This window comes from Paenibacillus sp. OAS669 (assembly GCF_014873645.1).
Taxonomy (GTDB): domain Bacteria; phylum Bacillota; class Bacilli; order Paenibacillales; family NBRC-103111; genus Paenibacillus_S; species Paenibacillus_S vulneris.
Window position 1 is genome coordinate 1 of record NZ_JADBDR010000028.1, and the last position, 50441, is coordinate 50441.

45 protein-coding genes, 12 tRNA genes, 1 rRNA gene and 1 pseudogene are annotated in these 50441 nt (G+C 47.9%); 49 read left to right on the forward strand and 10 right to left on the reverse strand.

What is annotated here, in order from left to right; genetic code table 11:
* The 22 genes and pseudogenes from rrf to glmS form a co-directional block, all read left to right on the forward strand.
* A 5S ribosomal RNA gene (rrf, locus tag GGC63_RS33205) occupies positions 1–93 on the forward strand; the annotation flags it as partial.
* Between the two features lie 6 nt (positions 94–99).
* Positions 100–175 (forward strand) — tRNA-Asn (locus GGC63_RS33210).
* A gap of 3 nt (positions 176–178) precedes the next feature.
* A tRNA-Thr gene (locus GGC63_RS33215) sits at positions 179–254 on the forward strand.
* A 6-nt stretch (positions 255–260) separates the two neighbouring features.
* Positions 261–335 (forward strand) — tRNA-Glu (locus GGC63_RS33220).
* Positions 336–352: 17 nt separating this feature from the next.
* Positions 353–428 (forward strand) — tRNA-Val (locus GGC63_RS33225).
* 9 nt (positions 429–437) lie between these two features.
* Positions 438–513, forward strand: a tRNA-Thr gene (locus tag GGC63_RS33230).
* Between the two features lie 7 nt (positions 514–520).
* Positions 521–592 (forward strand) — tRNA-Gln (locus GGC63_RS33235).
* Between the two features lie 72 nt (positions 593–664).
* Positions 665–740, forward strand: a tRNA-Lys gene (locus GGC63_RS33240).
* A 14-nt stretch (positions 741–754) separates the two neighbouring features.
* Positions 755–834: transfer RNA gene (locus tag GGC63_RS33245), tRNA-Leu, on the forward strand.
* An 8-nt stretch (positions 835–842) separates the two neighbouring features.
* Positions 843–917, forward strand: a tRNA-Gly gene (locus GGC63_RS33250).
* A gap of 10 nt (positions 918–927) precedes the next feature.
* A tRNA-Arg gene (locus GGC63_RS33255) sits at positions 928–1004 on the forward strand.
* 57 nt (positions 1005–1061) lie between these two features.
* Positions 1062–1135, forward strand: a tRNA-Pro gene (locus tag GGC63_RS33260).
* 13 nt (positions 1136–1148) lie between these two features.
* Positions 1149–1219, forward strand: a tRNA-Gly gene (locus GGC63_RS33265).
* Between the two features lie 171 nt (positions 1220–1390).
* A pseudogene (locus GGC63_RS34785) lies at positions 1391–1570 on the forward strand (ABC transporter ATP-binding protein); the annotation flags it as partial.
* Positions 1571–1692: 122 nt separating this feature from the next.
* On the forward strand, positions 1693–1929 hold the full coding sequence (locus GGC63_RS33270) for a hypothetical protein (protein ID WP_192705865.1): 237 nt from the start codon (positions 1693–1695) through the stop codon (positions 1927–1929).
* Positions 1930–2222: 293 nt separating this feature from the next.
* Positions 2223–5012, forward strand: a complete 2790-nt coding sequence (ppc, locus tag GGC63_RS33275) for a phosphoenolpyruvate carboxylase (RefSeq protein ID WP_079914827.1) — start codon at positions 2223–2225, stop codon at positions 5010–5012.
* A gap of 490 nt (positions 5013–5502) precedes the next feature.
* Positions 5503–6069, forward strand: coding sequence for an RNA polymerase sigma factor SigW (gene sigW, locus GGC63_RS33280; protein WP_079914831.1), 567 nt, complete (start codon positions 5503–5505; stop codon positions 6067–6069).
* Positions 6070–6147: 78 nt separating this feature from the next.
* Positions 6148–6759: a zf-HC2 domain-containing protein gene (locus GGC63_RS33285; protein ID WP_079914826.1), complete on the forward strand. Its 612-nt coding sequence runs from the start codon at positions 6148–6150 to the stop codon at positions 6757–6759.
* A gap of 136 nt (positions 6760–6895) precedes the next feature.
* Positions 6896–7702 carry a diadenylate cyclase CdaA gene (gene cdaA, locus GGC63_RS33290; protein ID WP_079914825.1) on the forward strand — a complete coding sequence of 269 codons (807 nt, stop codon included), beginning with the start codon at positions 6896–6898 and terminating at the stop codon, positions 7700–7702.
* Entirely contained in the window at positions 7702–8943 is a 1242-nt protein-coding gene (locus GGC63_RS33295) for a YbbR-like domain-containing protein (RefSeq protein WP_225948679.1), read from the forward strand. Before cdaA ends, GGC63_RS33295 begins: the two co-directional genes overlap by 1 nt.
* 64 nt (positions 8944–9007) lie before the next feature.
* Positions 9008–10348 (forward strand): phosphoglucosamine mutase, encoded by a 1341-nt coding sequence (gene glmM / locus GGC63_RS33300; protein ID WP_192705866.1) that lies wholly within the window; start codon positions 9008–9010, stop codon positions 10346–10348.
* Positions 10349–10788: 440 nt separating this feature from the next.
* The gene (glmS, locus tag GGC63_RS33305) at positions 10789–12618 is read left to right on the forward strand and encodes a glutamine--fructose-6-phosphate transaminase (isomerizing) (protein ID WP_192705867.1); all 1830 of its coding nucleotides are present in this window, start codon (positions 10789–10791) and stop codon (positions 12616–12618) included.
* A 250-nt stretch (positions 12619–12868) separates the two neighbouring features.
* Here the strand turns inward: glmS and GGC63_RS33310 are convergent, their stop codons facing one another.
* A complete protein-coding gene (locus GGC63_RS33310) occupies positions 12869–13492 on the reverse strand; it encodes a hypothetical protein (RefSeq protein WP_192705868.1) in 624 nt (207 codons plus the stop codon).
* A gap of 514 nt (positions 13493–14006) precedes the next feature.
* Here GGC63_RS33310 and GGC63_RS33315 point away from each other — a divergent pair.
* Positions 14007–14963: a sigma-70 family RNA polymerase sigma factor gene (locus GGC63_RS33315; protein WP_192705869.1), complete on the forward strand. Its 957-nt coding sequence runs from the start codon at positions 14007–14009 to the stop codon at positions 14961–14963.
* A gap of 76 nt (positions 14964–15039) precedes the next feature.
* Complete coding sequence (locus GGC63_RS33320) at positions 15040–15465, forward strand: SRPBCC family protein (RefSeq protein WP_192705870.1); 426 nt, start codon at positions 15040–15042, stop codon at positions 15463–15465.
* A gap of 79 nt (positions 15466–15544) precedes the next feature.
* On the opposite strand, the gene GGC63_RS33325 is transcribed toward GGC63_RS33320, so the two are convergent.
* The 3 genes from GGC63_RS33325 to GGC63_RS33335 all read right to left on the reverse strand — a co-directional run bounded on the left by GGC63_RS33325 (position 15545) and on the right by GGC63_RS33335 (position 17974).
* Positions 15545–15961 carry a VOC family protein gene (locus GGC63_RS33325; protein WP_192705871.1) on the reverse strand — a complete coding sequence of 139 codons (417 nt, stop codon included), beginning with the start codon at positions 15959–15961 and terminating at the stop codon, positions 15545–15547.
* 278 nt (positions 15962–16239) lie between these two features.
* The gene (locus GGC63_RS33330) at positions 16240–17304 is read right to left on the reverse strand and encodes a sensor histidine kinase (RefSeq protein ID WP_192705872.1); all 1065 of its coding nucleotides are present in this window, start codon (positions 17302–17304) and stop codon (positions 16240–16242) included.
* Complete coding sequence (locus tag GGC63_RS33335) at positions 17297–17974, reverse strand: response regulator transcription factor (protein ID WP_192705873.1); 678 nt, start codon at positions 17972–17974, stop codon at positions 17297–17299. Before GGC63_RS33335 ends, GGC63_RS33330 begins: the two co-directional genes overlap by 8 nt.
* Before the next feature lie 125 nt (positions 17975–18099).
* Between GGC63_RS33335 and GGC63_RS33340 the strand changes: the two genes are divergently transcribed.
* The 4 genes from GGC63_RS33340 (at position 18100) to GGC63_RS33350 (ending at position 22434) form a co-directional block, all read left to right on the forward strand.
* Positions 18100–20424: an ATP-binding cassette domain-containing protein gene (locus GGC63_RS33340; protein WP_192705874.1), complete on the forward strand. Its 2325-nt coding sequence runs from the start codon at positions 18100–18102 to the stop codon at positions 20422–20424.
* 54 nt (positions 20425–20478) lie between these two features.
* Complete coding sequence (locus GGC63_RS35015) at positions 20479–20613, forward strand: hypothetical protein (protein ID WP_264082131.1); 135 nt, start codon at positions 20479–20481, stop codon at positions 20611–20613.
* The gene (locus GGC63_RS33345) at positions 20610–21584 is read left to right on the forward strand and encodes an alpha/beta hydrolase (protein ID WP_192705875.1); all 975 of its coding nucleotides are present in this window, start codon (positions 20610–20612) and stop codon (positions 21582–21584) included. The genes GGC63_RS35015 and GGC63_RS33345 overlap by 4 nt, the downstream gene beginning before the upstream one ends.
* A 583-nt stretch (positions 21585–22167) precedes the next feature.
* On the forward strand, positions 22168–22434 hold the full coding sequence (locus GGC63_RS33350) for a hypothetical protein (protein WP_192705876.1): 267 nt from the start codon (positions 22168–22170) through the stop codon (positions 22432–22434).
* Between the two features lie 497 nt (positions 22435–22931).
* Here the strand turns inward: GGC63_RS33350 and GGC63_RS33355 are convergent, their stop codons facing one another.
* From GGC63_RS33355 to GGC63_RS33365, 3 genes are all read right to left on the reverse strand, one after another.
* Entirely contained in the window at positions 22932–23573 is a 642-nt protein-coding gene (locus tag GGC63_RS33355; protein ID WP_192705877.1) for a peroxiredoxin-like family protein, read from the reverse strand.
* Between the two features lie 66 nt (positions 23574–23639).
* The gene (locus GGC63_RS33360; protein ID WP_192705878.1) at positions 23640–24155 is read right to left on the reverse strand and encodes a hypothetical protein; all 516 of its coding nucleotides are present in this window, start codon (positions 24153–24155) and stop codon (positions 23640–23642) included.
* Positions 24156–24678: 523 nt separating this feature from the next.
* The gene (locus GGC63_RS33365; protein ID WP_192705879.1) at positions 24679–25269 is read right to left on the reverse strand and encodes a TetR/AcrR family transcriptional regulator; all 591 of its coding nucleotides are present in this window, start codon (positions 25267–25269) and stop codon (positions 24679–24681) included.
* 314 nt (positions 25270–25583) lie between these two features.
* On the opposite strand from GGC63_RS33365, the gene GGC63_RS33370 reads away from it, so the two are divergent.
* On the forward strand, positions 25584–25907 hold the full coding sequence (locus tag GGC63_RS33370) for an ArsR/SmtB family transcription factor (RefSeq protein ID WP_192705880.1): 324 nt from the start codon (positions 25584–25586) through the stop codon (positions 25905–25907).
* A gap of 589 nt (positions 25908–26496) precedes the next feature.
* Here GGC63_RS33370 and GGC63_RS33375 read toward each other — a convergent pair.
* Positions 26497–26712: a hypothetical protein gene (locus GGC63_RS33375; protein ID WP_079914771.1), complete on the reverse strand. Its 216-nt coding sequence runs from the start codon at positions 26710–26712 to the stop codon at positions 26497–26499.
* Positions 26713–27001: 289 nt separating this feature from the next.
* Here GGC63_RS33375 and GGC63_RS33380 point away from each other — a divergent pair, with 289 nt between their 5' ends.
* The 16 genes from GGC63_RS33380 (at position 27002) to GGC63_RS33455 (ending at position 43533) form a co-directional block, all read left to right on the forward strand.
* The gene (locus GGC63_RS33380; RefSeq protein WP_192705881.1) at positions 27002–28903 is read left to right on the forward strand and encodes a hypothetical protein; all 1902 of its coding nucleotides are present in this window, start codon (positions 27002–27004) and stop codon (positions 28901–28903) included.
* Between the two features lie 406 nt (positions 28904–29309).
* Complete coding sequence (cysC, locus tag GGC63_RS33385; RefSeq protein WP_225948680.1) at positions 29310–29867, forward strand: adenylyl-sulfate kinase; 558 nt, start codon at positions 29310–29312, stop codon at positions 29865–29867.
* 159 nt (positions 29868–30026) lie between these two features.
* Positions 30027–30485 (forward strand): NUDIX domain-containing protein, encoded by a 459-nt coding sequence (locus GGC63_RS33390; RefSeq protein WP_192705882.1) that lies wholly within the window; start codon positions 30027–30029, stop codon positions 30483–30485.
* A 233-nt stretch (positions 30486–30718) separates the two neighbouring features.
* The gene (locus GGC63_RS33395) at positions 30719–31480 is read left to right on the forward strand and encodes a hypothetical protein (RefSeq protein WP_192705883.1); all 762 of its coding nucleotides are present in this window, start codon (positions 30719–30721) and stop codon (positions 31478–31480) included.
* Between the two features lie 105 nt (positions 31481–31585).
* The gene (locus GGC63_RS33400) at positions 31586–32272 is read left to right on the forward strand and encodes a response regulator transcription factor (protein WP_192705884.1); all 687 of its coding nucleotides are present in this window, start codon (positions 31586–31588) and stop codon (positions 32270–32272) included.
* Entirely contained in the window at positions 32269–33771 is a 1503-nt protein-coding gene (locus tag GGC63_RS33405) for a sensor histidine kinase (protein WP_192705885.1), read from the forward strand. Before GGC63_RS33400 ends, GGC63_RS33405 begins: the two co-directional genes overlap by 4 nt.
* A 334-nt stretch (positions 33772–34105) precedes the next feature.
* A complete protein-coding gene (locus GGC63_RS33410) occupies positions 34106–34843 on the forward strand; it encodes a hypothetical protein (protein WP_192705886.1) in 738 nt (245 codons plus the stop codon).
* Between the two features lie 12 nt (positions 34844–34855).
* Positions 34856–36544, forward strand: a complete 1689-nt coding sequence (locus GGC63_RS33415; RefSeq protein WP_192705887.1) for a vWA domain-containing protein — start codon at positions 34856–34858, stop codon at positions 36542–36544.
* 21 nt (positions 36545–36565) lie between these two features.
* Positions 36566–37705, forward strand: coding sequence for a toxic anion resistance protein (locus tag GGC63_RS33420; RefSeq protein ID WP_192705888.1), 1140 nt, complete (start codon positions 36566–36568; stop codon positions 37703–37705).
* A gap of 452 nt (positions 37706–38157) precedes the next feature.
* On the forward strand, positions 38158–39447 hold the full coding sequence (locus tag GGC63_RS33425; protein WP_192705889.1) for a glycosyltransferase family 39 protein: 1290 nt from the start codon (positions 38158–38160) through the stop codon (positions 39445–39447).
* A complete protein-coding gene (locus GGC63_RS33430) occupies positions 39407–40114 on the forward strand; it encodes a glycosyltransferase family 2 protein (protein ID WP_079914760.1) in 708 nt (235 codons plus the stop codon). Before GGC63_RS33425 ends, GGC63_RS33430 begins: the two co-directional genes overlap by 41 nt.
* A 4-nt stretch (positions 40115–40118) precedes the next feature.
* Positions 40119–40496, forward strand: a complete 378-nt coding sequence (locus GGC63_RS33435) for a DUF2304 domain-containing protein (RefSeq protein WP_079914759.1) — start codon at positions 40119–40121, stop codon at positions 40494–40496.
* Positions 40497–40534: 38 nt separating this feature from the next.
* The gene (locus GGC63_RS33440; protein WP_079914758.1) at positions 40535–40852 is read left to right on the forward strand and encodes an EamA family transporter; all 318 of its coding nucleotides are present in this window, start codon (positions 40535–40537) and stop codon (positions 40850–40852) included.
* 7 nt (positions 40853–40859) lie between these two features.
* Positions 40860–41903 (forward strand): GNAT family N-acetyltransferase, encoded by a 1044-nt coding sequence (locus tag GGC63_RS33445; protein WP_192705890.1) that lies wholly within the window; start codon positions 40860–40862, stop codon positions 41901–41903.
* Positions 41904–41972: 69 nt separating this feature from the next.
* A complete protein-coding gene (locus tag GGC63_RS33450) occupies positions 41973–42638 on the forward strand; it encodes a class I SAM-dependent methyltransferase (RefSeq protein ID WP_192705891.1) in 666 nt (221 codons plus the stop codon).
* Positions 42631–43533 (forward strand): polysaccharide deacetylase family protein, encoded by a 903-nt coding sequence (locus GGC63_RS33455; RefSeq protein ID WP_192705892.1) that lies wholly within the window; start codon positions 42631–42633, stop codon positions 43531–43533. Before GGC63_RS33450 ends, GGC63_RS33455 begins: the two co-directional genes overlap by 8 nt.
* Before the next feature lie 176 nt (positions 43534–43709).
* Here the strand turns inward: GGC63_RS33455 and GGC63_RS33460 are convergent, their stop codons facing one another.
* Positions 43710–43979 (reverse strand): FAD:protein FMN transferase, encoded by a 270-nt coding sequence (locus tag GGC63_RS33460; RefSeq protein ID WP_144028095.1) that lies wholly within the window; start codon positions 43977–43979, stop codon positions 43710–43712.
* Between GGC63_RS33460 and GGC63_RS35020 the strand changes: the two genes are divergently transcribed.
* The 3 genes from GGC63_RS35020 to GGC63_RS35275 all read left to right on the forward strand — a co-directional run bounded on the left by GGC63_RS35020 (position 43978) and on the right by GGC63_RS35275 (position 46169).
* Complete coding sequence (locus tag GGC63_RS35020) at positions 43978–44109, forward strand: hypothetical protein (protein WP_264082132.1); 132 nt, start codon at positions 43978–43980, stop codon at positions 44107–44109. The genes GGC63_RS33460 and GGC63_RS35020 overlap by 2 nt on opposite strands.
* Before the next feature lie 78 nt (positions 44110–44187).
* Complete coding sequence (locus GGC63_RS33470; protein ID WP_192705894.1) at positions 44188–44895, forward strand: response regulator transcription factor; 708 nt, start codon at positions 44188–44190, stop codon at positions 44893–44895.
* Positions 44874–46169 carry a sensor histidine kinase gene (locus tag GGC63_RS35275; RefSeq protein WP_192705895.1) on the forward strand — a complete coding sequence of 432 codons (1296 nt, stop codon included), beginning with the start codon at positions 44874–44876 and terminating at the stop codon, positions 46167–46169. The genes GGC63_RS33470 and GGC63_RS35275 overlap by 22 nt, the downstream gene beginning before the upstream one ends.
* A gap of 124 nt (positions 46170–46293) precedes the next feature.
* Here the strand turns inward: GGC63_RS35275 and GGC63_RS33480 are convergent, their stop codons facing one another.
* A complete protein-coding gene (locus GGC63_RS33480) occupies positions 46294–47202 on the reverse strand; it encodes an AraC family transcriptional regulator (RefSeq protein WP_192705896.1) in 909 nt (302 codons plus the stop codon).
* 175 nt (positions 47203–47377) lie between these two features.
* Between GGC63_RS33480 and GGC63_RS33485 the strand changes: the two genes are divergently transcribed.
* Positions 47378–49759, forward strand: coding sequence for a glycosyl hydrolase family 95 catalytic domain-containing protein (locus GGC63_RS33485; protein WP_192705897.1), 2382 nt, complete (start codon positions 47378–47380; stop codon positions 49757–49759).
* Positions 49760–50441 lie beyond the last annotated feature (682 nt).

Consider the following 50441-nt stretch of genomic DNA (forward strand, 5'->3'; position numbering starts at 1 on the left):
CCACGCGTACCCATACCGAACACGAACGTTAAGCCTTCCAGCGTCGATGGTACTTGGACCGAAGGGTCCTGGGAGAGTAGAACGTCGCCAAGCGGACATTCCCTGATAGCTCAGTTGGTAGAGCACTCGACTGTTAATCGAGTTGTCACAGGTTCGAGTCCTGTTCGGGGAGCCATATGCTTCCATAGCTCAGTAGGTAGAGTGCATCCATGGTAAGGATGAGGTCACCGGTTCGATCCCGGTTGGAAGCTCCAGTTCAAGGCCCGTTGGTCAAGGGGTTAAGACACCTCCCTTTCACGGAGGTAACAGGGGTTCGAATCCCCTACGGGTCACCATTTCGAACTATACATACGGAGGCTTAGCTCAGCTGGGAGAGCATCTGCCTTACAAGCAGAGGGTCGGCGGTTCGATCCCGTCAGCCTCCACCATGAAAGTACGCCGTTGTAGCTCAATTGGTAGAGCAACTGACTTGTAATCAGTAGGTTGGGGGTTCAAGTCCTCTCGACGGCACCATCCATAATGGGGATTAGCCAAGCGGTAAGGCAACGGACTTTGACTCCGTCATGCCTAGGTTCGAATCCTAGATCCCCAGTATTACCACCCAAAAAGTGACGTGGAGCTTCGTTGAGAAGTCCGATTACTTTCCGGGGGCCCCATTAGTTATGAGCCATTAGCTCAGTTGGTAGAGCACCTGACTTTTAATCAGGGTGTCGAAGGTTCGAGTCCTTCATGGCTCACCATGTTTTTCTCAAGCGCGCGTATGGCGGAATTGGCAGACGCACTAGACTTAGGATCTAGCGGGAGACCGTGGGGGTTCAAGTCCCTCTACGCGCATTGCTTTTGCGGAAGTGGCTCAGCGGTAGAGCATCGCCTTGCCAAGGCGAGGGTCGCGGGTTCGATTCCCGTCTTCCGCTCCAATTAAGATTAGTGCCCTTAGCTCAGCTGGATAGAGCGTTTGACTACGAATCAAAAGGTCGGGAGTTCGAATCTCTCAGGGCACGCCATTATGTACAATTGGATATTGCTTATGAAGTGAAGCAACAGCTCACTCCATATACCATCGGGACGTAGCTCAGCTTGGTAGAGCACCTGGTTTGGGACCAGGGGGTCGCATGTTCGAATCGTGTCGTCCCGATTTTTCTTTATTTGCGGGTGTAGTTCAATGGTAGAACTCCAGCCTTCCAAGCTGGTAGCGTGGGTTCGATTCCCATCACCCGCTTAAAGCCAACCTTGAGAATCTCAAGGTTTTTTTGTTTTATTTGCCTCCTATAGCATCTGCAGTTTTACATAATTTATGTTGTTGCAGCCTATCCCCGAACATAGGGAGGTCTTCGCCCTTATTGGATTCTGGTCAGTAAAGAAACAGAGGGGGACGCTGATTTTGAGAATTGCAATTCGTTATAGCGACCAATTAATCGTGATGAAGAATGGAAGCATTTTTATGAATAGCCAAAGGCAAGCCCCGGGATGTAATAACCAAAGAAGCCGTCAAAGCTATTTACGGAGTCGATGTTGTTCTGAAGATGACAAGGATATCGGCTTCTACCTGGTGCCCGTAGGGATATCATGAACAGGGGGCATTTGCGGCAATTAGGACTTATCGCGTTCAGTATAGCAGGCATTGCTTACTCCACCTATCAGCTGCTGTTTTAGTATGCTACAAGCCGTCAGGTGATGGCGGAGGCTCAAGCCGTGTACAGCACAAGCCTGAAGGAGGAACAGGACTGGGCACAGAGCATGCGGCAGGCCGAGGAATCGAACGAGATCCATGAGGTCGGGCGATTCCAGGAGTTGAAGCGGATGATCCCGGATCTTACCGGTTGGATCAGGGTGCAGGATACCTTAATAGGTTATCTGATCGTCCAGGCACAGGATAACCCAGGAGCAGGCAGGCTTGCCGTGCATGCGAAGCTGGTAAAGCTGAATTAGGGTTTCACCTGTTTGGCGAAGGCTATCCAAAGGTTAATATAGAGGAAGAACGATAAAGACCCTCGCGGTCTTTTTCTTTATTGGGAGAGGAGCCATCATGAAGGAAAGGGATGTGAGCTTTTGACAGAGATAGGTTTTGCAGAAAAAACGGAATGGATGCACAATAGCTCAAAAAGGTGATCGTTCAGGCGAAAAGTAAGAAAATCTAACATTTCCTTTATAAAGTTACTGCATGGTAGCGCGGTATTGTGATAAAATATGCAGTATGACCAAGATGAGGATGGAGGAGAACCATGTCGGATTCAGGCAGCTTGATTAACAAACATACGTCGAACAACCTACTGCGCAGAGATGTAAGATTCTTGGGGCATATTCTGGGAGAGGTCCTTGTTCACCAGGGTGGCAACGAATTATTAGCCATCGTAGAGCAGATCAGAGAGATGAGTAAAAACCTTCGGGCCGAGTTTACTCCTGAAAGTTTTGCAGAATTTAAAGAGACGATCAACTCTTTGGCCCCTGAAAAGAGACATCAGGTGATTCGCGCCTTCGCTATCTATTTTCAGCTTGTGAATATAGCGGAGCAAAACCACCGTATTCGCCGAAAAAGAGATTACGAGCGTTCTGCGGGTGAAAATGTTCAGCCGGGTTCTATTGAAGATGTAGTGCGTGAGCTGAAGCAGCAGCAAATTCCGGCTCAAGAGGTTCAGGAAATCATTAAAGGCATTTCGCTGGAGCTTGTCATGACGGCGCACCCTACGGAAGCAAGCCGCCGTGTCGTGCTGGATATTCATCAACGGATCGCCAATGATGTGATGGAGCTGGACAATCCTAGCCTGACGTTCCGGGAGCGGGAGCAGCTGAGAGCCAATCTCCTTGGCGAGGTCGTTACCTTGTGGCAAACCGATGAGCTTAGAGATCGGAAACCGACAGTAATCGACGAAGTTCGTAACGGGATGTATTATTTTGACGAAACGTTATTCGACGTTCTTCCTGAGGTGTATCAGGAGCTGGAGCGGGTTCTTGCCAAGTATTATCCGGAAGAGGATTGGCATGTGCCGGTTTATATGAAGTTTGGTTCCTGGATCGGCGGCGACCGTGACGGTAACCCTTCGGTAACCTCGGATGTAACCTGGGAGACGTTAACGATGCAGCGTCAGCTGGCACTCGAGAAATACGCGGAGCTGCTGCAAAATTTCAAGAAGCATATGAGCTTCAGCAAAAATATCGTGGAAGTGACGCAGGAGCTGCTTGACTCGGTTGAGAAGGACCGTCAGCACGTGGAGCTTCGTTCGAACGAAGTATGGCGTAATGAAAAAGAGCCTTACCGGATCAAAGTCACCTATATGATTGAGAAGATTCTCCGTGCGGCTGATCCTGGCGCAAGCCCGGCTCAAAAATATAACAATCCGGAAGAGTTCCTGAACGATCTGAAAATTATTGAACGCAGCCTGCGTAATCATTATGCGGATTTTATTGCAGATGAATACGTTGTGAAGCTGATTCGCCAAGTCGAGCTGTTCGGATTTCACCTGGCGTCTTTGGACGTTAGACAGCATAGTAAAGAGCATGAAGCGGCCATGGCCGAAATTTTGGCCAAAATGAGCATCTGCCCGAATTATGCGGAGCTAAGCGAAAGCGATAAAATCAGCCTGCTGACCAGCCTGCTGAATGAGCCGCGTCCTATCACTTCTCCGTACATGGATTATTCGGAGTCTACTCTTGAATGTCTGAACGTGTATAGAGTCATTAAAAAGGCTCAGCAGGAGTTTGGCCGCAATTGTATTACCAGCTATTTGATCAGTATGACACAAGGTGCGAGCGATCTGCTCGAGGTGCTGGTATTCGGCAAGGAAGCCGGCTTGTACCGCCAAGAGCAGGATGGTTCCGTAACCTGTACTCTTCAATCCGTACCTTTGTTTGAAACCATCGATGACTTGCATGCGGCTCCGGACATTATGCGTACATTGTTCAAAATTCCGGCGTACCGCAATAGCTTGAACAGCACGAACCAACTGCAGGAAATCATGCTCGGCTACTCCGACAGCAACAAGGACGGCGGCGTGATTACAGCGAACTGGGAGCTTCGCGTGGCTCTGCGCAGCATTACGGAGGCGGCGAAGGAATTCGGCGTGAAGCTGAAGTTCTTCCATGGCCGCGGCGGCGCATTGGGTCGCGGAGGGATGCCGCTGAACCGCAGTATCCTGGCTCAACCGGCCGATACGATCGGCGGCGGAATCAAGATTACGGAGCAGGGAGAGGTATTGTCTTCCCGTTATTCCATGAAAGGCATCGCTTATCGCAGCTTGGAGCAAGCCACTTCAGCCCTTATCACCGCTGCGTTGAACGCCCGCAATCCGCAAGCCGAGGTAACTGACCCGCAGTGGGAAGAGATTATGAAGAATATTTCGGAGAATGCTCAAACGAAATACCAGGATCTCATTTTCCGCGATCCGGATTTTATGACCTTCTTCAAGGAATCTACGCCTCTGCCGGAGGTAGGCGAGCTCAATATCGGCTCGAGACCTTCGAAGCGCAAAGGAAGCGACAAATTCGAAGACCTTCGCGCTATCCCTTGGGTATTTGCCTGGACGCAAAGCCGTTACCTGCTGCCGGCATGGTATGCTGCGGGAAGCGGACTTCACAGCTATTACCAAGGCAAAGAAGAGAACCTGGCTGTTCTGCAGGACATGTATCAGAACTGGTCGTTCTTCCGTTCGCTGATCGATAACCTGCAAATGGCTCTTGCCAAAGCCGACCTGCTGATTGCGAAGGAATACGGCAACATGATTAAAGATAAAGCTATCGCCGAACGGATTTTCAATCTGATCAGTGAAGAATATGATCGCACTTCGGCGCTCATTCTGAGCATTACCGGCCAGCAGGAAATTCTCGATAATGTTCCGGTAATCCAGGAGTCGATCCGTTTGCGCAACCCTTACGTTGATCCGCTAAGCTACATGCAGGTTCAACTGTTGTCCGAGCTTAGGGCACAAAGAGAACAAAGCGCAGACGACCCGTTACTGCTTCGGGAAGTGCTCTTGACGATTAATGGTATTGCTGCAGGGCTTCGGAATACGGGCTGATGGTTGCAGATGCCCTTGTTGTTTCCAAGCTTTAGCACCGGTTATAGTCGGGTGGCCTCATGAGGCCGCCCGGCTTTATTTTTTTGAAACTTTGTTTACGAATCATACGTAGGATTGGGATATAGGGCTTGAAGGGTGCTGCATTCCTAAGAGACTGTTATGAAGAGCCATGCCGTAAACAGAACCTGATATGGGGAAATCCCTTGGCTGCAGGGGGCAGATAAGTCGAAATGCCGATTTTTTCATTAAATTGGAAAAAGGGGAAGGTGGAGTGAATAGCCCGTCCGTTCGGGATTCGCACGATTTCGACAAAGATTGACCGCTTTTTTGCAGATTTTTGGTTCTGTTTTTTGGAAAAACTGTACATGAGGTGCAGTCGTTTGGTATGATTTTCATATTGGCAGGAATCATTCACGTGAAATACGGGAAGTGTCCTAACGGTTCCAAGGAGAGGATTCGAATTGGGATCGGAAGTCTGGAGGAATGTCGTTTGAATGAAATGGATGTTAGGCTCGCCAAGCTGGCGCGGAAGGGAGATCGTGTTGCCTTCGCAGAGCTGGTGGAGCTGTATAAGGATAAAATTTTTCACCTTGCGAACCGGATGCTGCATAACCGTCATGAGGCGGAAGAGATCGTTCAGGAAACCTTTCTAAGAGTATATACGAATCTTGAGCGGTACGATGAAAATCAGAAGTTTTCGACCTGGATTTACCGGATTGGCACGAACCTCTGCATTGACCGTCTCCGCAAGCGCAAAGCCAATTATTCCCTTGATGCCGAAATGAATGACGGAGAGGGAACTGATTGGTATGCGATGCTTCCAAGCAATGAAGATACGCCGGATGATCAGGTTGTGTTAAGCGAGACACAGACAGAAATCCGAAAGTCGATCGAAACGCTCCCCGAGAAATATAAGGCGGTCGTCATCCTTCGTTATTTGCAGGATTTGTCGCTTCAAGAAATCAGCGATGTACTGGCCATGCCGGTGACCACTATCAAGACGAGACTGCACCGCGGCAGGGAATATTTACGTAAAAAATTAGAGACGATTTTATGATTTTCGGTGAAACAAATTGAATCGTCATACGTACTGTACTACACAAGCTTTCAAGGACACAGAAAGGAGTGGCTCAATATGGATTGCACGGAGGCCCTTCCTTTAATGCACGAATATTTGGACGGCGAATTGAAGGGCAGTGAAGCCTTAGCGTTAAAAGAGCACTTGCTTGCTTGTCCGGCTTGTAGGGAGCGCCTCAAACAGCTTGAAAAGGTCGAAGCGCTCATTCAAGCGTGGCCAGAGCAAGGTGTACCGTCCGGACTGACGGAGCGCATTATGCAGGCTTTACCCCCAGAAAAACGCAAAAATCCTTGGTGGCAGTGGGTTCGCCGTCATCCGGCCGCATCGGTCGCGGCAGTGTTTTTGCTCGTGATGATGGGCAGCTTCATGTCATTATGGAATGAGGATACAGAGCTTCTGGTGAAGGGTTCGGATCTTCAGTCGGTCGTCATTAAAGGAGACACGGTTTATGTTCCGGCAGGCAGCACGGTAGCCGGCAATTTAATGGTAGAAAACGGAAAGCTACAGGTGGATGGAGACATTAAGGGCAACATCGTCGTCATCGACGGCTCTGTGGTTATGGCTTCTACAGCCCACATTTCCGGTCAGATTACCCAGGTAGATCAAGCATTCAGCTGGCTTTGGTATAAAATGAACGAATGGGCTACCACCATATCTCAATCCAAATAGTTCATCCGAACTATTTTTCGAAAATCCTCCCTAATTAACAGTGTGAAAGGGAGGGTTTTTTGTTCATATTGTGGTATGATGAAATGAAGGGATTAGAGACAAAATATAGCCAAATCCCAAGTTGGGGGCCAGTGCCATGGATTTCATAACTGCCATCAGTCTAAAAGACATTGTCGATATACTCATTGTAAGCTACGTCATTTATAATTTAATCATATTGGTCCGTGGGACAAGGGCCGTACAGCTTCTCCAAGGGATTTTCATTGTCGTTCTAACCTGGGCGCTCAGCATTTGGTTCAAGCTTAGCACGCTTCAGTGGATGATGAACCAGATGTTTACCTTCGGGGTGCTTGCGGTCATCATCATTTTCCAGCCGGAGCTTCGCAAAGCGCTTGAGCAGCTGGGCCGCGGCACGCTGTTCAGCCGGTCCGTCTCGGAGGACGATCAGGAGCTGAACCGGAGGCTCGGTGAAATTCTTAAAGCAGTGAATTATTTGGCACGCAGAAAAATAGGGGCGTTAATCGTTTTTGAACGGGAGACCGGCCTGAAGGATTACATAGAATCCGGTATTTCCATCGAATCGCATATTAGCTCGGAGCTGCTGATTAATATCTTTATTCCGAACACGCCGCTGCATGACGGTGCGGTGCTGTTAAGGCGCAATCAGCTGATGGCGGCCGGCTGTTATTTGCCGCTGTCGGAGAATCCTTTTATAAGCAAGGAGCTGGGTACACGCCATCGCGCGGCGATAGGCATGAGCGAGGTATCCGACGCCATTTGTGTCATTGTGTCCGAAGAAACCGGACAAGTGTCTCTCGCTATGAACGGGCATATTCTCCGGGATATTAAGGAGGAATCGCTGCTCTCCAAGCTGTATGAGGAGCTCAAATCAAAGACGAAGACCAAGGAAAAGAGCTCCATTTGGAAATGGAGGCTGCGGTAATGATGGATCGTTGGCTGCGCAACACGAATGTAGTGAAAGTTATTGCGTTAATAATAGGCATTTTGCTGTGGGCCGTCGTTCATATGGAGGACAGCTCGCTTCCTGGAACGGGAGGCACCGGAGTTAGGGAGGAGAAAATCTCTAACGTTTCGGTTACTCCGAAATACGACAGCAATCAGTTTTATATCGAATCCATTGATCCCGCCCAGGTCGTGCTCACGATATCCGGCAAGGATGCTGCGCTTAAGAAGGCGCTAAGCACAAGTAATTATTCCGTGGAGCTCGACTTGACAAAATATGGCAAAGGCGAACATATACTAGCCTTGACGCCTGTAGGCTTTCCGAATAACGTTACGGTCAAGGTCGCTCCTGCTACGGCGAAGGTCGTCATCGATGAAAAGTCGAATAAGCAGATGCCGGTTACGGTCAATGTCACGGGAATCCCTGCTGTAGGTTTGAAGGCGGGACAGCCGATAGTCAAGCCGAATAAGGTTACGGTGACGCTGCCTAGCGGAAGTATCGACTCGATCGAATCCGTTAGGGCGGATGTCAGTGTAGAGAAGGCTCAATCTCCGGTATCGAGCAAAGCCCGCCTTGTTGCGTACGACAAGGATGGGAAGATCATGGAGATGGCGACGATTAATCCGGCCGTAGTGGAAGTGGAGGTTCCGATCACCAGTCCGTTTACGAGCGTTCCGCTTCAGCTGAAGCTGGTCGGGGAGCCGCCGCGGGGCTTGAGTGTCGGGTCGCTGCAGCAAAATGCGGATAAGGTCACGGTATACGGCCCCCAAGATGTGCTTAACCGTCTCGAATACTATGAGGGGCCAAGCGTCAATCTGGGGGATCTGAAGGAAGAGAAGGAATACACGCTCACGCTGGATATTCCGCTGCGCAATAAGGTAACGCAGCTGGACCCTGCGAAGGTGGAAGTGAAGATCAACATTGTGCCTTCGGTTACGAAGACGTTAGAACAGATTCCGCTGTCGATCGTCGGACAGAATGACGGGTTCAATACGAAGGTTGCGGTACCTGAGAACGGGAAAATCAATCTGGTGGTCGAGGGAGCCCAAGCCTTGTTAGATAAGGTTAAGGCTGCGGATGTTCAGGCCATTCTGGATGTCAGCAATCTGCCGCCAGGGCGCCATGAGCTGCCGGTCGTGTTCAATCTGCCGACCTTTATCAAGAAAGGGCCGCAGCAGGATTTCAAAGCGACAGTTGAGATCAGCGCCAAACAGCAATAAAATAACAGATAACGGATCGAAATATAGGATATAGCATGGGAATAAGAAAGGGAGAGTCTAATTCATGGGGAAATATTTTGGAACTGACGGAGTTAGGGGCGTTGCCAATCAGGAGCTGACGCCCGAGCTAGCTTATAAGATCGGCCGCTGCGGCGGTTACGTATTGGCAGGACAAGTGGAGAAGCCGAATGTCGTTATCGGTCGCGACACCCGTATTTCAGGTACGATGCTGGAGGCAGCGCTCGTAGCGGGACTTTTGTCGATTGGCGCTAATGTTATCCGGCTGGGGGTTGTTTCAACTCCTGCTGTCGCTTATTTGACCCGTCTGCTGAAGGCGGATGCCGGCGTCATGATTTCGGCTTCCCATAATCCTGTAGAGGATAATGGAATCAAGTTTTTTGCCGGAGACGGTTATAAGCTGTCTGATGAAACGGAACTGGAAATCGAACGTTTGATGGATGCTCCTGTAGATGAGCTGCCGCGGCCGGTTGGCGGTGATCTGGGAACGGCGGTTGACAATGAACAAGCCAAATACCAATACTTGGATTACATCAAGTCGACCGTGAAATCATCCTTCCAAGGGTATAAAGTCGTTCTGGATTGCGCAAACGGTTCGGCCTACGAGCTTGCTCCAAAAGTGTTCGAGGCTTTGGGCGCGGAAGTGATCACCATCGGCGCAGAGCCTAACGGACGCAATATTAATGACCACTGCGGGTCGACGCATCCCGAAGGATTGCAGAAGGCTGTCGTTGAGCATCAAGCGGCCTTGGGTCTGGCCTTTGACGGCGACGCTGATCGCTTGATTGCGATTGACGAGAACGGTGTGGAAGTCGATGGAGACTTCATCCTTAGCATCTGCGGACATGCGTTGAACCAAGCAGGCAAGCTGAATCACAGCACGATTGTAACGACTGTAATGAGCAATATCGGCTTCTTCAAGGGCATTGAGTCGGTAGGCCTGAAGGCCGCTAAGACTGCGGTAGGCGACCGCTACGTGATGGAAGAGATGCGCAAGGGCGGTTACAATCTGGGCGGAGAGCAGTCCGGCCATGTGATCTTCCTCGATTACAATACAACCGGAGACGGCATTCTAACTGCGCTGCAGCTGATGGATACGGTAGTTCAATCCGGCCAAAAGCTCAGCGATCTCAAAGGCATTATGCGCAAATATCCACAAAAGCTCGTTAACGTTCGCGTAGCGGACAAGAGCAAGTGGAAAGAAAATCCTGCTATCGATAATGCGATCCGTAAGGTGGAAGCGGAGCTTGGAGATAACGGGCGCGTGCTTGTAAGACCATCCGGCACCGAATCTCTGATTCGTGTCATGGCGGAAGGCCCGGACAAGGCCCAGGTGGAAGCTTATGTGCAGGATATTGCCGATGTTATTCAAAAAGAGCTAGGTTAATATTTTCATAGATTAGAAGGTTAGAAGATTCTCTGATGTGACACATTAGAGAATTTTTCTATTTTTTCACTGACGTATGAAAGCATCATGAAAATATAAGTTGCACATCGCCTTCAAAATGAATAAGATGATAATATGCTTTTTACTCCGGGATAGAAAGGTGGGCAGAGGTTGCAAGTACTAACAGCGCCAGAACTTATGAGGGTATCTACATAGGTAAGAGTTCATGAACGTGTGGACCAGGACGATCTATTGACCAGATAGCCGCTTATAAGTTGACGAGGTGAAGGTGTTCGAAACATTCGGCGGGGACCTTCCGGTAGGCGATCACTACCGTAGAAGCTGAAACGCAAAACGTCGGGGCGACCTGACGCACAAGGGTTCAGCATGACGAGGAAAGACATGACGGTTTTTTAAAATAGCAGGAGGTTCTATCCCTTATGTGTGGTATCGTTGGATACGTTGGCAAACGTAATTCTCAAAATATATTAATTGAAGGCTTGAAAAAGCTAGAATATCGCGGTTATGATTCCGCAGGTGTTGCTGTATTTACTGAAAACGGGCTGCAGGTGAAGAAGTCCAAAGGTCGCTTGGCTAATTTGGAATCCAAGCTGGATGAAGCGCCGTTGAACGGATTTATCGGAATCGGCCATACGCGTTGGGCCACTCATGGCAAGCCTTCGGATGTGAATTCCCATCCTCATACGGATAACAGCAATAAGTTTTCTGTTGTTCACAATGGGATCATTGAAAACTATGTAGCTTTGAAAGAAGAGCTGATTGCAAAAGGACACGTATTCGTCTCTGAGACCGATACAGAAGTTATCTCGCATTTGATCGCGGATCTGTACGACGGCGACATCGTCAAAGCCGTGCAGCAAGCGGTACAACGGATGAGCGGCGCTTTTGCCTTAGGCGTGCTGACGGAATACGAGCCTGAGAAATTGGTCGCTGTACGTTTGTCCAGCCCGTTGATCATCGGCGTTGGCGAAGGCGAGAACTTCATTGGTTCCGACATTCCTGCGATTCTGGATTACACTCGTAACGTGTACATCCTGAATGATGGAGAAATGGCCGTTTTGACGAAAGACGGTGTCGAATTGATGACTTTGGAAGGGAATTTTATTTCCCGGGAATTATTTTATGTCGATTGGGACATTATGACGGCGGAAAAAGCCGGATTCGATCACTTCATGATGAAAGAAATTCACGACCAGCCGAAGGCATACCGCGATACGATGGGTGCTCGTCTGGATCTGTCCGGTACAAAGGTGATTCTGGATGAAGTGAAGATGACGGAAGAGCAAATCCGTTCCATCCGTAATGTTCATATTATCGCATGCGGTACGGCTTATCATGCAGGCTTGGTCGGTAAAAGCGTCATTGAGAAGCTGTCCAGAATTCCAGTGGAAGTGGATGTTGCTTCGGAATACCGTTATCGCGAGCCGATCATCAACAAAGATACGCTGGTTATCGTGGTAAGCCAATCCGGTGAAACCGCGGACACTTTGGCAGCCCTGCGTGAAGCTAAGCGTAACGGCGCATCCGTTCTAGCTATCACTAACGTGGTAGGCAGCTCGGTTGCCCGCGAAGCGGATCATGTGATCGTTACTTGGGCAGGTCCTGAGATTGCGGTAGCTTCGACGAAAGCTTATACATCGCAGCTGATCGCGTTCTATTTGTTCGGACTTTACTTAGCACAAACTTTGGGAACGAAAGACCCAAGCTACATTGCGGACGTCATCTCCGAATTGAAGCTGCTTCCTGAGAAGGTAGAGCAAATTTTGGAGAAGGCTGAAAGCATCAAGGAATGGGCGGAAGAAGTAGCATCCCATAACAACCTGTTCTTCATCGGAAGAGGACTGGACTATGCCGTAGCCTTGGAAGGCTCCTTGAAACTGAAGGAAATTTCTTACATTCACTCTGAGGCTTACGCTGCGGGCGAATTGAAGCATGGTACGCTGGCTTTGATCGAGGAGGGTATCCCTGTTATCGCTCTGGGAGCACAGGAAGATCTTCTTGAGAAAACCATCAGCAACATTAAAGAAGTGAAAGCGCGCGGCGCTCATGTATATGGAGTGAACATGGAAGGCGACACCGAGCTCGCCAAAGCGGTTGACGGATTGTTCACCATTCCAAGCACGCTGCAGCTTCTGAGCCCGGCCTTATCCGTTATTCCTTTGCAGTTGTTGTCTTACTATGCTTCTCTTGCCCGCGGCAACGATGTCGATAAGCCTCGTAACTTGGCTAAGAGCGTGACGGTGGAGTAGTGTCCGAAGTTCTAGACTAAAAATTATCAAGACTTATATTTAAAAAGCTATTATTAAATAAGGGTTTTCACATATTAGCCATGTCTAAAATGTGAAAACCCTTATTGTTCAACTATCGTTCACCGTTAGATGAACAAACTTTGTACCACGAATGAGTTTCCTTTTACTAATTGGTATCCAAAGACAATTACTTCAATGAACATCACAAAGGAGCAGTTCATTTCGGCAGCTCCAAGTTAATCGTATATCGTTAGCACAATCTCCTCATAATTTGATCTGCATAACAGTCCCAATCAGCATTGTCGGTGTTGATTTCCAATGTAGCAACTAAGGATAGTTGCGCACAAATACGCATTTTCTCCTGACCACTTACAAACTTGTGGCAAGCTTCCGCAGGTGAAGAAAAGCCCTTCATCACATATGACTTCCAATTTTCCCCGCGACTTTCAACATACCTGGATTCAACTACATCCGATGATATTGTAAGCAGTACACTAAGTGCATTAAGATTCGATAATCGCTGCTCCAATGTGCCTAGCCCTGTACTCGTACCAAACGCGGCTCGGTGATTTAAATGAAATCTTTCGAATATGTAAAACACACCGTGTGAAGCCTTTGTTCGACCAAGGGAAGTCATAAAGCTATGCAATTGCTCGATATAATCAACATGACGATTTAATAGTCCGAGGTGTTCTTCTTGCTGAAGATTCCTTAGAACACCATGGTCATCAACTAGAACTCCCGAATAATGCTCGCTTACTGCAATCATGGTTCTTTCAACTTTAGGACTCTGACTGTTCATTTTCTTTAATGCGGTCAATACTGAAGTTTTTCCTGCGGTAGACAACCCTTCGATAATAACTCCCCGAATCATATTTCACCTCTTCGCATTTTTCAATTTTCCTGCCCGTTTAACGTAGCAAAGATGCCGATCCTGCAGCAGTATGATCATCATGGTAAAACTCATATGGAATCAAAAGCATTTGGCTTTTTCCATAAACGTCTACTGTAAAACTCATACAACAGGGGCAATACCAACAATTGCGACTCCGATTATTTTAAGAAGTACTATCAAAATCATCGTTCCTCCTCGTGAAATACCCCACTCCAATAATACCATAAATTGGAACTGTCTTGCCCTTAGCTTAATGAGAGCGCCCGATCGATCCCGCGGCAGCCTCGTTAATGCGTTTTCGTAACCCGATAGCTTAATGCCGGATAACGTTACCCAACAATCTGGTGAGATCGATGCCAGGATCTTGGCCTACATGGGCTGGCATAAAACACTACACTCAGATATCCTGCCTATTTATTCGGATTGAGACTGTCCGCTTCATTGCATATAATGAAGGTACCACCCTTCGGGGAGATCATTAAGGGAGGCCGCGATGACCGAGACCGCATTTGACGAATCATTATTTGCAAGCTTGAGGCCGGGTTTAACCTCGTTCTGTTACCGAATGCTAGGCTCCATGGACGATGCGGACGATGCCGTTCAGGAGACGAGTATTCGGGTCTGGCAGAGCTGGAGCACATTCAGACAGGATTCCTCGTTCAAAACATGGGTCTATCGGATTGCCTCCAACCTGTGCTTGGACAAGCTGAGACAATCCAAACGCCGCGCGCTTCCCGTTGACCTGTTCGACCCGGCCGTCGCCATCGTCGAGCCGCGCAACACGCTGCCGGACTCTGCCTGGATCTGGCCGTCTCCCGACTTTGGGGGCAATCCGGAGGATCGGCTTGTCCGCAGAGATACCCTTCAACTGTGCTTTATCGCTCTCCTGCAGACCTTGCCTCCGCGGCAGCGCGCGGTACTCATTTTGAAGGATGTATTTGAATGGTCCTCCAAGCAGATCGCAGAAACGTTGGCGATGTCACCGGCAGCGGTGAACAGCGCCTTGCAAAGAGCCCGAGAGACGATGGACCGGGCGCAGCTTCGCTCGGATGAGCTCAGCAGCATGGATGTTCAACCGGAGCAGCAGCTGCTGTCCCGATATGTGGAGGCCTTCGAGCAATTCGATATTGCCGCGCTCGTCGCGCTGTTCCACGAGGAAGGCTGCATGTCGATGCCGCCCTTCGAGATGTGGATCCGCGGCAAGGAGGATTTGTCCGCCTTCTATTCGCTTACTCGCTGGCATTGCGAAGGTTCGCGATTTGTGTCCATTACGGTGAATGGCGGTTATCCGGCGTTGGCCCAGTATATGCCGGACAAAGAGGGCTCTGGCCTGGTACCCTGGGGCATCCACGTCATCGAAACCAAAGAAAATCAAATCCTGCACGTTCAAAACTTCATTCATACGCCATTATTTTCGCGATTTGGGCTGCCCGAGCGAATTGACCGATGAATTTCGTCATTGGCTTACGTCTATATTATTGAGAATAACCAAACGACGAATATCATGAGAGAGGTGTCTATTTAAAATGGAAACAAGTCAACCGACGAAAGTAACCGTGCAAGCCGTCATTCAAGCCCCTGTCGAGAAGGTATGGCGCTATTGGACCGAGCCAGATCACATCACGAAGTGGAATCAGGCGTCCGAGGACTGGCATGCGCCGAGTGCCGAAAACGATCTGCGGGTCGGCGGCAAGTTTCTGACACGGATGGAAGCGAAGGATGGCAGCATGGGCTTTGATTTTGGCGGCGTCTACGATGTCGTGAATCTGCATGAGGCGATCGGCTACACCATGGAAGACGGAAGAAGAGTGGATATTGCTTTCGTTGATCAAGGGAATGAGACGAAGGTCATTGAAACGTTCGACGCGGAAAGCTCTAATCCCGTCGAATTCCAGCAAGCAGGCTGGCAAGCGATCATGGACAATTTCAAAGCCTATACCGAACAAAACTAATCATCGCGAAGAAGACGCCGGGGAAGATGCCCGGCGTCTTTCTTTTTGAACCCTGGTACGAGCGTGCTCTCCGTTAGCCTTAACCTTGTGCCGCATCCATGTTCATGTAATTAATGGCCCACAGATGGCCATCCAAGTCCACGAAGCCCCAATGATACATGAACCCATGATCTTCAGGTTCAGCGTGTAATTTCCCGCCCAAGGAGACCGCGGTATTCACGATTTCATCGACCTTTTCCCGGCTCTCGAAGGCCAATGCGATCGTCATCTGCGCATACTTGCTCGTATCGACGGATTCCTTCTCCGTGAGCGTATTAAAGAATGCTTGATTGATCAGCATGACCTGATGGTTGCCGCCGATCACGATGGCTACCGAATTCTCGTTATCGGGGAATTGCGGGTTGAGCTCGAATCCGAGTCCGGTGAAGAACGCTTTCGATTGTTCTACGTTTTTTACAGGCAGGTTGAAGCTCGTGAATACGGACGTTAATGCCATTTTCAAAACACCTCTTCGTCAAATTAGTTTGTGTTCATTTATGCCTTCGTTTATATAGACGACAGCCGATCCGGGAATTCACCGGTCTCATGGATTCGGAAGAGTAAATTTTGAAAAATCGTGCTTCTTTTGTCGTAAGGCCAGGATAGCGTTTCAATTAATCAGCAGCACTCAAGGACTTTATTTTCTCGTCCATGATGCTGCTGTTTTGATACTTGGGTCAGTCTAATACTAAAGGGAACCCCTATTAAGCGGAGTTCCCTTTCAGATTGTCACGATTAGTTCAGAGGAAGTGCAACTTCGAATACTGTACCTGAAGCATCCGATTTCGCGACTCGTATAGTTCCTCCGTGCAAATTTACAACCTTTTGGGAAATACTTAACCCTAAACCAAAACCGAATGTCGAGTGTGATTCATCACCTTGATAAAATTTGTCAAAGACATACTTTTGTTTTTCCAATGGAATACCCGGTCCTTTATCGCTGATCAGAACGAATACTTGGCCGGCCGTATCAAAAATTTGAATATGTATTTCGGAATCCTGAGGAGAGAATTTGACTGCATTATCCAGTAGATTAATCCAGACTTGGCTTAATAATTCCTCATTGGCATGGATCATGACTTCCGTGGAATCAAATTGGTAATTGATATTTTTTTCAGCCCATTTTTGATCCATTAGTACAACTGCATGCCGGATTTGTTCCGTTACATTAAATAATTCTTTTTCTGTCAGAATGGTATGGTTTTCAATTTTGGAAAGATTAAGCACATTCGTCGCTAATTCAGCCAGTCGTTCCGATTCGCTTATTATAATATCCAGGTATTCTTCACGTTCTTCCGTTGATAAATTCTGGCGTTTCAACAGCTTTGCAAAGCCTCTTAAAGAAACGATGGGTGTCTTGAATTCATGGGAAAAATTATTTACAAAATCAGTACGTAACATTTCTAGGCTTCCTAATTCCTCTGCCATATGGTTAAAACTTCGGTTTAGATTTCTTAGTTCTTTAGGTCCTCTAAGATGAATACGAACATTGAAATTCCCTTTTGCAAGTTCTTCGGCTGCAAAAATCACTTGTCGAATTGGGGCAAGAGGGATTCTGCTAAAGAAAAACGAAGCCAGCAAACTCACCGTCACACTGACGGTTACAAAATAAGAGATGACCCATCCCTCGCCTGAATTGGGAGCGGGCTTATAAATCCCAAAGTAGTCTAAAGCAATGATAATTAAAAATGCGATAAAAATGGAGATAATCAAAATAAGAAATACGATAAACGTAAAAACAATCGTTAAGCCAATTCCGTTAAAATAGTTTTTATCTTTTTTTCTAAGTTTTTTAACCATGATGTATTACCGCCTTGTAACCGATGCCCCTAATAGCAATGATTTCAAATTCGGGGTAATCGTTAAACCGTTTTCTCAGGCGGTTGATATGAACGTTCACAGTCATATCCGTTGTTTCCGAATCCATGCCCCAAATTTCATCCATTAATTGAATACGTGTAAATATTCGATTGGGGGATGATAACAGTTTGTACAACAAATAAAATTCTTTTTGGGGCAAAGTTTGTATCTCCCCTTCTCTAGACACGCTCAAAGAATCATAATCAAGCGTCAATTTTCCAACGCGGAGTTTTCTTTCGGTTGTAATCTGTGCTCTCCGAAGCAAAGCTCTGATTCGAAGAAGCATCTCCTCTTCATCAACAGGCTTAACTAAATAATCATCCGTTCCTGCAAGAAACCCCTCTCGTTTATCTTTAGGGAGCTGCTTAGCTGTGACCATAAGAATTGGAATGGTGCTGCCACTATCTCTAATAAGATGCGTCAATTCTAACCCGTTCATTCCAGGCATCATAATATCAATGATGATTAGATCAACATGCTGATGCTCCATAATATCTAAAGCAGCAATTCCATTTTCCGCAAGAAATACTTCATATCCTTCGTTACTTATTACTGCTTTCATCCATTTCGCTGTATTTTTATCATCTTCTGCAATGAGAATTTTGAACAAATGGAACATTCCTTTCTTGAATGATGGAGAACTGGCTTTCCTATTCAGTTTATTTTTAGTTTATTAAAATGATATACGATTTCCAAGTAGACAATTCATTGTAGATCTATTGGAGGAATCGTTTTATGTTGAAGCTTCAATTGGACAATATTAAAAAAATCTATAAGAGCGGCGAAACCGTTACGGCCGTAAAAGGAGTTTCCATTGGGTTCCGATCAAGGGAATTGGTTTCAATACTGGGCCCATCCGGATGTGGTAAAACCTCGCTTTTGAATATTATTGGCGGTTTGGATCAATACGATAGTGGCGACCTTATAATAAACGGTGTTTCCACTAAGCAATTTAAAGACAGTGACTGGGATGCCTATCGTAACCACTCTATAGGATTCGTATTTCAAAGCTATAATCTAATCGGACACCAAACCGTTTTGCAAAATGTTGAAATTGCAATGACTTTATCAGGAGTCAAAGCATCGGAAAGAAAAAGAAGGGCACAGCAGGCGTTGAAGCAGGTTGGACTCTCAGAACATATGAACAAAAAGCCTAATCAATTGTCTGGAGGCCAAATGCAGCGTGTTGCTATAGCCAGAGCTTTGGTTAATGATCCGGATATCATTTTGGCCGATGAACCGACGGGAGCACTTGACAGTCAGACCAGCGATCAAATTATGGATATTTTAAAAGAAGTTTCAAAGACGCGGCTGGTGATTATGGTGACTCACAATGTTGAGCAAGCAGAAGCTTATTCAGATAGAATTATTCGTATGTTGGATGGGCAAGTTCAATCAGATAGTGACCCGATTATTCAATTACTTCTTTCCTCTTCATCAAAGACAGAGCAGACTAAGCTTAAAAAAACATCGATGTCTCTACAAAGTGCAACCTTACTTTCCTTTAAGAACCTCTTAACCAAGAGAGGAAGAACGATTATAACAGCATTCGCAGGCAGTATTGGCATTATTGGCGTGGCCCTTGTTTTAGCTCTTTCTAACGGATTGTCGAACTATATAGGCTCTTTGCAATCCACTACCCTCAGTGGGTTACCGATTAATATTAACGCGGGTATTGTTGAAGGTACAGCTGAAGAATTGAATACAACGATGAAGTACACTGAATATCCGGCTCAGGATGTTGTATATTCCTATAACAATGAAACGAATGCTGCGAAACATACTAATGTTATTACTGAACCTTTTCTTGATTATGTCGCGGAGCTTCAAACCAAATTTCCAAAGTCGGTCAACAATATATCTTATACCTACGGACTCCAGTTCAATCTTCTGGCCAAAGGACAAAACACCGTAGTGAAATTCAATAATGGAAATGAAATGATCGGTGGAGTGCCATTTTGGCAGCAACTTCCAGAGAATAATGATATTATCCTATCGCAGTATGATTTGGTCGGTTCTGAAAGCAAGCTGCCCTCAGCAAAAGATGAAGTGGTCCTAATTGTCGATAAGTATAATCGGATTGATAAGGCTTTCTTCGAGAAAATAGGTATTACCGGAAATTCAAATTACAAAATCACTGATTTTATTGGAAAATCGATATTAAAGGTAATTCCGAATAACGAGTATTACACTGAAAAAAGCAAAGATTCTTTTGCTGCCGCTACACCTGTTGATTACGAAAAACTTTACAACAATGGTTCTGGAACCCCACTTAAAATTACAGGCATCCTCCGCCCTAAAAAAGGAACGAACGGGAGTTATTTATCGCCGGGAATTGCATACACCCCTGATTTAACAACATCCGTTCTAGAGGATGCACGCAAAAGCGATATTGCACTGGCCCAAAAAAAATCGAATATCAATGTCTTGTTGGGAACTCCTTTTGCGGATGAAGCATCCAAAGTTAACGCGGAAGCTCTGCTAGGAGCAAATATCACACCTGTGGGCATCAGCATTTACCCCAAAGATTTGGAAGGAAAAGAAAAAATAAAAGAATACCTTGATCAGTATAACGATGGAAAGCCTAACAAGGATCAGTTACTATATTCAGATTTTTCCGCATCCCTTACATCAGTAACAAAAAAATTATTAAATGGAATAACTTATGTTCTGACAGGCTTTGCTGCAATTTCTTTATTCGTATCGACGATTATGATCGGGATAATCACCTATGTATCGGTTATCGAACGCACCAAAGAGATTGGCATACTCCGAAGTGTAGGAGCACGCAAAAAGGATATTTCCAGAGTGTTCAACGCAGAAACATTACTCATTGGATTTACTTCCGGCTTGCTTGGTGTAGGTATAACTTATGTTTTAACGGTCCCGATGAATCTTATTATCCAAAAGCTTGCGGATATATCCGGTATTGCAAATCTAAGTCCAGTGCATGCTGCATTTTTAGTTATTGGCAGTATGGTACTCACTCTAATTGCAGGAATCATTCCGTCCAAAATGGCTGCCGGAAAAGACCCTGTTGTGGCTTTACGTAGCGAGTAGGGGAATTTTATCAAACGGTAATGTCACGAACAAATTGGAAAGGAGATTAAGGAGATGACCCTTACACATAAACGCATCGTCATTCTGATTGGAGTTATCATCGTAGCCGCCGTTTTGGGACGGATTGCGGTGCGGGCATTTATGAATTTTATGCTCGGCGGCACACTGTTCGGAGGTAACTTCCTATGAAAAATAAAGAAAAAGGCAGGAATAAAGTATTGTGGGGATTTATTTATGTAGGTGTTTTCATTGTTGCATTTGCGGCTTCTGCAATCATCAAAATGACATATAATCCACTGTCTGGGGAAATGAAGGTTAACTGGAACGACTCCGTTGGTCGTGTATATACGGATATCGCATACGGCGAGAAGGAGAAGAACAAATTTGACCTGTATGTTCCTGCGGGTCCTACAAAGAAAGCCTACGGTCTTGTGGTATATCTCCATGCAGGAGGTTTTACAACCGGAGACAAAAGCGATGACGCTAATATGCTGAAATGGCTCACTTCAAAAGGTTATGTTGCCGCAGGTATTAATTATACGCTGCGCGACGAGAATAACCCTGAAGCCAGCGTCTATACCATGTCTCAGGAAATCAAAAGCAGTATTCCAGTTGTAAAAGCGGAAGCGGAAAAGTTAGGCTACCATCTCGATAGAATGGCTATGTCCGGCGGCTCGGCGGGCGGAACTCTCGCACTATTGTATGCTTACCGTGATGCGGACACCTCTCCGATTCCTGTTAAAATGGTCTTTGAGATGGTCGGGCCGCCCAGCTTTTATCCTGAGGACTGGACTACCTATGGTTTGGATCAGAGTCCAGAGGCGGCAGCAAGCTTATTCAGTATTATGTCTGGTAACACCATAACAACAGATATGATAGGAACGGCAAGATATGATGAAGCAGTCAAAGATATTTCACCGTATATGTGGATCGATGAAAATTCTGTCCCTACGCTTGCTGCCTATTATGGAAAATATGATAGAGTAGCTCCATTCGGAACAGTAAAATATCTGATTAACGCATTGGAGAAAAACCATGTTCCCCACGATTATATCGAGTTTCCCCATTCGGGACACGGTCTGCAAAATGACAATAAGCTTTCTGCAAAATATATAGAAAAGATGAATGAGTATCTGGAACGGTATTTGGGAAGTGAATAAGACGGATGCAAGCAGGAAGCAGCGGAAAACTTAAAAATAGCCGTCATTCGGCTGATTTCTGATTTCTCTTAGCCTGTCGCTCCCACTCGGCAAGGACATGGTTGTACTGTTCCACTACAGCTTTAGCCTTGCGGAAGGTTGCCATAAACGTCTGTACATCGGGATACCCGTCCTCTTGCAGAGCATTAGGCAACCAATTAGAATTAGCGCCGGCCAAAACCAAGGTAAAACAGATTACGTGGTTTTGGCCGGTTTTTTGCGATGCAATAACCCGTCAAATTTTTTGTTTTCGAGGCAAAAACAAGGCGACAAGCGCGCCGAGAAGAATGCCGACCGCTGCCAGATAGATGGCGGTCCTCTCACCTGCAGCGGTGGCTTCGCGTGTTTAAGCACTACATGCTACCCGCGTACGTTCTTAATAGGTAATTAGAAATGGAATATTATGATGAGGACGTAGCCCAAGCGAAGGCGCGGGAGCGTTCTTTTTACTAAACGGGGAGTTAACCCCAAAACAGGAATTGCGTGGAGATCAGTCAGACGTAATAATAGAAAAGAGGGAAACAAAGTTGGGAGGCAGGAGAAAATGTCGAACATGGACAAGGAGAAAAAGGCTCTGGAGAAAGTGACAACGATATATGAAACAGGCGAGATCATAACGGCGAAAGTGTACAAGGTCAGCCAGGAGCAGAAAGAGGAACTCGATCGTCTGTCAGCTGAGAGGCACGAAAAGTTACTCGAGGAGGCAATACCGAAGATCCGAGAGCGGTACGAACAGCTAGTCAAGCTCCGGCAGCAACAGCCGAAGACTGACGACGGTGGCAAGCCTCCGAGTGATTCCGCAAACGGGTAAAGTTAGTTCAATAAAATGGATCTCCAACAAGATAGTTCGAACCCCTGTGGTATAGTGGGAAATAGAGATGCCAAACAACCTCCCAATTTGATTAACATTGGAAGGTTTGTTTCCAATAGCTTATGTTATTCCAGACTAAATGACTTCCTATAGAAAATTCCTCGGTATGGAAGTGAATTTACCGGTAGCCCCTATGACCTCCTTGTCGCTCCACAGCACCGCACATGCTACGGGCTCTATGTCCCAACCCCCCTCAATCATTGCCAATACATGAGGGGGGAACAATATAGCGCTCGCGATCAAGTCCCACAGGCAGGTACGTTCGACCCGGCTACCTTCAAATGAAAAAAGGATCAACCTGAAAGAACTGGCTGATCACATAATACGAAAGGGCAGTTATGTTCAATAGAATGTTTACGGTAAAAAGTAGGGTCCTTAACGCGCTTTCTGCGATCCCAGCAGATTAACCAACTGTCTGATCGCCTTTATGTCAATAATTAAAGCTTCCTCAATTCACGCAGGATATTTTCCGGATCCAGCCGCTGCATAAAGTCTGGATTCACGTAGGCGGAACGGATAATGCCGGATTCGTCGATCATAAAGGTGGAAGGAATCGGCAGGATCCAGCGGTTCGTCGCGTTATATTCCGCCAAGTCCATGCCAACTTGTTTCATAATGTCCTTAATGTAATCTGGAACGTCGTAAAGAATGTTATAGAATGCGGCCACGAGACCGTGTGTGTCGCTTAGCACTTGGAAAGTCAGCTCTTCTTTCTCCTGCTGGGAAAGCGTGTTGTCCGGGCTTTGCGGGCTGACCGCGATCAACTGGCCCCCAAGGGCTTCTATGTCAGGCAGTAGCTTCTGATAGGCCTTAAGCTGACTGTTGCAGAACGGGCACCATCCGCCCCTGTAGAATGTCAGAACAACAGGTCCTTTGGAGAGTTCTTCATAAAGACTAATCGTTTCTCCCAAAGCATTCCTGAGTGTAAAATCCTTCGCCTTCTGCCCCTCCTGCCGGCCGTAAGCAATACCAGATTCCTGCTGCTCTCGGATCTGACGAAACATCTCCGTTTGAATCTGCAAAGGGGTATGCGCGATAAATTCCTGTTTAGCTCCCGCTAAAGCTTGAGTTAATGACATGTTTTGTAGCTCCTTATTAAAATATTACTGATTAATCGTCAGATTATAACTAAGTTAGAGATGCTTTCATTTGGCAGACATCTTGGATGGCGAGGTGAATGCCGCGATCCTGTCTTGCTTTCGCAAATGGATGATTTGAGCTGTTAGGCCAACGACAAGAATGACGAAGAGACTGGCTTGAGCGCCGAGGAGAATTGGCGAATTCAAATCGGCGACTATGGGGTGGCCGTCTGGAACACGGGTCAGGGTTTCGGTAACGGTCGGCAGCATCAGCAGAAACGCCGTCAGGCTGAGGAAGATGGTTTCAAGGTACTTGGCCGCACGCTTAAAGCTCGAAACACGCCTGATGCCGTATCCGGCGAGCAGCAGCAGGATCGTTGTCGTGCCAATGACATAGCTGGCCGACTGATGTGCGATGGGAAATACTGTGATAGCGCCAATCAGCATCGAAATAAAGTAGATGACACCAGACCTTGACCGAGGAACAATCCGTCCATAGCGAACAAACATATATATAGCCAGCGGAATGGCGGGCAAGCTGCTGAGCGTATGTACCCAGCCAAGTGATGAAATTCCAAACATAATTGTCTCCTTCCAGTCCTTAAGGACAAGGTTGATTTGTTCTGTCTTGTCGCGAGCCGATACTAGCGGTTGACAACATCTCATATCGTGTCGGTGGGGCTTAAGATGATTGGCCATGCAGCCTTCCGCGCAAATTGGCTCAAGGTCATCCACGGGGCTGAAACTAGGAAATTGAACGCGCCTAATCCGGCATAGCAGCTACATTGATAATTATAAGAGTATACCTACTAGTAGGTAGGTTAAAATTAAATGATGTGAACCATCGACGGGCGGCAGTGTTCGTTTCGCAATCATCCATCGCCATTACGCTCGTTCGAATTCCCAGAAGTTCAATACGGTGCGATGTTCCGGTATCCCATTGACACGCCATGATTGGCAACTCTAGCGGCTGGCCGTCATGATCCAAATGAACTTCTCGGATGAGATACGATTAGTTCATAAATAGCGATCTTATCCTCAAAATGGTTATGTTCACCTCCTTTCATCTCGATCATGACAGCAACCATCGCTATCGTGGCTTTCATCACAAAGGGAAGCGCGAAACGAGTCGCTCCAAGAGCGTGTCTGTCACGACGCCGAATATCTTCGGATCGCCATAAGCCCGCGCCGAAAGCATCGCGCCGTGAACCGTAGCCATGAACGTTTCGGCCTCGTCACGAGGGGTATTCATCAGTTGAAATTGCCCTTGCAGCACACCGCGCTCCAGCACGGATGTCAACCATGCCGACAGGTAGCTGAAATGCGCCCGGACCTCTAGCGCAACTTCCTCGGGTAGGACCGGGAGCTGGCTTGCCAACAACGCGCAGACACAAAACGGAGCGCTGGCGTCCGCGATACAGGCTTCCCAATAGCCAGTGTAGTACCGAAGCTGTTCGAGCGGATCGGATACTTGAAGTTCGAGATTCGCCATCCCTGCTTCAGCTTCTTTCCGATACCTCGCAACTAGCGTTCGGACCAGATCGACCTTGCTAGGAAAGTGGTGATGGATGCTCGCCTTTCGAATCCCAACCACATCAGCGATGTCGGCATAACTGAAGCCGTTGTAGCCGCCAGTGACGATCAGAGTACGCGCACAAGCCAAAATGTTGTCAAATGTGGTAGATAAATTGTCCATAACCACAGTCTACCTTCTAGTAGGTACTTTGTCAAATAGCATATAACATTGGATTAATTGACAACAACAGCAGTCTGTAACGATATTGATGTCCAGAGAGTAAATGAGTTGAGCCAAGGCGAGCAGAGCCAAGCTCTATCCTAGGGCCGGATGCTCGACGGAAGCCATTTCCGGTGCTGCGGCACGAAGCCGGGTTGGTTGATCGGAAGACATGAATAGATTGCTCTTTTATTTCAATTTATTTTGAAATGAATCGAGCTGGTTATATTTCAATAATAATTGAAATGTCAAGGAGGGGATGATATAATTTTTTCATGAGACAAATTGATGAACTTGCAGTAGCCCAAGCGGCTAAAGTGCTCAGCGATCCGATACGGCTAAACATATTGATGCTTCTGAAAGAGGGAAGACAGGAGATTTACCAAGCGCCGGTCTGTTCGGCTTATGCGCATGCCATCTGCCCGGAGGATCTGAAGCTTGGTTTGGGGGACATTTCGTCGTCGAAGCTGTCATACCATTTGAAGGAATTGAAGGACGAGGGCTTCATACAGGAGTGCAGGGAGGGAAAACGGATTTATTATCTCTTAAAGCCTGATCGTTTCAAAAGCTTAATTGAATCGCTCCACAGGTTTTACTAGATTTGAAGCAAATCAGGCAGTACCTGTAGGTACAGCCTGTTACGTCAGCTCTCTTGTAAAATTTTTTGACGATCAGGTTGTCTGCTCTAAAAACCGCGCCGTGAATTCGATCGACGTCCCCTAAACCGCCTGGAATCGCTGCAGATTCCGGGCTTTTCCTTATTCTTGCGGGTTTCAGTAAATAATAATCCTGGTCACTGGCATTAAGCTAACTGACAATTTAGTTGTATGGTAAAATAAACCATGACTTTAGGAAATATTGCTTGGAGGATACGATGGACCGATGCTCAATAAATCAATTATTTTTACAATTGCCAACATTAAGTAAATGGAACCTATTGCTTTCAAGCCAAATAAACCAATTAAAGTGAATACAGCCGCGTATCCACAACTGGCTGGATCGATTCTTTCCTGAGTTTACTGGGATGTTCAAGGATTGGGAAGGTAAACAGCCTTAAGAGGAAGGATTTAGGTTGGTATCCTGATATGAATCCTAATGGCGTATTAAGCGAGATTTTTAAAGGGAACATGTAATCCTTCGTTAAACTAACGGATAACGTTACGTTATAAAACACGAAAGCAGCGACACCTACTCGACAATAGATTCAAGAGCTTCTATTGCAATGGTCTTGGCTGCTTCGTTACCTTGCTCTGAGCTCCCCGCAATAGTTTGCAGTGCTTTCTGGGCGATCTCCAGCTGTGCGGTCAAACGGTCAACCATTTTGGCGAGATCGATGGTAAAGTCGTCTGTTAACTCGCCATTGCCTATTAAGACGACAGCAGTAAATTCGAACTTATTCTTCATCCTTTATTCACTCCTTCAACTTGATTTCATTGCCGGCGTAATCGGCCACAGTAGACGCTGTCCGGAATCCTACGCAATTTCCCCAATAGGTGAATATTAAAATCATAGTCTACCAAACGCTATTTTGTAAATGCCTTACACATCCTCACGAACGCGGCATCCGCTGTTACGCTATCGAGTACGTTAGTTCATTGAAGACAGCAGGAGATCGGACAACTTTAACAAACAAATCGAGTATAAATTAGGAAGGTTTAACCATTCAGAGAGATTAGGGAAGGAGTGAGAGCTAATGAGGTGGATGAAGGCTCTGGCGGGAACGCTGTTCGGCATACAAGCATTTGCAGCAGCCACCCTATCCGCTAACGCGGAAATGTTTCCTACGGATACGCCGGAATCGGGCAGAGTGCCCTCGGTTATCAGATTGCTCGCGGATACGCCGTACTTTGATAAGTACGAAAATTCATGGGCACCTCCGGAAGGAGTTTTGGCTCCGCAGGATGTAGAGGTCGTCATTGGCGGTATGCCGTGGTCAAGCCAGCATAACTGGTGGAAGATTCATACCAGGTTCGGTGACAAATGGATTAATGTTCAGTCTAAAGATCTGGATGTCCCGCCGCCTAAAACGATATCGCTTTTGGATAATACACCGATTTATGCCAAGCCGGATGCAGCGGAGGAGCCAACTGCCGTATTATCGCCTCAAGATGTGACGGTAGTAGGGGCGCAGAAGCAGTGGTTCGCAGAAGAAGGGTTCGACAATAGCACTATGAAATGGCTGCAGATTCATACGACTTGGCTTGGGGATCAATGGGTCCAGCTGCCGTTGAACAGGATAGGCAGTGTGCGCAGCCTGGATGAAAAGGCATACTTTCTCAACGAGGAGAACCTGCGCCATGCCGCCTTGCAGGTGACCGGCGAATTTGTATCTCCCTTTTATAACTCCTTATACCGGGTGGAGACGGATAACGGCCCTAAGTGGATATCGTCGCGCGGCATGAAGATCACTGAGACAAAGGAATCCATAAAGCTCGATACCCGAACGACGTTGTTCGTTCATCCGTATCCATACGATGAGGAAGCAGCCATATTAGAGCCGCAGACTGTGGAGTCATTCGAACGAATCGAACGGAACAGCTACGGGAATACACCGGATGATCCTGTCTGGTACCACGTACATACTTCATCGGGGGATGGCTGGGTGAATAAGCAGTTTGCCGATCCGATCGATACCAAGCCCGCTGAGGTCGCCATTCAGTTAAATGCCAACACAGAGCTGATGAGCTATCCGACGTCGGGAATATGGTACAAATTTGCGCAGTTGTCACCACAGATTGTGCATCCGTCCCACTATTGGGACGATAAGCTGGGTAATCGGTGGTATCAGATTGATTCGTATGTCGGCAAAACGTGGTTCAGAATCAATCCCTACACGGACCGTATTTTGCAGCCAGGGAGCGAGCAGGCTATACAAATCTCGTTTTATACGCTCTATTATAACAACGCCAAAGTGAATGGCGACGAGCTGCTGTTTCAGGAAAGAAAGGTCGGCTACAAGAAGGAAGGCTCTTGGTACGTCTCGGCTCCGTTTCTATCCGAAGGCTTCCGTTATACGGTCCGTGAATCGGAGGGTACCTTCACCTTGGAAAGCAATACGGGATATGGATTTCGGGTTAGGCCCGGTTCGAACACAGCGGACACCATGTGGCAGGGGAACGCTGGAAGCCATGTGAAGCTGATTCAAGCACCGGAACGCTTGGCGGACGGAGAGCTTTATTTGAATATCGCGGATGCCAGGACTCTGTTCGGCTCGCTCATTTCCGAGAAAGGCTCGGATATGGCCTTTTGGCTGCAAGCCTATCATATTGCGGCGCCATCCCTTCCGCAATCCAGCGATACCGATAGTCTGGAGTTGGTCGCCTCCTTGACGGATAACACCCAACTGCTCCAATCCGATAATATCCAGGATCGCCCGAAGCTTGTTGTCGCAGACCGCGGAGATTTGGAGCATTCTGCGGTGGAGGCCAATGCCGAATGGGTCGCACCGCTTAGAACGGATCAGGTTTTGTACCAATACAAAGCTGTCCGGCAACTGAAGCCGGGGACTAATGAGCTTAGAGCCAGCATCAAAATCGGAGAGCGGATCTTGTGGCAGCAAGACTTCCAGGTAACCCGCACAACCCAAGCACAATAACTCGATGGCAGATGAGTATCCAAGAGTAGCTGCTGCTACGGGGCATGAAAGATAGCGGATAGGTCCTAACACTGCGCCAGAATCTATCCTAGCTGAAAACTTTAACCATGCTTGATGAGAATAGTAATGTCAACTCAATAGTCCCATACGAACTTGTGCATTGACCAATATACAGGGAACAACTTCAAGCCTTGCATTCATCTGCAGGGCTTTTTGCCATTCGATGCAATCTTTACCTCTCAACTTCACCCAAAATGCCATCGAGGATACTTGCATCAATTTTGCACAAGTCCATGCCATTTGCCTTATAGTTACATAGAGTATAAAACAAGCTGAACGGCTCTGGTTTCATAACGGTGAGGTGACAATCGTGACTTCTAATATTGGCTGGCATGAGTCCAAGATCATGAAAGCGGATAGACACAGGTTAAACGGACATAAAAGCTATGTATTGTGGTTTACCGGGCTGCCGGGCTCAGGGAAATCGACCTTGGCGGAACGGATGGAGCTTGAACTCCACCAAAGGTATATGCACAGCTATATCCTGGACGGAGATCATCTTCGTCATGGCTTGAATCAGGGGCTTGGCTTCAGTGCGAAGGATCGTACGGAAAACATAAGGAGAATGGGGGAAACCGCCAAGCTGTTCGTTGATGCGGGGATCATCGTTTTGGCTGCGGCTATCTCGCCTTATAGAGCAGATAGAGAGCGGCTGCGCTCAAGCTTTGAAGAGCATGAATTTATCGAGATCTACGTTCGCTGCCAGCTTGAGGAGTGTGAACGAAGAGACCCTAAAGGACTGTATAAAAAGGCAAGAGCCGGTGAGATCAAGCAGTTTACAGGCATTTCGGCCCCCTATGAGCCGCCGCTTAATCCGGAGTTGATCATTGATAGCGACCGGCTAACGATCGAGGAATCGATATGCGTGATTCTGGATTACCTCAGCGATTGTGGGTACTTATGACCCATATAGGTATTTTCCACAAAACCCAAGCTAAATGAAAAGACTAAGAGGCGGCAGGTGCTTGGTTAGCCCTGCCTTTTGCCGTACAAAAAAACCTTCCAATTGTGACCTTTTGTGGTAAAATGTATTCCCTTACTCTTAATATTTATAGGAGGAAACATGAAGCCGATAAGAAATTCTGCCAAGGCCATTATTATCGAGAACGGGGAGGTTTTATTGACCAAGAACAAGGATGATTCCGGATATTTTTATTTATTCCCGGGCGGCGGACAAGAGCATGGAGAAGAATTAAAAGACGCTGTCCAAAGGGAATGCATAGAAGAGATCGGAGAGAGCGTGCTAGTCCATGACCTGGTCTATGTTCGGGAATATATCGGAAAAAATCATGAATTTGCCTCATGGGATGGGGAAGTTCATCAAGTTGAATTTTATTTCCAATGCTCCCTGGTCTCCCGCGATGCCGGATTGACTAATGGCGAGAACCCTGATGATGACCAGGTCGGCGTAGAATGGATTGAAATTAGCCGTCTCGAGGATATTCGATTATATCCTAAGCAACTGGGAAATATATTGCAGAATTCTTCATGGAAAGGCTGCTATTTAGGGGATACGAATTAATGCAGCCTGTAGATTGCTTGTCAATTACTATGGTAAACGGCCTGAGGAAGTCCCTCACAATACATGATTAAAAGCCCCGCTATTTTGGAATCAAGCCTTGATTTACATTAACCATCCGGTCCAACACATAATTTCCCATAATGTTGCGATACCCTGTCCATAATCTTTCGGTACAGTAGGGGTGTAAGGGAAACCACTTCCTTAAACCTACCAACCGAAAGGAGTTTTCAATCATGAAAACAAACCAATGGAAACGCCGTTTAACTCATACCAGCCTGCTGGCCGCTATGCTCACCATGGCTATCGGAGGGGCGGGAAGCGCCTTCGCCGCCGATGCTAACGATCAGAAGGAAACCCAAACGCCCGCCGTATTGGCGCAGCCTGCCGTAACCATCTCGACGTTCGCTGTAGGGGGCGGCTCGAACCTTCTGATGCAGCCTGCATTGCAGCGCAATTATTTGAAGCTGCTGGCCGCTACCTATGCTCCGGAAACCCTCGGGGAGTGGAAGCAGGCGCTTGACGAGCGAAAACAGGTAGAGAGTGAACTGCCTAAGCCGCAAATGACGAAAAGCATCACGATGACGAAAAAAGCAGTGGAAAGCGGCACGGGTGCAGATGGCGCTGAAACCGCCGATTCGTCCAAGAAACGGCAAATGGTTCGCATAGTCCTGCCTGGCTCCTCCGATAAGCAAAGCTCCGAGGCGGCGGTCATTGTCAAGGAGGGGGACGATGCTGTCATGAAGGAGGTTATCCAAGCGCTTCCAGTTGAGGTGAAGGACGCTAATGATATAATAAAAGCGGAGCTTCCGGATTCGTTCAAACGCCAGCAAAAATTAGCCGAAGCGGTGGAGGCGGACGATGCAGCAACAATCCGCAGCTTGCTGCCGGAGCTGTTGAAGGATTATAAGAGCGAGACCGAGAGCCTTCGTAAACTCTCTAAAGAAATAGAAGCCGCTGCCATTCAGCCCGCTCAGGAGAATGAAGAGAGCAAATAATAAGCGTTATCTGCACATACAGTCTAATCATACGGTGGAACCGGTGCGCATGAGCGGATCGGCTCCGCCTTTTCCTATAGAGGGACCCTACAGGAGGACAAGTTCATGTACCGAATCTATTTAGTAGAAGACGAGGAGCACTTAAGCGGCGTCCTTGCCGCTTATTTGGAGAAAGAGGGGTGGCAAGTGCGGTCGTTCCGCGAGGGAATTTCAGCTCAGGCGGCGATATCGGAGCGACCGGACTTGTGGGTCCTCGATATCATGCTGCCCGGCGTAGACGGCTTCCAGCTGATGCGTGAGATCAAGGCGGAGCTTCCGTCTCAGCCGGTTATTTTTATCTCTGCGCGTGACGCCGATATCGATCGCGTTATCGGCCTGGAATTAGGCAGCGATGATTACTTGGCGAAGCCTTTTCTTCCCCGGGAGCTCGTGATTCGCACGCGGAAGCTGCTGGAGCGGGTATATGGCGGCGTCCGTTCAGTTGCAGTTCAGGAGCGCCGCAGCAAGCTGGCCGTTCCTCCTTATCTCATCGACGAGCAAGCCCGGATCGTGACAGACGGGGACGGGAGCAAGCTGGAGCTGACAAGCAAGGAATTCGAGCTGCTTGTATTCCTCGTCAGCCATAGCGGTCAGATTGTGGATCGGGAGCAGGTGCTGAATGCGGTCTGGGGAGCAGACTACTACGGCTCCGACCGCGTTGTAGATGATCTGGTGCGCAGGCTGCGGCGCAAGCTTCCGGAGCTACGGGTAGAGACCGTATACGGCTTCGGATACAGGATGGTGAGAGCATGAAGCTTAGAGTCGGACAATGGCCGCTTGCCGTGAAGCTATGGGGTGCTTTTGCCGCTTTGACCTTATTTATTTTCGGACTGCTTGCCATCCTGCTGCCTTGGACGCTGAAGGGCTTCTTTACGCAGCAAATGTACGACATTTTGCTCGATGCGCAAAGCGGGATTCAAATGGAGCAAAATACTTTGGCTATTCCGGCGGTCCGATTGGATTTGAAGCAGCTGCCCCCCAGCATGCCTGTGACACAGACTGTTCCTATGACCAAAATGTCGGTTTCTTCCCAGGACGAAGTCACGGAGAAACAGCTGGAGCCAGATAAAATGGCGGCACTTACGATAGCGACTCGTATCAGCGCCCCGGAGGGTCCGGCTATTCAGCATTTTATGATTAACGGCAATGCGCAATCTGCGGTTACGATAGCCGCCGATCCTGTTACTCTGCCGTTTGTCCAAGCCATGGAGCAGGATGCCTTCACCCAGTCTGCCCCTGTTATGAAATATACACGGAGCATCAATAATAACAGCATTTTCTATGTCATTCGCAAAGAGTTTTTTCAAAACGAGCCCAACTATCTGATATCCTACGCCTCCAGCAGCTACCGCAACGACTTGGTCATGACTATGTTCTTCAGGCTTATGCTGCTTATGGTCGGTCTGATCGTAGTCAGCTGGCTCCCCTGCGTCGGGCTGGCCCGCTATTTTACCCGTCCGCTCGTTCAGATCGAACGGCATGTAGGCAAGCTGGCCGAACGGGATTGGCACGAACCGCTGGAGACAAAGCGCAAGGATGAAATTGGGCGTCTGGCGAAGGCCATCGAATCGATGAGGCAGCGCCTCGTCCGGCAGGACAAGGCACAGCAGTTTTTCCTGCAGCACACATCACATGAGCTCAAAACCCCCGTCATGGTGATCCGAAGCTATGCGCAGTCCATCCTGGACGGCATTTTTCCGAAGGGCAGCTTGAGTGAAAGCCTCCATGTCATCATCAAGGAAGGCGAGAGGCTGGAGAAGCGAATCCGCGACCTGCTACTGTTGAATAAGCTTAATTATTTGACCTCTCGGGACAAACCGTTTCAACCGTTCGAATTGAACGCTGTCATTGAAGACGCCGTGGATAGACTGCGCTATCGCCGGCCCGAAATCGAATGGGAGCTGGAGCTCGCGCCCCATCTTCAGGTAACGGGTGACGCCGAGCAGTGGAAGGTAGCCATCGAGAATATATTGGACAACCAGCTCCGGTACGCGGGAAGCCGCATTCACATTCAGGCTAAGCCAAGCGAGAGGAGCGCCACCCTGCCAGGGCTCATTATCGCCAATGACGGACCGCCCCTGGATGAGGCGATAGCGGCAAATCTCTTCGAGCCGTTTCGAACCGGCGGTGACGGTCAATTCGGCCTCGGTCTCGCCATCGTCAAACAAATCGCGGAGCATCACGGGATGACCGTTAGAGCCGCTAACGAAGCTGATGGCGTTGCATTTTACTTAGAGCCGGGAGTTAACTAAATGAATCCGATGATTTGAAGGCGCGCGGCGCCTTCTTTTTTTTCGATGAGTTCCTGTGTTACGGGCATCGATTTTGAGGCGAGCCTCCTCCTTAGTAACGAAGCCGCTTTTTCCGCTCCACGCGGATTTTTAGTTCGGTAATACAAAATTTTGAATACAATCCTTATGAAGGAACGTATTACATGATATTAGCACCTTAACAAAAAACAACACCGTTCTAGCTTTTTTTGGTAATATAGACAAGAGTGGCATCTTTGGGTCCAATTTTCCAGTTCCGATAGTTGAAGAAGCTTGGTTATTGTGACCGTTATAGCGGCGTCGGGGGGTGTAAGCATTGGAAGGCACAAAATACATAAAGCTGCTGGGACTTATGATCGGTATTATCGTTGTCAATATCGTCGTCCTATCGCCCGGATTTCTGGGAGTTCAAATAGGAGGCAGCCCTTTCGAGACGGCATTGGGTGTCACGTTACTGTTCGCCAGCGTGCTTGTGCTGCTCTATGGGAGTTATGCATGGCTGTTTAGACCTAAGGTTGTACTATCCGTACAACAGATCCAAACCCATGAGGATTATGTAAAGGCTCTCACTAGCTACCGAAGAGTGAAGGTGCTGGAGAAGGATATCTCCCTTGCCTTAAGGCAGCTGGAACGTATCGGCAAAAAGAAAGAAACCTTACTGGAAACCTTACATCAGAGATTTGAACCAACAGAGCTGAGTTATCAGAAGTTTTTCTCCGTAACGCAGGAGGTCGAAAAGCTGTTTTATCTGAATGTCAAAAGTATTTTGAACCGGCTCCTTGTGTTTGATGAATCGGAGTATGAAAGCGTCATAAATCCTAGATCTACCCAGTTATCGCCGAAGATTATTCAAGAGAGAGCTATGGTCTACAACGAGTATATGACCTTCATCAAGGATTCCCTTGCCACGAACGAAGAGATTTTGTTGAAGCTGGATAAATTGATCCTCGAAATTTCCCGCCTTAACAGCCTGGAGCCTGCAGATATTGAAGCGATGGCTTGTATGCAGGAGATAGACTCATTAATCAAACAAACGAAATATTACAAACAGTAAGAGGTGATCGCTATGCCGAGAAAGGGCAAGTTTTTCCTGTTTTCAGGTATTATTGTCGTTTTCGTCTTCGTATTAGTTTATGCAGGGGTAACTCTGACCTCGAACTTTGGAAAATCCAAAGCGCAGATTTCATCCGAGGATGCATTGAAGAAATTAAACAAGCTTTACTCCGACGTATCCGTTGCTACCGAGACGCCGGTCAAAGGGCAGATCGATCTTAATCCGGTGGATCTCGCCTCATCCCTGCCGGATATCTCCAAGTTCCCGATTACGGTGAATAACACGACGGATAATTTCGTGGAAATCTTCTCCTCCACCGAAAAGTCGGGGACCGGCGTCGACGGTTGGCTGACCGATGTTGCGACGGAATTCAATAAAGCCAGCATCGCCGTTAACGGGAAGCCCGCGTCGGTAAAAATTCGCAATATCGCTTCCGGTACCGCAGCCGATTACATTAAATCCGCCAAATATGTACCTGATGCGTTCACCCCTTCCAATGAATTGTGGGGAGAAATGGTCAAGGCCAGCGGCGTCAAGACGCAGCTCGTTGCCAAACGTCTCGTCGGGAACGTGCCTGGCATTGTGATAACGAAGCCGAAATATGATGCTATAGTGGGCAAATACGGGTCGGTCAATGTAAAAACCGTGACGGATGCTATTGCAAACAACGAATTTGCCATGGGCTATACGGACCCGTTCGCCAGCTCCACCGGATTGAATTTCCTTGTTACAGCGCTCAGTACGTTCGACAGCTCGAATATCCTAAGCGATAAAGCGGTTCAGGGCTTTGAGAAGTTCCAATCCAATGTGCCGTTTACCGCGTCGACCACGATCCAAATGCGGGATGCGGCCAAATCCGGCGCACTGGATGGTTTTGTTCTCGAATACCAAACATATGTCAACACCGCCGATTTGAAATCGGGCTTCGTCTTTACTCCTTTTGGCGTAAGGCATGACAGTCCGTTATATGCGCTAGGCGATCTTCCGCAAACGAAGATGGAGATTCTCTCGAAATTCGCAGAATTCGTCACGCAGGAGAAATATCAGAAGGCCGCACAGCAAAAGGGCTTTAACAGTCTGGAGGAATATAAATCCGAAGTCGCTGCCATCGACGGGAACCTTCTGTCTTCCGCACAAAAGGTCTGGAAAGAAAAGAAGGACGGCAGCAAGCCTATTGCCGCTGTTTTTGTAACGGATGTATCGGGCAGCATGGCGGGAGTGCCGATCAACCGCTTGAAGGAATCCTTAATCAAAGGCCAAAAGTATCTGGGGAAAAACAACAGCATCGGTCTTGTTGCTTATTCCAGTGGGGTCACCATTAAGCTGCCTATCGGCAAGTATGACACGACCCAGCAATCCAAATTTGTCGGGGCGGTAAATAGTCTCCAGGCTAACGGAGGAACGGCTACCTTTGACGCTGTTATTGTAGCCATGAAGATGCTGCAGGATGAGATAGCGGCGAACCCTGACGTTAAGCCGATCATTTTCGTCCTAAGTGACGGTGAAACCAATCAGGGCCATTCCTTGAATGAGATCAAGGCTCTAATCGAGACCTTCAAGATCCCTATTTATACTATCGGCTATAACGCGAATATCAAGGCCCTTGAAAGCATTTCAAGCATCAACGAGGCGGCAAGCATTAATGCGGATACCGATGATGTGGTCTACAAGCTGGGCAACTTGTTTAACGTCCAAATGTAATACAGCCAAAGGAGGAGTAACATGACATTTTCCATGGAAGTCGTAAGTCAGGAAGAGATCAAGCGAGCGATTGAGGAAGAGGTGAAGCCTGTTCCGGAGGAGATAGCCAAGCTGAAGGAGGCAGCTGATGCGAATGTTGCCGCTATTATGGCATTGGATCTGGATTCGCTTGATAAGAAGAAGGAAATACTCCAATCCATTGACAGCTATGGCTTAACTACGATGAGAATGTCCTCGAAAAAAAATACGATGCTGCAGGTAACGGTAGGGAACCTCTCCAAGATCGGTGATGAAGGAGGGCCAGTAGCCAAGAGTCTCGCCGAGCTGCATACCCAGCTGAAGGATCTGGATCCGAGCGTCATAGACTTTGCCAAGAAAGGCTTTCTCGGAAAACTGTTCAATCCGCTGCGTGCGTACTTTCTAAAGTATGAAAAAGCGGATGTGGTGATCGCGGATATTATCGTGTCCCTGGAGAAGGGGAAGGCGACTCTTAAAAACGACAACACGACGCTTGAAATCGAGCAGCAGGAAATCCGGGAGCTGACGAAAAGGCTTAGAAAAGAAATTCAGCTTGGCATGTTAATGGATGAATCCATCGAAGCGCAGATTGAAGCCGCCAAATTGCGTGATGAAGATTCGGACAAAATCCGGTTCATTACGGAGGAAGTACTCTTTCCGCTGCGTCAGCGCATCATGGATATGCAGCAAATGCTGGCTGTCAATCAACAAGGCATTATGGCGTTCGAGGTGCTCATACGCAACAATAAAGAGCTTATTCGCGGAGTAGACAGGGCTAATACGGTTACGATCTCTGCACTGCGAATTGCGGTAACTGTGGCTAGCGCGCTCTACAATCAAGGCATCGTACTGAAAAAGATCGACCTGCTGAACCAAACGACGAACGATATTATCGCAGGTACCTCCAGGATGTTGAAGGAGCAGGGAGCTGCAATACAAAAGCAGGCCATGCAAACCAGCGTCTCGGTGGATACCTTGAAGCAGGCGTTCACGGATGTCTTGTCGGCCTTTGACTCCATAAGCATGTATAAGCAAGAAGCTCTTCCGAAGATGCGGGAGACGATCGATCAATTCCGGACCTTAGCCGACGCCGGGGAGAAGCAAATCCTGCGTTTGGAGAAAGGGAATTTACTGGGGCTTTAATAGTTACAATAGTATCCTGCTATAATACTTCAATCTACCTAACACTCGACTTCCTCTTTGGGAGCGGGTGTTTGTTTTATTATTCCTTCAAAATCGGTATAAAGAGCTAACACGATTTAAAAATTTAACCATATTTTTATAATTCACAGCCGTTTTTACAGCAGGAATATGATTGAGGGCCGTCGAAAGGATTATCGATTTTCATTTTCATCCTGAGAAGCCCTCTATCAAGGCCATTTCGAGGAGTGATTCTTTCAGGATTCCAAGATGGGAAGTAAGGGGTGCATCCAACGGGTCATACAGAAACAGAATCTCGTGCGGAATATTGCTGACAACTTCGAGGTGATGCAAGTAAATTGATGTGATGTTCGCGTCATAGGCAATACATTTATACGATTAAAGCTGGATGAAGACAGGATTACAACTCATAAAACATTTGGAGCGGTGTACAATTGTCCCTACTTGTCCGTATTTATCACAAATATAAGAATCGGGATTTTATCTTCACGATTCCTCTTGTGATTCTGGCGCTTGATCAAATCTTAGGCTACTATTTCTGGATTTTACGTTCGGGTCAAGGCCTCCCCCAATCTGAAGACGGTCAATGGTATATCGACTATGCAAGCGCTTTACTGAATCACTTTGCCATTGGTACGCAAATGAACGATCTGATGTATCTGGGCTATAATTTACTGCTTACCCTGCTGCTGGCTCTGTTCAAGGACCCGGCCAAAATCGTCTTTATCCAGGCGGTTACTGCGGGCTTGAGCGTTATTCTGGTATTTAAAATTACACGCATGCTGTTTAATAGAACCGCAGCGATCATAGCCTCCTATTTTTATTATGATGCATGGGAAGTGACGCTGTGGTCGATGTATATCCTTTCAGACAGTTTTTTTATCAGTCTTTTGCTTTTATGTATTTTTCTCCTCCTCAAGGTATATGAATCCAATAAACGAATATACAAAATTCTTTTTGTTGTCTCATCGCTGTACATGGTTGTTTTCCGGCCGACGGGCATCGTCATGATGGCGTTTATTCTCCTGTATATCGTTATTCGAACGAACAGGCAAACGTTGCTGCGTATGCTGAAGACATACCGCTATGTCCTCGGAGGCTGCGCTCTTGCAGCTGTCGCGGCTTGCATTTATTTATTTTCCGGCAATGCATTGGATCCTCTCATTTCTTCTCTTCAATTTAATGCAAAGAAAGTGCTTTACAATATTTATGCTAAAGGCTGGATTTATGATAAAGCGACACCTCACGACCACTATTTCAAACCAAACTACGATATTAATATATTCAACAGCTTGATTCTGAGCTTCTTGATTAACAACTGGGACCATATTTCCATTATCTACGGCAAAAGAGTCATCGCATTTCTCGGCCGTTGGGTATGGGAGACGAACGTGACCAGTCTGCACGGTATAAAAGTGCTCGCGGAGCATCTGCTTCCAACGCTGCTTTTCCTCACAGGCACTGTGATGGCCATAGTGAACGGCAAGTTCAGGAAGTCGTCTATCATTTGGCTCTCCGCGCTGGCAATCTTTATTTTTTGTATCGTCCTGTTCATTGACGCGATGTACCGTTACAGGGCGCCTGCCATTCCGTTCATTGCTATTGCGGCGGGATACGGGGCAGAAAGAATTCTATATGGTGTGTTCGTTATTGCAAAAAAATATGCGGGGAAGCTGAGCCGTTATGGAACAAGGAAAAGTGTTAATAGTGATTCCGGCTTTTAATGAACAAAACAACATTTTGAAAGTCATCAGGGATATCCGGGAGAGCCTCCCTTATTCCGACATCTTAGTCATTAACGACTGCTCGCATGATAATACTTCTCTTACGGCCAGGCAGGCGGAAGGCGTCAAGGTGGTTGATCTGCCCTTTAACCTCGGCATCGGCGGGGCGGTGCAGACCGGGTTCAAGTATGCCTACACCAGAGGCTACGACTATATGGTGCAGATTGACGGCGACGGGCAGCATATAGCCAAAGAAGTGGAGAAGCTGTACGACACGATGAACCGGTCCGGGTGCGATATGGTTATCGGCTCCAGGTTCCTTGACATTCAATCCTATCGAACGACGTGGTCGCGCAGGCTGGGCATCAAGGTATTTTATTTGCTGTTCCGCATGATGATTCAGACCAAGGTGACCGACAGCACTTCGGGCTTCCGGATGTATAACCGGAGGAGCATAGAGCTCTTGTGCAAGCATTACCCGGATGATTACCCGGAACCGGACGCCATTATTTTATTGAGAAAGCATGGATTGCGCATCACGGAGGTCGGTGTTGAAATGAGGGAGCGGGAGCACGGAGCCTCCTCCATTACTCCTATCAAAAGCCCGTATTATATGGCGAAAGTGATCTTGTCCATCTTTTTCTCCTATACGAGGACGAGGTGGTGATAGCATGGATGGCGGATATCATTTGTATAGCTTTCAAGTGATGGGGATCGTATTCAGCCTCATTATTATTATTTCGGTCTTTCTTATGGTCAGAGCCAGGATGATCAAGGAAAAATATTCGCTGGTATGGTTTTTTATTGGCTTATTCACGCTCATCATGTCCGTGTTCACGGATTTAATGGATTGGTTCTCCACCTTAATCGGGGTGTACTATGCTCCATCGGCGTTTTTTGCCATCCTGATCGCATGCGCCTTTTTGCTGCTCTTGAATATGAGCGTCAGCATATCGGGACTGAAGATGCATAATAAAGCTTTGACGCAGGAGCTCGGATTAACGAAGCTGAAGCTGGAAGAGCTCGAAAAGAAAATGAACGAGGGGTAATTATTATTAAATACATCATGCTTTTCGGAAGCGTCACGATGACCGTGGCGGCTAGCACGCTGCTCAAGATAGGAAGCAGGGGCGTCAGCTTCGACTCGGGGCTGCTATCCATCCTGTTAGGCTACTTATCATCGCCGCTTATCGTGTTAGGATTCGTTCTGTATGCGCTGGCCGCCTTCTTATGGATTTACTGCCTGTCCCAGTTCGACTTAAGCTATGTTACGTTCGTATCGAGCATCCAGTATATTTTGCTGATTGCCGTCTCCATTCTGGTCTTTCATGAACAGATTAGCCTCATGAAATGGTCCGGATGCGCCTTTATATTAATCGGCGTCATTTTTTGGCTGAAAGGATAATTCATTCATGTACAGGTGCGTTGCCTATACCGAAGCCATGAAGGATGAATGGGACCGGTTCGCGCAAGCGAAGGGGACCGTATTTCATACTACGGCTTTTAGACAGATTTTGCTGGGCTCCTTCGGATACCAATGCCTTTATCATGCCGTTGTGAATGAAGATGGCCGTATCTGTGCGATCATGCCTCTGATTGCCGGCCGTAATCTGGCGCTGAAAAAAGTAGGCGTGTCCCTGCCCTTTGTCAATTACACGGATCTATGCGCCGATGGCGAGGCGTCGTACCGCTTTGCGCTGAAGGCGGCGATGGACATGAAGGATCGTTATTCGCTAGGCTATACGGAGCTGCGGCTCAAGGATCAGGACATCGAGCAGCCAGGCTGGAGCCGGAATCTTCAGCATCATACGTTTCTGCTTCCATTATCGGAGAATGAGGAGGACGTGCTGTCCCTATCCTCGAGAAGCAACAGAAACCATGTACGCAAGGTATATAAAAATGACTGGTTCTCCGTGTCCTTTGATTCCGGCTACTTGGACAGCTTCTATAAAGTGTATGTAAAAAGAATGAAGCAGCTGGGATCACCGGCCCCGGATATATCCTTCTTCCGGCGGATTTTCGAACAGCTGCCGGAGCAAACATTCCTGCTGTCCGTACTGGACCGGCAGTCCGGGGAGATCGTGGGCGGGATGCTGCTGCTGACGAGCCCGGGCAATTCAACGCTCTATTATCCTTACGGGGCGAATCTTATCGAATATAACAGCAAGTACCTGAACAACTTCATGTACTGGGAGGCTGTAAGATTCGGCATACGGAACGGCTTGAAGTATTTGGACCTTGGCCGGTCTCAGACAGGCTCGGGGACGTACAAATACAAGGAGCAATGGGGCGCTGAGCCTATACAGCTGAAGTACCTTGTGTATAACGGAGGCCGCGATGCTGCCGGAGCTCCTGACAAGCAAAGCTTGCATCTGTTCGTCGAGCTGTGGAAGGTCATCCCTTCCTTTATCACCGATCCTGCAGGCAAACGGTTGATGAAGTATATTTTGCCTTAGAGCTTTTCGCAGGAAAGCCGCTAAAACTCTCACCATCATATGGATGTTCCATCGGAGGATGTAAAAATAATGAGTCAATTGAACTGGAAGCAGTACTTCGATAACAAAGCCGAGACGCATGGAGCATCGGTCAAATCGTCGGATTATTTCAACGAAGAAAGCTTTTTTATGCAGAGGGATCATACCCTGCGCTGGCTCGGAGAATGCCGGGGCAAGCAAATATTGGACGCCGGCTGCGGAGTAGGGGCGTTCAGCGAGCCGCTGGTTAAGGATAATACCGTATACGGAGTCGACTTCTCCGAGAAAAGTCTAGAGTTTGCAGCAGCCCGCGGATTGAAAACAACGACTGACGATTTGACCGCTTTGCGGTTTGACAACAACCGTTTTGACGTTGTGCTTTGCATCGGCGTCATCCAATTAATCGAGCAGTACAAGGATGTCATTCGGGAGCTCGCTAGGGTAACCAAGCCGGGCGGGACGCTGCTTATCGAGACGTTGAACAAAGGCTCCATTCAAAGAAAGCTGCTTCGTTTGTTCGAGAAAAGCAAAAAGTTCGACCAAATGTATGCGATGGAGGAGCTAAAGAAGGAGTTTATCCGGCATGGCTTCGAGGACATCCAATTTTTGAAGCTGTATCATCCTTTCAAATTCGTAAGCCAGGGCGCTGAGAGCGGCCAGCTCTCCAGCATGTTCTGCACTTCATTCGCCATCAAAGGGGTCAAGACATTTGCTTAACAACGTTAACCATACTAGCGCTTCCAGCACTCGGCCGATCGATGGCCGTATCAGCAATATGCTCACCTTCGATATTGAGGAATGGTTTCACGCCAATTACGATAACATGGCCCCGGATACGAGCAAGGGCTCCAATTTCAGGGCCCATATGGACGAGCTCCTTCAGCTTTGCAGTGACACCGGCTGCAAGGCGACCTTCTTCGTGCTGGGCTGTATCGGCGAGAAGTACCCGGACATCGTCCAGCGGATCGCGAAGGAAGGGCATGACGTTGCTTCCCATGGCTACGGCCATGAGCTTGCATACAAGCAAACCTACGACGAATTCAAAGCCGACGTAAAAAAATCGGTCGATATACTGGAGGCTTTAACGGGAGCCCCTGTCTTGGGATACCGCGCTCCTTCATGGTCCATAGTGGAACGAAATCTGCACTATTTGGAGGCGCTGGAGGAGCTGGGGATGCAATACGACGCGAGTATTTTTCCGGTGAAAACCTTTTTGTACGGCATTCCGACGGCTCCGACGGTCATTCATAAACCGCAAGTGAACGGGCGGGAGCTGGGAATCTATGAAGTCCCTATGTCTGTGATGAACGTGTCCGGCAAAAACGTCGGGTATTCGGGAGGGTTTTACTTCCGTTTTTTTCCCAAGTTCGTCATCAAATCGGCCATTCGATCGGCGAACCGCCAAGGAAAGAGCTCTATCGTCTACCTGCATCCGAGGGAGATCGATGCCCGCGAGCACAAGCTGGAGCTGCCGCTTAAGGAGCATTTCATTCATTACTACAATGTGCGGGGAACGAAGTCCAAGCTGGAGGACATTATGAAGAGCTTCCGGTTCACATCCATATCGGAGCATCTGAAGCTTCACTATGAAGGGAATACCTCCATTTCTTAACTCATCAATCATTGATCTGGTTCAACGAAGCTAACATCTTTTCCGGAAGGCAAAGGAACCCTTAGGGAACCCGAGCTACGGAGGAGATGTTTTTTGTTGGGCACTAGGATGCAGCTGAAATAAGAAGCCATAGAGTACCTCGTCGTTTTGTTCCTATATCATTTTTCACTTCAATTTCATGTTAGAAGAGTATCGTTATAGGTATTAAGCTGGACGATTGGAAAATGCTCTGTCATCCGCAGCTCCTTGGCGGCCAGATCAACGGCGAAGCCTTGGGCTACCGCTCCCAGATCGAGCCTAAACGGCTTGGTAAGCAGAACGGACTGGACCTGTTCGTCCAGCTCTGCATCTCGAAAGGAAACGTTCGTATTCAGTCCTGTTCTATCGTCTAGAATCGGCTGTCTTGTCAAATAATGATAGTTGAAGCCCCAAGGAGGCCATAGTATGACCTACAGCAGGATCGAAGCTCCCTTCCGTCATTTCGGCAATTTGAAGCGGGAAGCGAACCAGCTCGAACAGCGTATCGCTGACACGCACCCAAACGCCAGTCTGTCTGGACAGCCAGGCCAGTGCTAAAAATGAAATCATGCTGAAAAGTGTACGGCGACAAGATAGATTTAACTTACCTGGCTTGTAGAAATGAGGGGAAGGACCTTGAACATTTTATTAGTGGAAGATGATGCCAGGCTTGGTGAGCTGGTTCAATACAAGCTGAAGAAAGAGCTGTTTCAAGTCGAATGGGCACAAGACGCCCAGACAGCGGAATCATTCATAGAGAGATCTGCCTTTGATATTTATATCCTGGACTGGATGCTCCCGCGCAAGAGCGGGATAGAGCTGTGCAAGCAAATCAGGGCAAAGAAGGATTTTACGCCCATTCTAATGCTGACCGCCAAAGATACGGTAACCGATCGAGTACAAGGACTCAATGCCGGGGCGGATGATTATTTGGTCAAGCCGTTTGCTTTTGAAGAATTAATTGCTCGAATCCATGCCTTGTTCAGAAGGAAGGAGACGAATTGGGAAGGGGAGAAGGTGAGCCTGGGAGATGTGCTCGTCATTCACAAGACACGTCGGGAAGTGATTCGAAGCGGGGTAGTCCTTTCGCTATCGCGGCGTGAATTCCAGCTGCTTGATTTTTTGGCGGATCATCAGGGGCAAGTATTAAGCAGGGAGCAGCTGCTCGACCGCGTATGGGGCCTGGATGCGGAAATCACCTTGAATGCGGTGGACGCAACGATCAAGCTGCTGCGCAAAAAGCTGGACGATCCTTTCCCCGATAAGCTGATTCATAATGTGCGGGGCTTCGGCTACCGGTTGATGATAAAGGAGGACTCGACGTGTTCCAACGAACAAGAATGAGGCTGACTTTAGTATTCGGTTGTGTATTGGCGCTGATTTTAATTCTTGTTACGTTGGCTTACTACTTCTTTTTGCAGGAAACGATCCAAAGGAATGAACGGTCGGAGATGGCCAACATCCTGGAGAAAACAAGCCGCCAATGGGAGCATCGCCTGGAGGAGGGGCTCAAGGATCACCGCGATGGTAAACGAGAATCCAGAGGTATCGATTGGCAGTATTTGCAATCCAATGAGCTGGTAGTGATCAAAGCTTCTGATAACAGGCTGTACGTATCATCGACGGCATATGCTGCTATGTCAGAGCGGATGGTGCAATGGGCCAGAGCAGGGCAATCCGTGAATCAGCAGAGGCTGGAAATACAGGATGGGGAGCAGAAGCAGCATTTTCTTGTCGGCAGCGCCGCAATGAATGCAGGAGGTACGGCCTGGGCAGCCATAGATATTTCTTCGGACATCATGCTGCTCAGCCAAATGAAATGGGTGCTGTTAGTGTTCTCCGTCGTCCTGCTATCAATCGCTTCGGCCGGAGGGTATTGGTTTGCGGGCAGGGCGATGGGGCCCATTAAGGACTCCTATCTCAAGCAGGTGGAATTTACCGCTAATGCTTCTCATGAGCTTAGAACGCCGCTCAGCGTGATGCATTCGTCCGTAGAGCTGCTGCAGGACTACAAGTCCAGCCTGCCTGCGTTCGAGCAGCACATTCTTGACGGGTTGAAGGATGAAGTCCAGAGAATGACCCGATTGGTCGAGTCGCTGCTGCTTCTGGCCAGAAGCGATTCGCAGTCCTGGACGTTCCAGAGGGAGCAGGTTAATCTGTGTAATCTATGTGCAGATGCGGTGCAGTCAATGCAAACGGTTGCTCAGAAGCAGGGGATTCAGCTTCGAATCGGTGAATCGCCATCCGGGAGTGGGGATGCATACGTTATGGGGGATGAGGACCAACTGCACCGCTTGATTTATATATTGTTAGATAATGCTATTAAATATACTTCTCCCGAAGGGGAGGTCACGGTTTCGTGCATACCGCACGGAGATAACGAGTTGATGCTAAGGGTTAGCGATACCGGGATCGGGATTCCCGAAGATGAGCTGCATCTTATCTTCGACCGGTTCTACCGGGTGGATAAGGCACGTTCGCGCGAGAGCGGCGGAGCCGGATTGGGCCTGTCTATTGCCTCCGAAATCATGAGGATGCACCGGGCAGCTGTGAGAGTCACAAGCAAGGAAGGGGAAGGAAGCTGCTTCGAGGTTATGTTTCACCGCAGCCAGGCTTAAGACATGCGGTCAAGGTCTTTTCATTTTACCAATGGAGCAACTCTAAGCGGGCCGGGCTTGCCAAAAGCCGGCAGGAGATCAGTGCACGAAGCTGATCACTGCCGGCTTTTTTTATTCGAGGGCGTCATAGCAGCGCTTTATACTTGTCCCGATATTCGGAGGGCGACATTCCCGTTGCGTGGCGGAATGCCTTGGAGAAGTAATGAATCGAAGAAAATCCGTACTTCTCGGCAATCTCCGTGATGGAAAGACGCGAGAAGCATAAATCCTCCGCTATGTGATGATATTTTAACCGGTTCAAATAATCGCTCGGCGTATATCCTGTGTCCTGCTTGAACAGGTCGTGAAATCGGCTTTTGCCTAATCCAAGCTCGTGGGCCAGCTCGTACAGCTGCGCAACCTCCAGCTCCAGCGGCTCATTTTCAATAAAGTCCAATATTTTTTTGATTCGCGGATCATAAGTCACGTGATGCTTTACAGCATAGGCAAGGAATTGATGCAGGAAGCTCTGGAAGGCTCCATTGTATTTCAGGAAATCCCAAGGGTTGCGTCCTCCCAGCAGCTCCGGCGGCGGGGTAAATGCATTGAAATAAGAGACCCATAACGGAATATTGTTGATGGTCGTTACTTCATTCAGCTCAAGCTTCGGGCAAGGGGAGATCAGCTCCTCTATGTAGGTATCTATCCCTTTAAAATAATTCCTCTGGTATTGAAATCCCGGCCGGTCGACATATTTCCAATCAAAGTAGGCGCAGCGATGGATCATCGGGTCGCTTGCATCCGAGGTCCATTGATGGATTGTTCCCGCAGGGATATAGACAAGGGAACCCGTCTGAACCTGATATTGCTGATCATTCAAACGCAGAATGCCTTGACCGGCCTCCACCAGAATGATGGCGTTGGTATAACAGATACGCAGCGGACATTGCTCCCGTGGGCCAAAGACATATTTTTGCGCAAAAAGCAGCAAAGGATTGAAATCGGAATAACGTGTGAGGTAATCCACCTGGAAGCTGTACACGGCAATTTTCAAACGGGTTCACCTTCTTAGCAATCAATGTCATTCTCTATTATATTGGAAAAAAGGACAAATAGATACGATTCTGTGCAAAGACATCAAAACAAATCGGAACTATAATGAAATGGCTTTCATAAGGAAACCGAATAAGGGATCAAATCAGTAAAAATGAACACTGGGAGAGAATCTTATGAGCCATAACCAGCTTACCTTAAAATATCCGGCTTCATGGTGGAAAAATAAATGGAGGGAAGGCTTGCCGTCAGGGAATGGACAAATAGGCGCTTCCGTCTTCGGCGCGATTAAAGAAGAAACCATCCTCATTACTCATGAGGACTTGTGGCATTGGGGGCAAAAGGATGTGGTCCCGGATGTCAGCCATAAGCTCGATGAGACGAGGAAGCTGATGGATGAGGAGAGATACCTCGAAGCCAGCTGGAATTTAACCAATGCCTTGAAAGAACAAGGCTATAATACCCGCTTGGCAGCCAGGTTCCCTGTAGCCGATCTGAAGCTGATGATGCAGGGAGAGCATGCTTTCAAGCAATACCGCCGGACTCTTCATATGGAAACCGGGGAAGTGACGGTATCGTGGAAGGACGGTGAGACGGCCTACAAAAGAAGCTTGTTCGTATCGAGAGCGGACAATGCGATAGTCTATGAGGTTCAATCGGACAGGCCTTCCATACAAGCGGAATTAAGTCTGGTTTTTCATCCGACGGACAGCCCTCGTTTGGCAGAGAAATGCAAGGAAATGGAGGAAACCGTCCAGATCAAAGCTGAGGGCGACTATATTTATTACGCTGCACGCAACGACGATGGTACGGATTACGGAGCGGTGCTTCGTGTAATATCCGCATCAGGTAGCAGGGAGGCTCTCCCGGGTGCTATTCGGGTCAGTGAATCGTCGAGTCTACTCGTGGCTGTTAAGGTGTTCGTAAAAGGGCAGCGTGAACAGGAGTGGGTACGGCTTCAAGAGGAGTTATCTCCTATACAAGCCGATTACAAGGAGCTGCTGAACGCTCATGCCGAGCTGCACGGCCGATTATTCCGCTCCGCTTCCCTGCAGCTAGGGGCGGCTCATGATGAGCGTACGAATGAAGAGCTTTTGCTGGAGGCATATGACGGAGAAGCTCCGACAAGCTTAATCGAGAAAATGTGGGCGTACGGCCGGTATTTATTCATATCCGGCACGCGCGAGCAAGGATATCCTTTTGGCATGTACGGTCTTTGGGGCGGTGATTACCGCTTGACCTGGTGTCACAACATGGCGAATGAGAATGTGCAAATGATGTATTGGCATGCCCCGGCAGGGGGGCTCAGCGAGCTGATGCCTGCTCTCATCCATTACTATGACAGCATGATGAACGATTTCCGAGATAATGCTCGCAAGCTGTACGGCTGCCGCGGCATTTATATTCCGGCAGGTTCTACACCGGGGATCGGTGTTCCTAACCAGATTGTTCCCGTTATTATGAATTGGACCAGTGCTGCGGGGTGGCTGGCCAGACATTATTATGAGTATTATTTGTATACCGGTGACAAAGCCTTTTTGAAACGAAAGGTGCTTCCGTTCATGAAGGAAGTAGCTCTGTTCTATGAAGATTTTCTTGTGCTGGGCGAGGACGGCTTCTATAAGTATTATCCTTCCGTTTCGCCGGAAAATACACCGCAAAATTTTATGCCGACCGATGGCAGACCATTGGCGCATCCGATGCCTACGACGATTAATGCCACTATGGATTTTGCCGTTATGAAGGAGCTGCTGTCTCATTTGGTTGAGGGAAGCCGCGAAGCGGGAGTATACGGGGATGAGGTCGAGAAGTGGGAGCAGATGATCCGGCGGATTCCTCCTTATCAGGTGAACAAGGACGGCGCCATTCGGGAATGGATGAATGAAACGTTTGACGACCGGTATGATCATAGGCATTTGTCGCATATTTATCCGATATTCCCTGGACAGGAATTTACCAGAGAGGAGCAGCCGGAGCTGTTTGAAGCCTTCGAGACGGCGGTCAAAAAGCGGTTAATCGGAGCGCAAAGCGGCTGGTCGCTCGTCCATATGGCTGCTATTTATGCGCGGCTCGGAGACGGCAACAAAGCTTTGGAATGCCTTGATATATTATCCCGCTCGTGCTTGCTGAACAATTTCTTCACGCTACACAACGATTGGCGGAATATGGGCGTGTGCATGAACATGACGGAAGCGCCTATTCAGATGGATGCCAACATGGGATGGGTCAATGCGGTTCAGGAGATGCTGCTCTATGTATCGCCTAATCTGGTCAAGCTGCTTCCGGCACTGCCGGATAAATGGGAGCAAGGCTCTGTGACGGACCTTCGTTTCTGTACAGGGAGGCTGTCCATGTCCTGGGATACAAGAAAGGGTTCCTTCCGTGCGCAGCTTGTTGCTGAACGGGCAACTGCGATAACAGTAAAGCTACCTGAAAGATTCGATGCCTATTCCTGGTCGGGACACAGCAGCAAGGTCACACCTTCTGCATTGGGCCGTCATTGCTACGAGCTTCGTCTGGAGCCGGGTGAAGCCCTGACGGTTTCGTGCGAGGGATAAAGTGCATTTGGTCATAAAAAAGAGAGGGGCATCTTTTGGCGGGCCTCTCTCTAAATAAGGTGGAAAGCGCACAAGGTTTTTCTACTTGCATTGGTTATCTACTATATGATACATTACAAAGCACGGTCGCTGAATGAGCGGCGTGATAGGTTCATAAACAAGTGAAATGGCGCTTCTGAGCTTGCCGGGCCATCCCAAGAATGGAAAAAAAGTTTTGCTTGCAATGAAGCTAAGAGATGTGGTACATTACAAACCACGGTCGCCGAAGGGCGGCGTGATAGATTCAAAAACAAGTGAAGCATCGTTTTCTGAGCTTGCCGGACTATCCCAAGAATGGAAAAAAAGTTTTGCTTGCAATGAAGCTAGGAGATGTGGTACATTACAAACCACGGTCGCTGAAGAGCGGCACGATAGATTCAAAACAAGTTAACATCGTTTCTGAGCTTGCTGGGTAATCCCAAGAATGGAAAAAAGTTTTACTTGCATTGGAGCTACAAGATATGATATATTACGATCTTGTCTGGTAAAACAGATGAGCAAGTGATAGACATTGTCCTTTGAAAACTGAACAACGAGTGAATGTTTGAAGAGAATGAAAATTCTCGCTAGCATTGAATTTTGAGCTTAAGACAAGCTCTATTATAGATCACTTCGGTGATCACTTTAATGGAGAGTTTGATCC

Coding starts and splice junctions, on each gene's coding strand:
- ppc (WP_079914827.1), top strand. CDS start 2,223: ATGTCGGATTCAGGCAGCTTGATTAACAAACATACGTCGAACAACCTA.
- GGC63_RS33285 (WP_079914826.1), top strand. CDS start 6,148: ATGGATTGCACGGAGGCCCTTCCTTTAATGCACGAATATTTGGACGGC.
- cdaA (WP_079914825.1), top strand. CDS start 6,896: ATGGATTTCATAACTGCCATCAGTCTAAAAGACATTGTCGATATACTC.
- GGC63_RS33295 (WP_225948679.1), top strand. CDS start 7,702: ATGATGGATCGTTGGCTGCGCAACACGAATGTAGTGAAAGTTATTGCG.
- glmM (WP_192705866.1), top strand. CDS start 9,008: ATGGGGAAATATTTTGGAACTGACGGAGTTAGGGGCGTTGCCAATCAG.
- glmS (WP_192705867.1), top strand. CDS start 10,789: ATGTGTGGTATCGTTGGATACGTTGGCAAACGTAATTCTCAAAATATA.
- GGC63_RS33310 (WP_192705868.1), bottom strand. CDS start 13,492: ATGATTCGGGGAGTTATTATCGAAGGGTTGTCTACCGCAGGAAAAACT.
- GGC63_RS33315 (WP_192705869.1), top strand. CDS start 14,007: ATGACCGAGACCGCATTTGACGAATCATTATTTGCAAGCTTGAGGCCG.
- GGC63_RS33320 (WP_192705870.1), top strand. CDS start 15,040: ATGGAAACAAGTCAACCGACGAAAGTAACCGTGCAAGCCGTCATTCAA.
- GGC63_RS33325 (WP_192705871.1), bottom strand. CDS start 15,961: ATGGCATTAACGTCCGTATTCACGAGCTTCAACCTGCCTGTAAAAAAC.
- GGC63_RS33330 (WP_192705872.1), bottom strand. CDS start 17,304: ATGGTTAAAAAACTTAGAAAAAAAGATAAAAACTATTTTAACGGAATT.
- GGC63_RS33340 (WP_192705874.1), top strand. CDS start 18,100: ATGTTGAAGCTTCAATTGGACAATATTAAAAAAATCTATAAGAGCGGC.
- GGC63_RS35015 (WP_264082131.1), top strand. CDS start 20,479: ATGACCCTTACACATAAACGCATCGTCATTCTGATTGGAGTTATCATC.
- GGC63_RS33345 (WP_192705875.1), top strand. CDS start 20,610: ATGAAAAATAAAGAAAAAGGCAGGAATAAAGTATTGTGGGGATTTATT.
- GGC63_RS33350 (WP_192705876.1), top strand. CDS start 22,168: ATGTCGAACATGGACAAGGAGAAAAAGGCTCTGGAGAAAGTGACAACG.
- GGC63_RS33355 (WP_192705877.1), bottom strand. CDS start 23,573: ATGTCATTAACTCAAGCTTTAGCGGGAGCTAAACAGGAATTTATCGCG.
- GGC63_RS33360 (WP_192705878.1), bottom strand. CDS start 24,155: ATGTTTGGAATTTCATCACTTGGCTGGGTACATACGCTCAGCAGCTTG.
- GGC63_RS33365 (WP_192705879.1), bottom strand. CDS start 25,269: ATGGACAATTTATCTACCACATTTGACAACATTTTGGCTTGTGCGCGT.
- GGC63_RS33370 (WP_192705880.1), top strand. CDS start 25,584: ATGAGACAAATTGATGAACTTGCAGTAGCCCAAGCGGCTAAAGTGCTC.
- GGC63_RS33375 (WP_079914771.1), bottom strand. CDS start 26,712: ATGAAGAATAAGTTCGAATTTACTGCTGTCGTCTTAATAGGCAATGGC.
- GGC63_RS33380 (WP_192705881.1), top strand. CDS start 27,002: ATGAGGTGGATGAAGGCTCTGGCGGGAACGCTGTTCGGCATACAAGCA.
- cysC (WP_225948680.1), top strand. CDS start 29,310: ATGAAAGCGGATAGACACAGGTTAAACGGACATAAAAGCTATGTATTG.
- GGC63_RS33390 (WP_192705882.1), top strand. CDS start 30,027: ATGAAGCCGATAAGAAATTCTGCCAAGGCCATTATTATCGAGAACGGG.
- GGC63_RS33395 (WP_192705883.1), top strand. CDS start 30,719: ATGAAAACAAACCAATGGAAACGCCGTTTAACTCATACCAGCCTGCTG.
- GGC63_RS33400 (WP_192705884.1), top strand. CDS start 31,586: ATGTACCGAATCTATTTAGTAGAAGACGAGGAGCACTTAAGCGGCGTC.
- GGC63_RS33405 (WP_192705885.1), top strand. CDS start 32,269: ATGAAGCTTAGAGTCGGACAATGGCCGCTTGCCGTGAAGCTATGGGGT.
- GGC63_RS33415 (WP_192705887.1), top strand. CDS start 34,856: ATGCCGAGAAAGGGCAAGTTTTTCCTGTTTTCAGGTATTATTGTCGTT.
- GGC63_RS33420 (WP_192705888.1), top strand. CDS start 36,566: ATGACATTTTCCATGGAAGTCGTAAGTCAGGAAGAGATCAAGCGAGCG.
- GGC63_RS33430 (WP_079914760.1), top strand. CDS start 39,407: ATGGAACAAGGAAAAGTGTTAATAGTGATTCCGGCTTTTAATGAACAA.
- GGC63_RS33435 (WP_079914759.1), top strand. CDS start 40,119: ATGGATGGCGGATATCATTTGTATAGCTTTCAAGTGATGGGGATCGTA.
- GGC63_RS33440 (WP_079914758.1), top strand. CDS start 40,535: ATGACCGTGGCGGCTAGCACGCTGCTCAAGATAGGAAGCAGGGGCGTC.
- GGC63_RS33445 (WP_192705890.1), top strand. CDS start 40,860: ATGTACAGGTGCGTTGCCTATACCGAAGCCATGAAGGATGAATGGGAC.
- GGC63_RS33450 (WP_192705891.1), top strand. CDS start 41,973: ATGAGTCAATTGAACTGGAAGCAGTACTTCGATAACAAAGCCGAGACG.
- GGC63_RS35020 (WP_264082132.1), top strand. CDS start 43,978: ATGACCTACAGCAGGATCGAAGCTCCCTTCCGTCATTTCGGCAATTTG.
- GGC63_RS33485 (WP_192705897.1), top strand. CDS start 47,378: ATGAGCCATAACCAGCTTACCTTAAAATATCCGGCTTCATGGTGGAAA.